Consider the following 55,651-nt stretch of genomic DNA (forward strand, 5'->3'; position numbering starts at 1 on the left):
CGCCTGGCCGATGGCGTCGGCATGCTGGTGGAGCAGGCCGCCGAGGCGTTCGCCTGGTGGCGCGGGGTGCGGCCCGACACACGTGCCGTGATCAATCAGCTGACGATTCCCCTGGAGTAGGTCGATGGTCGCCAATGTACTGATGCTGCATGGCATCAACCACAACATGTTCGGCAAGCGCGACCCGCGCCAGTACGGCACAGCGACCCTGGCCGACATCGACCAGGCGTTGCAAGCCCTGGGCGAAGAGCTGGGGGCGCAGGTAGTGAGCTTCCAGAGCAACTTCGAGGGCGCCCTGTGCGAACGCATCCATCAGGCCTATGAGGACCGGGTGGATGCGGTGCTGATCAATGCCGGTGCCTGGACGCATTACAGCTACGGCATTCGTGATGCATTGGCCATTATCGAAGTGCCGGTGGTAGAAGTGCACATGTCCAACATCCATGCCAGGGAGCCGTTCCGCCATCACTCGGTATTTGCCGAGGTGGTGCGCGGGCAGATCTGCGGGTTTGGTGTCGAAACCTACCTGCTGGCGCTGCGTGCGGCGATGAGCATGGTCTGAGCAGGGGAGCGGGTTTACCCGCGAAGCAGGTGACGCGGGGCATGGCACCGGCTGCGCCGGTGTTCGCGGGTAAACCCGCTCCTACAATCGAGACTCTCCTTTTGCAGAAGGAACTGAACCCTTGGCCACCCCCGCAGTCCCCAACACCGGCATCGCCTTGCTGGTCGCCGTCACCTTCTTCATGGAAAACCTCGACGCCACCGTCATCGCCACCGCGCTGCCGCAGATGGCCCGTGACTTCGCCGAGAACCCGGTCAGCCTGAATATCGGCATCAGCGCCTACCTGCTGGCGGTGGCGGTGTTCATCCCGCTCAGCGGCTGGGTCGCCGACCGCTTCGGCGCACGCCAGGTGTTCGCCGGGGCCATTGGCCTGTTCACCCTGGCCTCGTGGCTGTGCGGATTGGCACAAACCTTGGAAACCTTCGTCGCCGCACGGGTGCTGCAAGGCATCGGTGGCGCGCTGATGGTACCGGTCGGGCGTCTGGTGGTGCTGCGCACCACCGAGAAGCAGGACCTGGTGAAGATGCTTGCGGTGATCACCTGGCCCGGGTTGGTGGCGCCGGTGCTCGGCCCACCGATTGGCGGGCTGATCGTCACCCACCTGTCGTGGCCGTGGATCTTCTACCTGAACATCCCGCTCGGCCTGCTGGCCATCGCAGCGGCGTGGTGGCTGGTCCCCAATACGCGTGCCAGTGAAGCGCGCCGTTTCGATTGGCTCGGCTTCGTCTTCCTCGCTTCGGCCTGCGCGACCTGGTTGCTGGGCCTGGAGATACTCGGCTCGCTGTCGGGCGGCAGCCTCGGCACAGGCGCTACACTGGTGGCCGTGGGGGCTCTGCTGACCTGGCTGTCGATCCGCCATTGCCAGCGTCACCCGGCGCCACTGCTACCGCTGGCTACCCTAGGCATCGCCACGTTCCGCGCCAGCATCATCGGCGGCACGTTGTTCCGCCTGTCGATCAGCGCCTTGCCGTTCCTGATTCCGCTGTTGCTGCAGATCGGTTTCGGCTATTCGCCGGTGGATGCAGGGTTGCTGGTGCTGGCGATCTTCGTCGGCAACCTCGCGATGAAACCGTTTACCACCGGGCTGCTGCGCCGCCACGGCTTTCGTCGAGTGCTGCTGGTCAATGGCTTGATCGGCGTCGGTTGCATTCTCGCGTGCTTGCTCCTGCAGCAGGACATGCCGTGGTACTGGATGGCGCTGGTGCTGTTCATTGGCGGGCTGTCTCGTTCCATGCAGTTCACCACCTACAACGCCATCGGGTTTGCCGAGGTGCCAAAAGCACAGATGGGCCAGGCGTCGACGCTGTTCAGCATGTTCTTCCAACTGGCGATGGCGCTCGGGGTTGCGATTGCGGCCCTGCTGCTGAGGGTCTCGACGATGCTGCGGGGGGGTGAAAGCGAGATGACAGTGGGCGACTTCCGCTGGGCGCTTGTCGGTATCGGCCTGATTGCTTGCGCCGCGTTGGTTGATGCTGTACGCCTGCCTGCCAATGCTGGTGAACAGGTGTTGCGTACTTAGCTGTGTTGGGTTCACGGCCACGTCTTCAGGGGGCAGGTGTTGGAATCGGGTTCCTTTAGGCCATGAACGACCTACAGCGAACGGACAACCGATAACGGGTCGATGGCGGTCATTCACGATCGGCAGCTTTTCGCCCCAAAGCGCACGGGCGTAAAGGGCAGCGGGCACTGAACAGGACGACGCAGATCAAGGCCGTAAGCGTTCCGCCGCCAGCGACGGCGCCTGAAGTGACCGTAGGTGTGGTGGGTGTCGTGCTGCCTACCCATCCAGCATGGATGGAAAGCCAGTAGCGACTTCCGTGACTGCATAGTACGGTCCGCCTTCAACAAGCCACCCGGTTCGTTGCCTTCACCCCCCCACGGACCGGGGCTCTCATGACCTGGGAGGTCGAATGGAAGTCGCTACAACGATCAGTCAACAAGAACTGGATAACGCCTTGGTCGCGTTTGCACGCTACAAAATCGGAGAGATCAAGATCTTCGACCTGGAGCAGGCAATGCGCTTCGAAGCAGGCCAAGCCTTGTCCCAAAGCGGGCTGGTCCGTTTCTCAATTACCAAAATGGTGTCAGGACGTTATCGCATCAGCGATGAAGGGGAGAACGCCATCACAGAGGCTGGGCGGGATCGCCTTGAGGTGATCCGCGGCTGACCCTGGCTTCCAGCCTTGCGAAGGCCGCAGTCATTTTCTGCGGCCCTTTCGTGTCATATCACTTTCACCGCGCGACCAATGAACTTCACCGGTCCTGTCGGCAGACCGGTCGGCGAGCCACCGGCTTTCTCCAGCGTCAGCTCGAACAGTTGATTGGCCTCCAAGGGTGGCAAACTTTCCAGCGGAACTCGATAGGGTTCGCCCGGTTTGACCAGGCCAAGCGAAACCGGAGCACGCCATTGCTCGCCCTTGGTCCAGAACTGCAAGGCCATGCCGTCGGGGACCGTGTCCCGGCCCAGCGGCAGCAGGTCGATCATGTGGCTGTCGCTGGCCTGCACCACCCAGCCGGGGGCCTGGCTGTTCGGCGCCACCAGCACCACCAGGTATTGCGTGGTAGAGGGGGACGTGGTCAGCAAGGTAAACGCCAGCAGCAGGCTTGCAGCCAGCCCTGCGGCGCTGAGCCCTTGCCACAGGCCGAGGCGTTGCCACCAGCGAGCCTGCGTGCGCGGTGCGGGTAGCTCATCGAGGCTGCGCTGGATGCGGCGCCACAGGCGGGGGCTCGGTGGCTGCGGGGTAGACAGCGCGGTCAGCTCCAGCAGCCGGGCCTCCCAGGCATCCACGGCGGCGCGAAGCGCGGGGTCGGTACGCAGGCGTTCGGCCGCCGCGGCATATTGCTCCGGCGACAAGGTCCCCAGCACATATTCCCCGGCGAGGCTGTCCAGTTCTTCGGCAGAATCGGGCTTCATTCCAGGCACTCCCGTAGCGCTTTGAGGCTGCGTTTGATCCAGGCCTTGACAGTGCCCAGTGGCGCGCCCAATAAACCGGCTATCTCGGCGTGGCTGCAGCCGTCCACGTAGGCGTGCAGGATGCAGCGTTGCGGTGCGGGCTGCAGTTGTTCAAGGCAGCGGTAAATCTTTGCTGAGCCGGACCAGAGGTCAAGGTCATCAACCCTCCCGTGCAATGTTGACGCAGTTTCGGTGTCGGCATCAGTCAGTACAGTTTCACGGCGGGTATCGCGTATCGAGTTCAGCGCCAGGTGGCGGGTAATGCTGTAGATCCAGCCTCGAGCCGAGCCGCGCGCCGGGTCGTAGCTGGCAGCGCGGGTCCAGATGCGGATGATCGCATCGTGGACGATGTCTTCTGCGGTGGCGTCGTCACGTGCGATACGCCGGGCAACGCCCAGCAGGCGCGCGCTTTCGTGATCGTAGAGCGCCTGCAGGGCCCGCCGGTCACCCTGTGCACAGGCTAACAGGCAGCGGTGGAAGTCGAAGGGAGTGGCCGGCGAGTTCAACGTGTGTGGCTTCCTTGTGTAAGGCAAGTACCCCGGCCATCCAGCCGGGGGGCTTGCCATCGAGCGTAGATCATCACTCGCAGGGCGTTGGGTCAGGTGCGTGTCACTTGGCTGTCCAGAACACATAGTCAGCCTGGTACTGGACGACCTGCCTGTCACCTTTGTTCTGCGCCGTGCAATCGACTGACGGCGCCACACCGCCGCGGGTGGCCAGGCGCTGGATATAGCTGACACCTTGCATGGCGCCTTTGCCTTCGGCCGGGTTGGCCTTGACCAGTTGATAGGGTATGGCGCCTTTGTCCGCCGGTGCCACTGCCAGCTGGGTGCCGGTGACTTTCGAGCCATCCTTGGCCTGCCAGGTAGCGGGTGGGCCAAAGTAGTCGCCCACCTGTTTACCGCCACGGTCATTGAGCACTGCCTTGGGGCCGACGAAAGTCCATTCGGTCTGACCGGGGGTGTTGGCCTTGTCGCGGCACTCGTAGGTGATCTCGCCGACGCCGACGGTTTCGAGCAGGACGCGATGGCCATCAGGGACTTTGACCGCTTCTGGCAGCGTGGTCTGGGCGTGGGCGGGCTGCAGCGCAAGGGCGAGGCTGCAGGCGAGCAGGCAGGCGGAGTATTTGAAGTTCATGGGCAGTGCTCCTGAAAGTCATTGGGCTGGGCAGTCAAAGGCCGCCCACTAGCAATACCCGCCAACGGGCGGACTGGATGCACTGAATGAAAAAAAATGCGTAGCGAGATGAGCCTGCATGTGCTTGCCTACCCTCTCGAACGCGCGATGAGCCTCTTTGCTATCGCAGGACTGCTTTAACGCGCGCACCCCCGACAACCCCACGAGGACACTGCAAATGAAGCGTTTGTTACTGGGCCTGTTGCTCGCCGCATCGGGCGCTGCCCACGCCGGTATTCCGCTGTTGAACGCAACATGCCCCGGCAATATCGAGGTCCATGCCGATAAAGGTGGGCCTGTCTATATCAATGGCAAGGAAGCTACGCTGAAAAAATTCAATGACAACTATTTCGAGGCCAAAGGTGGCGGGGTAACGGTATCGTTGTCGATCAACCCGGACGGCTCGCCTGACGTCTCGTATACCGGTAAGAACAAAGCCAATGGCGTATGCCAGATCAAGGACTGACTGCGCGATTGCGCTGTTTGGCTGGCGCGGTGTCAGCGGGCTGCACCTGGGCGCTGGAACGAGAATTGCTGTGACCCCTGAGACATTGATCATGCGGAGTACGCAGAGATGACTCAGGATGACCGCTATTACATGATTTTCAGCGTGGTTGCTGTGCTGGTACTGGATCTGGCGGCGACTTATGTGTTTCTCAATGCCATTCCCTGACCCCGGTTATGGGTCAGGCCTTACGCGTAATCGGGGCTAACGCAGGGTGTGAGGAAAACGCCCCGAACCCTATATAGCAAACAAACCTGATGCCCTGTTGTCGTTGAGCAGTAACATGGGCAGGACAAAAACCAAAAAAGGGCAGGCTGCTTGGCAACATTTCCCAGTTTTCGAGGGGGCTGCAGGAGCGTGTCGCGTGAAAAACTCAAGTTCGCGAGCAGGTGCAATACTGGTAATCGGGGCAGCCTCGTTGTTCGTCGCAGGCTGCGCACAAAACCCGGATGTGCGTGACAGCCACGATTATACCGCTGGCACTACCGTGAAAAGCCCACCCGCCTATCTGGGCTGCGTCAAAGGCGAGCTACAAGGGAATGTGAAAACCTATGAAGTCGAGGGTGATAACGCGGTCAGGCTTTTCGTCGAAAGCACTGACCCCGACAAGGCAGAAGGTCTTGTAGTGTTGCGGGGCACGGGAAGCGAGCGCCACTTCACGGCCTATCAACGTGATGCCTGGTACGACCATGGCAGGTTGCTGGATGCTGCACTGATGTGTTCAAAAGCGTAATCATCCAACCCCACACCAATAGCCCGCCGTCGAGAGCGGGCTTTTTGTCTGCCGATCGCCTGCCCGGCAACGTTCAAAAAGGGCGGGTGGAGCCGGTATGGCCTGAGCAGCGTTGCTTTGCATTTGCCGGCCCCGCCCGTAATAATCGTTGTATTTGGATGGAGAGTCGCAGGTGGAAGCAAGAAGCGTAGTCGCCGAAATGTTCATTGGGATGCCGACGCATTTCTGGGTTTTGCCTGTTGCCGGCCTGGTTGCCTACTACGGGCTGAAGTGGTCCGCCAGATCCAGTAATCGTGCCACCCTGCTACAAGCCTCGACTTACCTGTTGCTGCTGGCACTGGCAGTGCTGCCCAACGGCTTTTATGCACTGTTTCCTCCTGCGCCCGAGCCGGATGTGCTGTTGAATCAAACGCCGTTGCCCAACTACGCAGGGCGCTTCTACCTGGATGCGTTCTATGTCTTCAGTGGCTGGGCGCTGAGCAAAGTGGTCAAGTTAAAGTTCAGCTGAGTCGCAGTTCGCTAGCGGATGCGCTGACGGGATCAGTAATTGCATACCCCTTTGAAACCGGCGCATCTGGGGGACACTGCAATGCTCTCTGAAGATCTGTACATCATGTTCCTGGTTGTCGGCAGTGTGTTGGTCCTGGATATAGCAGCCATCGTATTGTACAGGGGAGCCAAGCCCTGACCCCGGGTTTGGCTCGCAATGGCGCCGGAGTATCCTCAGGGCTTTAGCTTTTCTCCTGTACCTGCAGCACCGAACCTTTGTCGTCAGTTGCCAGCAATCCGATGGCGTCGGTGTCGTCTGATTGTCGCTCGGCAAGGGGGACGTCCGGCGAGCGAAAGATACTATGGCCCTGTTCACCGGTTTTAAGGGTGACGAGTTTGCCGTTCTGATAGAAGAACTGAGTGTGGTTGGCGTTCGTTTGCATGGTATGAAGCCCTGCCGAGTCGTGGTGTGATGTCCCTCGGGAGTTTCACTGTTGCGGCGTGCCCCGGCTACTGGCAGAAATATCAGGTGCGCTGCACGGATCCCGCTTGGGCGTCGTCCTGCAGCAAGACTTTGGTTGATTAGTAACGCGGCGTCACGCCCGTTAGAATGCAGCGTATCCATAACGGTCGATTGCAAATGCCTGACATTCGTATTTTTATCGCCACTGTGTTGGTTGCCAGCCTCGCCGGTTGCGCAACCCCCGGCAAACCCACTGCCAGCAAACTGACCCAAAAATCGCCGCAGCAGTACGCCGCCTGTGTCCTGCCAAAATGGCAAGCGCTGGCCCCACAGGCCACGCAGAAGTCGATAGCCCATGGCTACCGGCTCACGGCGCCAAGCGCCGTGGCAAGCGACGATGTGCTTGATGTGGTTGACGCTCACGAGGGCAGCCGCGCGACCTTCTACAAGGGCAGCTTTCTGTCTGGCGACAAATTACGCCAGGCTGCCAAGCAATGCCTGGATTGAACCCGTGCCCCGAGCGGGTTGAGCCGCCCCGATCTCCTGCAGTTACCCCAACTCATCCCGCTTGTTCAAATGCTCGCATTTCACCTGCGCCTCCGTGCGGCTCGGATAGCTCGGCTTGAGCCGCTCCTTTGCCTGATTGTCATAAATGTCGAACCCTCCACACACGGTAGCGGCGTAGTAGCGGCTGCCAACGCGGAACGATTCCTTTTCGATCGGCACAGCGGGAACGATAACGAATCTTGGTTGCATTTTTCGTGCCTCCCCAGGCAGAGATTTAAGTATTAGTCTCGCAAGAGGTAACCATCAAGCAGCCTCATGAATTAAGGCGCTGGTCCGAACACCGGTGCGTCGACACCTGCTGTCATCAAATGAAAACCCGCTGTCGTCCGATGCGAAGCACCCCGCAAGCCAAGGGCATACAGTCCAATCACCCAACACTGACGCCTGACGTCCAGATCGATGATTGGAGAGACAAGCATGTCCAAAGTGGTACGTTTCCATCAGACCGGTGGCCCCGAGGTATTGCGCTACGAGGACGCCGAGGTTGGCGAGCCCGGCCCCGGGCAGGTTCGTTTGCGCCAGGTGGCGGTGGGCCTGAACTATGCCGACACCTACTTTCGCAACGGCACTTACCCAATCGCGCTGCCCAATGGCATCGGCGTTGAAGCTGCCGGGGTGGTGGAGGCGGTGGGCGAAGGCGTGACCCAGGTGGTGGTCGGTGACCGGGTCACCTATACCGGTTTCCTCAATACCTTGGGTGCCTATTGCACCGAGCGCCTGATCCCCGCTGCGGCGCTGATCAAGCTGCCGGAAACCATTGCCTTCGAGACTGCTGCCGCCATGACCATGCGTGGCCTGACCTCGGCCTACCTGTTACGCCGGCTGTATGACTTCAAACCTGGTGACAGCGTGCTTCTGCATGCGGCTGCTGGCGGGGTGGGCCTGATTATCGCGCAGTGGGCGCGGCTGCTTGGGCTGAACGTGATCGGCACAGTATCCACCGAGGCCAAGGCCGAGGTAGCCCGCGCCCATGGCTGCAACCACATCATCAACTACAGCGTCGAAGACGTCGCCAGCCGCGTGCGCGAACTGACCGACGGGGTAGGGGTGAACGTCGTGTTCGACAGTGTCGGCAAGACCACCTTCACCGGCTCGCTCGATTCGCTCAAGCGCCGCGGGCTGATGGTTTGCGTCGGCACGGCGTCGGGCACCATCCCGCCGTTCGACCCGCAGTTGCTGGCAATCAAGGGTTCGCTGCAGCTTACCCGCCCGGCACTGGCCGACTTCATCGCCGATCCGGCAGAAAAGGCTGACCTGGCCGGCGAATTGTTCGACCACGTCAGCAGCGGGCGCATTCGTATCGAAATCAATCAGCACTACGCCCTGCAGGACGCGGTACAGGCCCACCGTGACCTGGAAGCCCGCAAAACCACGGGCTCGTCGATCTTCGTCATCTGAAGAGGGCAACAGCATGCACATTGAACAACTGACCTGCGCGATTGGTGCCGAGGTGAGTGGCGTCAACCTGGCCGATGCGATTCACGATGACGAACTGTTCGCCCAGTTGCGCCAGCAGTTGCTCCAGCACCGTGTGCTGTTCCTGCGCGACCAGCACTTCAGCCGTGCCGAGCACGTGGCCTTCGCCCGCCGCTTCGGCGAGCTGGAGGATCATCCGGTGGCCGGGAGCGACCCGGAGCACCCGGGGCTGGTGCAGATCTACAAGCGCCCGGACCAGCCCAACGACCGCTATGAAAATGCCTGGCACACCGATGCCACCTGGCGTGAGGCTCCGCCCATGGGGTGTGTGCTGCGCTGTGTGGAATGCCCGCCGGTAGGCGGCGATACCCTGTGGGCGAACATGGTGCTGGCTTATGAGAACCTGCCAAACGATGTAAAGGCCAGAATCGAAGACCTGCGCGCCCGCCACAGCATCGAGGCCAGCTTCGGCGCTGCAATGCCGCTGGACAAACGGCTGGCACTCAAGGCGCAGTTCCCCGATGCCGAGCACCCGGTCGTACGTACCCACCCGGAAACGGGGGAGCAGGTGCTGTTCGTCAACGCCTTCACCACCCACTTCAGCAACTACCACACCCCGCAGCGGGTGCGTTTCGGCCAGGATGCAAACCCGGGCGCCGGCGACCTGCTGCGTTACCTGATTAGCCAGGCCTACCTGCCCGAATACCAGGTGCGTTGGCGCTGGAAGCCCAACAGCGTGGCGATTTGGGACAACCGCAGCACCCAGCACTACGCCGTCATGGACTACCCGCCATGCCATCGCAAGATGGAGCGTGCCGGGATCAAGGGCAGCCGCACGTTCTAAGCCTGCCGCCGTCCCTGGCGGTAACCGCACAATAACAATAGCGAGGACTACAGCATGCAATTCTTCGACGATTCGTTGCACCCGGAAAACATGGAAAAGGTGGTCATCACCGTCGCCCCTTATGGCCCGGAGTGGATGCCCGAAGACTTCCCTGAAGACATTCCGCTGACCATGGACGAGCAGGTGCAGAAGGCCGTCGACTGCTACGAGGCAGGTGCCACCGTGCTGCACTTGCATGTGCGTGAGCTGGACGGCAAAGGCTCCAAGCGCCTGTCCAAGTTCAACGAGCTGATCGCCGGGGTACGTGAAGCTGTGCCGGAGATGATCATTCAAGTTGGCGGTTCGATTTCCTTCGCCCCGGAAGGTGAAGGCGAGGCGGCCAAATGGCTGTCGGATGACACCCGGCACATGCTTGCCGAGCTGACGCCGCGGCCCGACCAGGTGACCGTGGCCATCAACACCACGCAGATGAACATCATGGAGTTGCTGTACCCCGAGTACCTTGAAGGCACCTCGCTGGCCAGCCCCGCAATCCATGCTGCCTACAGCGAAATGACCGTGCCGGCCGGCCCGGCCTGGGTCCGCGAGCACTTGCGTCGCCTGCAGGCCAGCCATATCCAGCCGCATTTCCAGCTGACCGGCATGCATGCCCTGGAAACCCTCGAACGCATCGTGCGCCGGGGTGACTACATGGGGCCGCTGAATTTGACCTGGATCGGCATTGGCGGCGGTTTCGACGGCCCCAACCCGTTCAACTTCTTCAACTTCATCCACCGCGCGCCGGACGGCTGCACCCTGACTGCCGAATCGTTGCTCAAGAACGTGCTGCCGTTCAACACCATGGCGCTGGCCATGGGCCTGCACCCGCGCTGCGGCAATGAAGACACCCTCATCGACCAGCACGGCAAACGCTTTACCTCGGTGCAGCAGATCCAGCAGACCGTGCGCGTGGCCCATGAGCTGGGGCGCGAGATTGCCAGCGGCAAGGAGGCCCGCGCCATTTACCGCATCGGGCAGCAGTACGACAGCATCGAGCAGACGCTGAAAGCCAATGGCATGGCGCCGAACCGCCAGGCGGGTGAGAAGGGCGTGCCGCAGCGCACTTGAGGCGGTTATGGCAGGCCCGGTCTCTTCGCGGGCATACCTGCGAAGAGGCCACAAAAAGCAACGTGAGTTCTGGCGGTTACCCATAACAACAAAAACAACACCCACGCTTCACACCCAAGGAGGCAACATGGCCACCTATCTCGTCAGCGCCGAAGACTCCGGCACCGACACTGCCAACAGCATCCCCCGGCGCTATGCCTGGGTCGTCTTCGCCTTGACCTTCGGCCTGTTGATCTCCGACTACATGTCGCGCCAGGTGCTCAATGCGGTGTTTCCGCTGCTCAAGGGTGAATGGGCATTGACCGACAGCCAGTTGGGCTTGCTCAGCGGCATCGTCGCGCTGATGGTCGGCCTGCTGACCTTCCCGTTGTCGCTGCTGGCCGACCGTTTCGGCAGGGTACGCAGCCTGGTGCTGATGGCCGTGCTGTGGAGCCTGGCCACGCTCGGCTGTGCCCTGGCGGAAAACTACCCGCAAATGTTCATTGCGCGCTTTCTGGTCGGGGTCGGCGAGGCCGCCTATGGCAGTGTCGGCATTGCCGTGGTGGTCGCGGTATTCCCCCGCGACATGCGGTCGACGCTGGCCGGGGCGTTCATGGCGGGCGGCATGTTCGGCTCGGTGCTGGGCATGGCCTTGGGCGGGGTGTTGGCTCAGCACCTGGGCTGGCGCTGGGCATTTGCCGGCATGGCATTGTTCGGCCTGGTGCTGGCGATGCTCTACCCCCTCATCGTCAAAGAGGGGCGCATTGCGCCCAAGTGCGCGCAGCAGGCGCTGGACAAGGCCAGCCACCCGCTGCGCACCCTGTATAGCAGCCGTTCGGTCATCGCCGCCTATGTCGGCAGTGGCCTGCAGTTGTTTGTCGGCGGCACCCTGATCGTGTGGATGCCCAGTTACCTGAACCGCTATTACGCCATGGGCACCGACCGCGCGGGGGCGATCGCCGCCGTCATCGTGCTGTGCAGTGGTATCGGCATGATTCTCTGCGCCATGCTCTGCGATCGCCTTGGGCGGCAGCGCCCGGACCGCAAGATCAGCCTGGCCATCGGCTATTGCCTGGGCAGTTGCGCGCTGCTGAGCATAGCCTTTGCGTTGCCTGCCGGTACCGCACAACTGGTGCTGATCTGCCTGGGCATGATGATCGCCGCCGGCACCAATGGCCCGTCCAGTGCCATGGTCGCCAACCTGACCCACGCCGCTGTGCATGGCACGGCATTCGCCACCCTGACCTTGGCCAACAACCTGCTGGGCCTGGCCACCGGGCCGCTGATCACCGGTCGGGTGTCTGACCTGATCGGGCTTCAGGCGGCGCTGCAGTGGGTGCCACTGATAAGCATTGCAGCGGCGGCTGTGTTCTGGGTTGCCAAACGTCACTACCACCGCGACATGAATCGTCTGCGCTGCAGGAGTTGAAACCGTGAAACAGCAATTGTCCGTCGAAGTGTTCTTCGATTTCGTCTGCCCCTGGTGCCTGATTGGCCAGCGGCACTTGCAAGCTGCGCTGTTGCTGTTGCAGCGTGAGCAGCCACACGTGCAAGTGCAGGTTCACAGGCAGGGCGTGCAGTTTCTGCCGGGGTTGCCAGCCAATGGGGTACCCTTCAAGCAGTTCTACCTTCAACGCCTGGGCAGCGAGCAGGCAGTGCGCGAGCGCCAGGCTCAGGTGCGCGCCGCTGCCCGTGTGGTGGGCGAGGACATCGACTTCTCGCGCATCTGCCGCATGCCAAACACCGGCAACGCCCACCGGTTGATGCAGCGGGCCGGCAGTCTGCTTGGCGCGTCGCGACAGCAAGCGTTGCTGGAGCGGCTGTTCATTGCCTATTTCCACCAAGGCCGCGACCTCGGTGATAGCCGCACGTTGCTCGGCATCGCCGAGAGTTGCGGGCTAAAGGCCGCGCAGGTAATCGATTGTCTGCGTGATGATGGCAGCCCGTTCCTCGACGGTGCAGGGCGTGCAGGCAGTGCCGTGCCACGTTATCGCTTCAACCTGGGCCCTCTGATTGCCGGGGTGCGGCCAGCCGAGGCGCTGTTTGCGGCGATGACCGACGCCTTGTCAGAGGGGGTGCAGGCATGAGCCTGCGTATCGCCCTGAACCCCAGCCAACTGCCGGAGCGCAATGGCCGGGTGCTGCTGGCTTGCGAGGGCCGCAGCGTAGCGTTGTTCAATGTCGCCGGTGCGCTCTATGCCATCGACGATAGCTGCCCGCACCAAGGGGCGTCGCTGTGTGGTGGGCGCCTGGAAGGGCGGGTGATCCAGTGCTGTGCCCACGGCCTGCGCTTCGACCTGGCCAGCGGCTACCTGGTCAATTCCAAGGCGTTGAAAGTTACCTGCTACCCGGTGCAGCAGGAGGGTGATGCGGTATTCATCACCCTCGATAGTGACGGGTTTGGGGAGCAGGGCTGACACTGCTTGCCCGCCAGCTGGCCGGCGGCATGCCGTACTGGGCGATGAACCAGCGGGTGAACGAACTGGGCATCGAGTAGCCGAGCATATCGGCAATGCGACCCAGCGAATAGCTGGGGTTCTCCAGGTAGCGCATCACCAGGTCACGTCGCACGCTGTTGATCAGGTCCTTGAAGGTCAACCCGCTTTCCTCCAGCCGCCGCTGCAGCGTGCGTACGTTCATGCCCTGGGTTTGCGCCACTTGCTCGAGGGTGGCCCGCCCCATGGGCAGCAGCAGGTAGATGGTCTTGCGCAACTCCAGCTCCAGCGATGGTTCGCTGCCTGCTGGCAGCGTGTCCAGGTAGCGCCGCGCCAGGCGGGCCATGGCTTCGTTGGCTTGCGGGCTGGCACTGTCGAGGTCGGCGGCAGGGCAGACGATGCCGTTGAACTCGCTGCCAAACACCAGCGTGCAGCCGAAAATGCGCCGGTGAATGGCGGGGTCGGCGGGGGCCGCATGGGTGAAATTGGCGCTGATCGGGTGCCAGTGCGTGCCTAGCAGCGCCGCGCACAAGCGCATCATCACGCCGATAGCCAGCTCGGTGGCCTGGCGGCTACAGGGCGCGCGCTCGCTGATCACCTCTTCGCGAATGACCACGGTCTTGCCAGCTTCTTCGATATGAATGGCCAGCGCGTCATTGAGCAGATGGCGGTACTGCACGATCACCTGCAGCGCATCGCGCAGGTTGCGTTGGTGGCTGAGCAGCAGGCTGATTTCGCCGAAGTCCGACAACTGGCGCAGTTCGGCCATGCGCAAGCCGAAGCTCTCGCATTGGCTGGCGCTGGCGGAAGCTTCCAGCAGGTTGATCACGCTGGCCACCGGGATACGCCGGTTGGGGTCGTTAAGCAACGCCGCGCTGAGGCCCACCTGTGCCAGCAGTTTGTGGGGGTTCAGACCCAGGTGGCGAGACACCTCCAGGTAGTTGGTCAAGCTGGCGGCGCGGACGAGGGCAGGCATTTTTTATTGTTATCCCTATTGTTCAGGCAACCTGGCGCTTTCAGGCAGCAGCACAAGGCTGTTGCTACAAAAAGCACTTGGCTTGCAGGTGCACGGGTTTTATAGCCTGCGTGTCATCAATTGAAAAGCAAAGCCCTGTTCGAGCCATTGTCATCAAATGAAAAGTACCTGACGCCCAATGTGAAGCACCCGGGGGGAGGGCTGTTTACTGTGAACCTCAACAGCTACACCGCACACGAGGTTCACCGTGGAAAAACTGCAAACCACTGCCACCGTGTTGATCGTCCCTGGCCTGCGCGACCACGTTGCCGATCATTGGCAGACGCTGCTTGCCAGCCGCCTGACGAAGGTGCGCAGCGTACCGCCGCTGAAGGTTGACGGCCTTTGCTGCAACGCCCGGGTAGAGGCGATCCAGCGCGAACTGGAGCAGATCGACGGCCAGGTGCTGCTGGTGGCGCACAGTGCCGGCGTACTGATGGTCGCCCACTGGGCCGCACGTTACGGGTGGCCGATCAAGGGGGCTTTGCTGGCTGCACCGCCAGACCTCAACGCCCAATGGCCGGCGCACTACCCAAGCCCAGCCAGCCTGGCTGCTCAGGGCTGGTCGCCGTTGCCAACCACGGCGCTGCCGTTCCCGAGCATTGTCGCGGCCAGCAGCAATGACCACCTGGCCAGCTACGCCGCCGTTAGCGAACTTGCCCACCGTTGGGGCAGTGAACTGGTCAACCTGGGTGCCGTCGGCCATCTCAACCCGGCTTCCGGTTTCGGCCCTTGGCCGTTGGCCGAGGCCCTGATCCGCCGTCTGGACGCCGAAACCCTGTAGTAACGCATGGACGCCCCAGCCACGCCCGCAACAGACGGGCGGCGTAAAAAACAATAACAATACGTGGAGCCATCGTAATGCCAGAACACCGCATTCACCCTGCCGTGAAGCCACAGCGCTGCCTGCTCGCCTGCGCCGTCGCCCTGCTCACGCTGCCCGCCGCCCAGGCCGTCGAAGTCCAGACCGGCAATGAAGACTGGGCCGTGCGCTTGGACAATACCGTCAAATACAATTATGGCGTGCGCACGGAAAGCGCCGACAAGCGCATGCTGGGCACGCCCAACAGCAACGACGGTGACTACAACTTCCGCAAAGCCGGCACCAACATCACCAACCGGGTCGACCTGCTGACCGAGCTGGATGTGGTGTATCAGGGCAACACCGGTTTTCGCGTCAGCACTGCCAGCTGGTACGACAAGGCCTACGACAACACCGGTTCCAACAGCAACCCGTTCGTCAATGGCAACGGTGATCAGTCGGGCATCAGCCCCAGCCTCAATGGCCTGCCGGGTACTGGCATACCCCTGGGCAGCCCGCACCTGAGCAACTACGCCCAGCGATACTACAGCGGCCCATCAGGCGAAGTGCTGGATGCGTTCGTATTCATGAGCCGTGACGTGGGCGAAGCGTCGCAGGTCAGCGCCAAGCTGGGCCAGCACAACCTGTTCTGGGGGGAAACCTTGCTCAACCCCGTGCATTCGCTGAGCTATGGCCAGTCCGGCCTGGACCTGGCCAAGCTGGCGGCCTCGCCAGGCACCGAGGCCAAGGAGCTGTTCGTCCCTCGCAACCAGCTGTCGACCTCGTTCCTGGTCAACTCCGAACTCACCCTCGGGGCCCAGTACTTCTTCGACTGGGATGCTGCCCGCTTGCCCGAAGCGGGTACCTACTATGGCGGCGCCGATGTGGTAGGCGAGGGCGCGCAGAGCTTCCTGCTCGGCCACACCGGCACCCCGGGCTTGATCCCGGTGCGCGGAGCGCTGACCACCCTCCGTCGCGGTCATGACCTGACACCCGGCAAGAGCGGCGACTGGGGCATCATGGCCAGGTGGTCGCCGCAATGGCTGGGCGGCACCCTCGGTTTCTACTACCGCAAGACGTCCGAGATTCTGCCCCAGGCCTGGCTCGATGCGCGCGGGATGACCGTGGCCAGTGGCCCTTTCGGCAACCCGCCGGGCAGCCGCCAAGGGGCGGTCGGTAACCTGTACAACTCGCTGCAAAGCACCACTTACCAGTTTGCCTATGCCGACGACATCGACATCTATGGCCTGAGCCTGTCCAAGGATGTGGCCGGCATCAGCGTCGGCAGCGACCTCAACATCCGCCACAACATGCCGCTGGCGAGTATCCCGGCAATCGTCAGTGCCCCCGGCCAAGGTGGCCTGGGTGGTGGCTTCGGTTTACTGCCGTCGCGCCTGCCCAGCAGCGGGGTGGTCTACGACGTGCCCAAGGATGGTGACAGCCTGAGCGCCACTGGCGACACCCTGCATTTCACCGTCAACGGCCTGATGACGATGGGTGACACGCCGCTGTTCGACTCGGCAACCCTGCTGGGTGAGCTGTTCTACAGCAACCTGCTCAAGCTCGATGGCCACAACGAGGCTTTGTACAAAGGCAAGGGCAGCTACCGCGGCATCGACAAGGCGACCCGCGACAACTGGGGTATCGCCGTCAACTTCACCCCCACCTGGTACCAGGTGTTGCCGGGCATGGACTTGAGCATGCCGTTGTCGGTCAACGTCGGCCTGGACGGTGTATCGCCGGTGCAAGGCGGCGGCGCCGAAAACACCGGCAATTACGCGGTGGGCTTGAGCGCTGCGATCTACAACCAGTACTTCGTCGACCTCAAGTACGTCGACAGCTTCGGTGAGACCAAGGCCTGCAAGGACGGCCAGACCGACGGCAGCACCCCCAATGCCCTGGACGGCGAACAGGATTACACCTGCTACGGCGGCGGCTACGCCTCCTTCTCCGGCGGTGGCGCCACCACCGAAGACCGTGGCGCGCTGTACCTGACCGTCAAGACGACCTTCTGAGTCCTGTTTCCTACCGCCTACACAGGAAGACAACCATCATGACCTTCGTACGTACCCTGCTGGCCTCGTGCCTGTCGCTGGCCGCGCTCAACGCCGCCCAGGCTGCCGTTTCCCCTGACCAGGCTGCACACCTGGGCACCAACCTGACCACCCTCGGCGCCGAAAAGGCCGGCAATGCCGACGGCTCCATCCCGGCCTACCAAGGCGGCCTGCTTACCCCGCCGGCCAGCTATCAGAGCGGCGCCAGCATGCGACCCGACCCGTTTGCCAGCGAGAAGCCGTTGCTGGTCATCGATGGCAGGAATGCCGATCAATACAAGGGGCAACTGACCGCCACTACCCTCGAACTGCTCAAGCGCTACCCCAGCTACCACGTTGACGTGTACCCGACGCACCGCAGCGTTGCGCTGCCGCAGGCGGTGCTGGACAACACCCGCAAGAACGCCACCGGCGCCAGAAGCCAGGAGGGCGGCACTGCCGTGGACAACGTGCTGCCGGGCATTCCGTTCCCCATTCCGCAGAACGGCGCCGAGGCCATGTGGAACTTCCTGCTGCGCTACCAGGGCGTGAGCATGACCGCCAAGTACGACTCCTGGAACGTCGATGCTGCCGGCAAACCGTCATTGTCGACCACCGGCCAGGCGCACATCAGTTACCCGATCTACGAGGACATGACCAAGCCGATCGGCGCCAAGGACACCTATTACCAGATGAAACTGGTGTACACCGGGCCCGCACGCCGTGCCGGTGAAGCAATGATGCTGCGCGACGCTGCCAACCCGCTGGTGCAGCCGCGCAGCGCCTGGCAGTACCTGCCGGGCCAGCGCCGGGTCAAGCTGGCACCTAACCTGGCCTACGACACGCCCAACCCGGGCACCTCCGGCTCTGGCACTTACGATGACGTGTTCGTCTTCAACGGCGCGCTGGACCGCTACGACTGGACCCTGGTCGGCAAGCAGGAGATGTATGTGCCTTACAACACCTACCAGCTGACCTACAACACCGATGTCAAGCAGTTGATCACCCCCAACCACCTGGCGCCGCAGTTTGTACGTTGGGAAAAACACCGCGTGTGGGTGGTGGAAGGCAAGCTCAAGGACGGCGCGCGTCACATCTACCACAAGCGCCGCTTCTACCTCGATGAGGACAGCTGGATCGCGTTGGCCTCGGACCAGTACGACGCCCGTGGCCAGCTGTACCGGGGTTCGTTCGCCTTCCTCACCCAGAGCTATGACAAGCAGACCCCGGACGCCACGCCGTTCATGATCTACGACCTCATCGGCGGCACCTACAACCTCAACGGCGTGGTCGGTGCCTACGGCGGCATCCGTTACATCGACCCGTTGTCGAAAACCCAATGGTCGCCCGAGTCGCTGGCCGGCAACGGCATTCGCTGAACGCACGGAGCAGAGGTTCCAATGTCTGTCTTCAAACGATGCAGCGTGGTGATGCTGACCCTGGCTGCGCTGCATGGCGCGGCCCAGGCAACGCCATTCACCGATGTGCTGGATGTGCCCGCCATGCCCAGCGCCCTTGCCAGCAGCAGCGCCCTGCGTGATGTGACCTTGGCCGGGCAGCGCCTGGTCGCGGTCGGCCCGCGCGGGCACATTCTGTATTCCGATGACCACGGCGGGCACTGGCAGCAAGCCCAGGTGCCGGTCAGCGCCGACCTGAATGCGGTGAGCTTCGCCACGCCCGAACTGGGCTGGGCGGTGGGCCACGACGGCGTGGTCCTGCACAGCCGTGACGGTGGCATGCACTGGCAAAAACAGCTGGACGGCCGGGTACTGGCCGAACAGCTGCCAGGCGCGGACACCGACAATGCCTTGCTCGACGTGTGGTTCGGCGATGCCCGCACGGGCTACGCGGTGGGGGTGTTCAACCTGCTGCTTCGCACCACGGATGGCGGCAAGCACTGGCAGCCGTGGCTCGACCACAGCGATAACCCGCAAGGCCTGCACCTGACCAGCCTGGCCGCGGTGGGCGACGAGTTGTTCATCACGGGCGAGCAGGGCCTGTTGCTGAAGTGGGACGGCAAGCGCTTCGCTCGCGTTGGCACACCCTACGCCGGCACCCTGTTCGGTGCTGTCGGCAAGCCCGGCGTGCTGCTGATATATGGCCTGCGCGGCCACGCCTACCGCAGTACCGATGGCGGCCAGCAGTGGCAACTGATCGACACCGGGATCAACGCCAGCCTCACCGCCGCCGGTATCGACCGTGACGGGCAATTCTGGCTTGCCAGCCAGGCCGGTGACCTGCTGCTCAGCCGCGATGACGGCGCCAGCTTCAGCCCGGTACCCCACAGCCCCCGCAGCCCAGTCACCGCACTCGTCAGCGATACCGGTAACGGCCTGGTGCTGGTGGGCGAGCGGGGCACGCGCAACCTGGCCGGTAACCCCACGCTGCACCCCTGACAAGAGAAGACCCTGATGGCCGCTACCCGCCAAGATACGCTTCCGGTAATCCGCAACCTCGCCGATTTCGACCCACGCTCGGGCAATTGCCTCGAACGCCTGGTGTTCAACCATCGCTGGCCATTTCTGCTGTGCATGCTGCTGGCAACGTTGGTGCTGGGCTTCATGGCGGCGACGCGCCTGGAGCTGCGCCCCAGCTTTGACAAAATGCTGCCGCAGAGCCACCCCTACATACAGAACTACCTGGAAAACCGCGCTTCGCTGCGCGGATTGGGCAATGCGGTACGGGTGGTGGTAGAGAACACCCACGGCGATATCTTCGACCCGGGTTACCTGCAGACGCTGCGCCATATCAACGACGAACTGTTCCTCAGCCAAGGCGTGGACCGGGCATGGGTGAAGTCCTTGTGGAGCCCGGCGGTGCGATGGACCGAGGTAACCGAGGAGGGTTTCCAGGGCGGCCCGGTCATGCCTGACGGGTATCAAGGCGCAGCCGGTGATATCGAACAGCTAAGGCAGAACATCGAGCGTGCCAACATCGTCGGCAGCCTGGTAGCGCGCGACTTCAAGTCGAGCATGCTGGTGGTGCCGCTGCTGGACCAGGACTCAGCCACCGGCAAAGGCCTGGACTACCATGCCTTTTCGCAAAAGCTCGAACAGTTGCGCAGTCAGTACCAGGCCAGCGGCCAGTACCGCATTCATGTGATCGGCTTCGCCAAGCTGATGGGCGACCTGATCGACGGCCTGATCCAGGTGATGGCGTTCTTTGCGCTGGCTGTGCTGACCAGCCTGGTGATCATCTACTGCTATACCCGCTGTGTACGCAGCACCTTGCTGGTGGTGGTGTGCTCGCTGACTGCGGTGGTATGGCAGCTGGGTATCGTTGCCTGGCTGGGCTATGCCATCGACCCGTATTCGATCCTGGTGCCGTTCCTGATCTTTGCCATCGGCGTGTCGCACGCGGCGCAGAAGATGAACGGCATCCTTCAGGACATAGGCCGCGGTACGCACCGGCAGATTGCCGCCCGCTATACCTTCCGCCGCCTGTTCGTGGCCGGGGTCACCGCACTGCTGGCCGATGCCGTGGGCTTTGCGGTGCTGATGCTGATCGATATTCCGGTGATCCAGGACCTGGCAATCACCGCCAGCATTGGTGTGGCGGTGCTGATTTTTACCTCGTTGCTGTTGATGCCGGTGGCACTGTCCTATGTCGGTGTGGGCCGCAAGGCGGCCGAGCGAGCGCTACGTATCGATGCCCGCGCGGATCAGCACCGTGGCTTCGGCCGGCTGTGGGCCCTGCTTGACCGATTCACCGAACGCAAGTGGGCCAGCGCTGCATTGCTGGCTGCCCTGGTGCTGGCCGCCCTTGGCACCTGGGGTAGCCTCCAGCTGAAAATCGGTGACCTCGACAGTGGCGCCCCCGAGCTGCGTGCGGACTCGCGCTACAACCTCGACAACGCTTACATCACCCAGCATTACGCACTGTCCAGCGATACCTTCGCGGTCATGGTCAAGACGGCCCCCGAAGGCTGCCTGCAATACCAGACATTGACCCTCGCCGACCGCCTGGCCTGGGAGCTGCAGCAACTGCCGGGTGTGCAGACCACCGTGTCGCTGGCAAACGCGGTGCGCCAGATCACTGCGGGTACCTACGAAGGCAACGCGCGCCTGAACAGCCTGCAGCGCAACCAGGACGTGCTCAACTACGCCGCCCAGCAAGCCTCGGTCAACGCCCCGGAGCTGTTCAACAACGACTGTTCGCTGATGCCGGTGATCGCCTACCTCAAGGACCACCGCGCCGACACGCTGGCCCAGGTGGCTGTAGCGGCTGAGCGTTTCGCCCAGGCCAACAGCAATGCTGACCACCAATTCCTGCTGGCCGCCGGCAGCGCCGGCATCGAGGCCGCCACCAACGAGGTGGTGCGCGAGGCCAACCACCGCATGCTGTTGCTGGTGTACCTGGCGGTGACCCTGTTCTGCCTGGTCACCTTCCGCAGCTGGCGAGCGACGCTGGTGGCAATCCTGCCGCTGATGCTTACCTCGGTACTGTGCGAGGCGTTGATGGTGGCCATGGGCATCGGCGTCAAGGTCGCCACCTTGCCGGTGATCGCCCTGGGGGTGGGCATTGGCGTGGACTACGCGCTGTACCTGCTCAGCGTGCAGTTGCACTACCAGCGCGCCGGCCTGAGCCTGGCTCACGCCTACCAGAAAGCCCTGGCCTTCACCGGTCGGGTGGTGGGGCTGGTCGGTATCACCTTGGCCGCTGGCGTAGCCGGCTGGGCCTGGTCGCCAATCAAGTTCCAGGCCGACATGGGCCTGCTGCTGACCTTCATGTTCCTGTGGAACATGCTCGGCGCGCTGGTGCTGATACCCGCGTTGTCGCACTTCCTCCTGCGCGGCCAGGGCGCCCCGGCAGCTGCCGATGCCCAGGCGCCGGCGCTTTCGCAAACCCAAGCAACCGAGTGCTCGCCTCATGTCTGATTACCTTGCGCCACTGCGCGACATGGATTTTCTGTTCAACGAAGTGTTCGACATCCCGACCTGGTGGGCGCAAACGCCCGAACTGGCCGAGGTGGTCGATGGTGACACTGCCCGGGCCATACTCGAGCAGGCCGGCAAGCTGATTGCCGAGCGAGTGGCGCCGCTCAACCGCAGTGGTGACGAGCAGGGCTGCCGCTGGGAGGCTGGCCAGGTATGCACGCCCGACGGCTTCGCCGATGCCTACCGGGCATTTGCCGCTGACGGCTGGGTCGGTGTGGCCGGCGACCCGGCCTACGGCGGCATGGGCATGCCGAAGGTGATCGGCGCCCAACTCGAAGAGATGCTCAATGCCGCCAACCTGTCGTTTGGCCTGTACCCGATGCTGACCGCCGGGGCCTGCCTGGCACTGCTCAACCATGCCAGTGAGGCTTTGCAGGCGCTGTACCTGCCACCCATGTACCAAGGGCGTTGGGCCGGTTCGATGTGCCTGACCGAGCCCCACGCCGGCACCGACCTGGGCCTGATTCGCACCCGGGCACAACCCCTCGCCGACGGCGGCTACCGCATCAGCGGCACCAAGGTCTTCATCACTGGCGGCGAGCAGGACCTGACCGAGAACATCATCCACCTGGTGCTGGCGCGGTTACCGGATGCCCCGGCCGGCCCCAAAGGCATCTCGCTGTTCCTGGTGCCCAAGGTGCTGGTCGACGCCGACGGCGTGCTTGGCGAGGCCAACGCAGTGAGCTGCGGCGCGATCGAGCACAAGATGGGCATCAAGGCCTCGGCCACCTGCGTGATGAACTTCGACGGCGCCATCGGCTACCTGGTCGGCGAGCCGAACAAGGGCCTCAATGCCATGTTCACCATGATGAACTACGAGCGCCTGGGCGTGGGTATCCAGGGGCTGGCGCTGGGCGAGCGGTCTTATCAAGGGGCCATCGCTTATGCCCGTGATCGTCTTCAAGGCCGCGCGCCGTCGGGTGTCGAAGCGCCGTCGCAGTATGCCGACCCGATCATCGTCCACCCGGATGTACGCCGCATGCTGCTGACCATGAAAGCGCTGAACGAAGGTGGGCGGGCATTTTCCACCTATGTGGCGTTGCAGTTGGACCTGGCCAAATACAGCGACGACCCGGCTAAACGCGCCAATGCCGAGGCCAAGGTGGCGTTGCTTACGCCGGTAGCCAAAGCCTTCCTCACCGACATGGGACTGGAGACTACCCTGCACGGCCAGCAGGTGCTGGGTGGCCACGGCTATATCCGCGAGTGGGGCCAGGAGCAGTTGATTCGTGACTGCCGCATTACCCAGATCTACGAAGGCACCAATGGCATCCAGGCGCTCGACCTGGTAGGGCGCAAGCTATTTGGTGATGGCGGCAAGGCCTACCGTGGCCTGTCTGACGAAATCGTCAGCTTTGCCCAGGCGCTGCCAGTGGCGCACGCCGAGTTCAGTGCGCCACTGCTGGCGGCCGTGCACAACCTTGACGAACTGAGTGCGTGGCTGCTCGACCGCAGCCAAGGCAACCCACGCGAGCTTGGTGCGGCGGCGGTGGAGTATCTGCACGTGTTTGGCTACACCTTCTACGCCTACCTGTGGGCGCGCATGGCCGTGGTGTGCCAGGGCCAGGCGGCACCTGAGCCGTTCCACCTGAGCAAGCTCGGTACCGCGCGCTTCTACTTTGCACGCCTGCTACCACGCATCCACTCGCTCAGCGCCAGTGTCAGGGCCGGCAGCGATAGCCTGTACCTGCTCGAGGCCGTGCAACTGTGATGGCCGCCAACATGCTCACCACTCGCGTCATGCCCCGGGCCGAGCAGGCCTATGCCTATCCGCTGCTGATCAAGCGCCTGCTGCTGTCGGGTGTGCGCTACCAGCCCAACCAGGAAATCGTCTACGCCGACAAGCTGCGCTACACCTACACCACGTTGCTGGAACGCATCCAACGGCTGGCCAACGTGTTGACCACGGCCGGGGTCAAGCCTGGCGACACGGTGGCATTGCTCGACTGGGACAGCCACCGGGCACTGGAATGTTTCTTTGCCGTACCAATGCTGGGCGCGGTCTTGCATACGGTGAACGTGCGGCTGTCCAGCGAGCAGGTGCGCTACACCATGAACCACGCCGAGGATCGGTGGGTACTGGTGCATGACGACTTCCTGCCATTGATACAGCAGCTGCGTGGCGACCTGCCGACCGTCGAGGGCATCATCCGCCTCAGCGACGGCGCTGCCGCCGCGCAGACTGTGCCTTTGCTGGGCGAATACGAAGCCATGCTGGCGGCTGCAGCGCCACAGTTCGAGTTTGCCGACTTCGACGAAAACTCGCTGGCCACACTGTTCTACACCAGCGGTACCACCGGCAACCCCAAGGGGGTGTACTTCAGCCACCGGCAACTGGTGCTGCATACCCTGGTCGAGCAGGGCACCTTGGCCGCGTGTGGGGAGGTACCGTTGCTGCGCACCGGCGATGTGTACATGCCGATCACGCCCATGTTCCACGTGCATGCCTGGGGCGTGCCCTATGTGGCCACGGCGCTGGGCATCAAGCAGGTCTACCCCGGGCGCTACGAGCCCAACCGCCTGGTGCGCCTGTTCCATGACGAGGGGGTGACGTTCTCCCATTGCGTACCGACGGTGCTGCAAATGATGCTCGACAGCGAGCAAGGGCGCTGCACCGACCTGACCGGCTGGAAGATGCTGCTGGGTGGCAGCGCCCTGACGCTGAGCCTGGCCCAGCGTGCCAGCGGGCGCGGCATTAGTGTGCACTGTGGTTACGGCATGTCGGAAAGCTGCCCGCTGCTCAGCATCACCCACCTGAGCACCGACTTGCTGGCACAGCCCATGGCGCAGCAACTGCCGCTGCGCATCGATGCCGGTGTGCCGATTGCCTTGGTGGACCTGCGTATCGTCGATAGCGAGGGCAGGGAAGTACCGCACGATGGCGCAAGCCTGGGCGAAATCGTGGTGCGCGCGCCTTGGCTGAGCCAGGGTTACCTGCACGAACCGGAGCAAGGCGCGGCGCTGTGGCTGGGTGGCTGGATGCACACCGGTGACCTGGCCTGTATCGACTCGCTGGGCGTGGTGCGCATCCGCGATCGCATCAAGGATGTGATCAAGACCGGTGGCGAGTGGATCAGTTCGGTGGCGCTGGAAAACCTGATCAGCCAGCACCCGTCCGTCGCCTCGGTCGCGGTGATCGGTATTCCTGATCCACAGTGGGGGGAACAACCTTTGGCTCTGGTGGTCTGTCATGACGGTGTGCAGTTGGACCAGTCGGCATTGGCCAGGCACCTGCAGCCGTATGTTGACAGCGGGCACCTGGCCAAATGGGCCGTACCGCGGCAGGTGCGGTGTGTGGACGAGATGCCCAAGACCAGTGTCGGCAAGATCGACAAGAAACGCATTCGCCAGACTGCAATATAGAGGTGGCTTGCGATGCTTGGGGGCGCCTTGCGCCCCATCTTGTTGCTGGCGGGGTCTTTGCCCGCGCGTTCAGCAGCCCCAAAACCCCGCCAAACAAGGGAATGGCGGTTGACTTAAGTTCACCGACGTAAAGTTAGGTAAAAGCGGCCACGGCATATACACGGATCAGTAGTGTGGTTTGTACTGTCCAGTTAAAGATGCCATTGATGAACACACTTCTGTCGCAGCCAAGCGCTGAACGCGGGGCGTTCTCCGGTTTCGAGGCGTGTCGCAATTCCCAGCAGGGCCCCGTGGTGATCCTTGCCTCCGGCGCTTCTGCCAAACATTTTCCGCTGGGCGAGTTTGCGCACTTGCCCATCATCGCCATGAATGGGTCGGTCGCCATGACCGCCGAACACGGCATCAAACCCTTCTTCTACGTGTGCACCGACAAAAGCTTTTGCCAGCAACAGCCGGCCTTGTTCGCCACTGCCATGCGCGACAGCGAACGCCTGGCCCTGTGGCCAGAGCAGTATGCGCGTGCCGATGTGCCAGCCCACACCCAGTGTTATGCCTTGCACAAAGCCGACACACCGAGCCTGCTGGACGGTTTGCGCGGCCAGGGTGACAGTTGCGTGTGCAACCGGGCACTGTGGAGCAAACGCAGCCGCTCGATCGCCTTCAGTAAAGACCTCGCCCATGGCTTTTTCGATGCCCGCACGGTGGCTTATGTGGCCTTGCAATTGGCCTATCACCTGGGCTTCGAGGACGTGTTGCTGGTGGGGGTAGACCTGGACCAGAGCGTCGGGCGCTTTTACGAGGACGGCCAGGGTCCGTCTTCGCCGTGCGGGCTCGACCAGCATTGGGACAGCCGCATCCTGCCGTCGTTGAAGCTGATGGCCAGGGAAGTGGTCAGCGAGCATTTCCACGTCTACAACCTGTCGGCAACATCACGCATTCCCGCTGAGCTGATCCCCAAGGTCACGCTCAGCCAGGCGCGGCACATTGCCGGCTGCGCAATGAACTGAGCAAGAAAGCGGGTGCATGAAAGACTGTGGATGCGTACAGTGGGCCGATCGCAACTTGCAGGAGCCCGCTATGTCCAGCGCATTCACGATCATGCCATCGCCCGTCGGCATGCTGACCCTTGTGGCGCGTGGCAATTGCCTGGCAGCCGTATTGTGGGAAGAGGAGCGGGAAAACCGCGTTCGCCTGGGCGCACTGCACCGGGACGACCAGTGCCCGGTACTGCGGGAAACCGCTCGTCAGCTGGGCGAGTACTTTGACGGCAAGCGCCAGCGTTTCGAGCTGGCGCTGGACTTTGCCGGTACTGAGTTCCAGCGCCAGGTGTGGGCCGCATTGCTGGCGATACCGTTCGGCGAAACCCGCAGCTACAGCGACATTGCCCGGCAGCTCGGCAACCCCAGGGCGGTACGCGCGGTTGGCGCTGCCAATGGCCGCAACCCGATTTCGATCATCGCCCCCTGTCACCGGGTAATCGGCGCGTCGGGCAGCCTGACCGGCTTTGCCGGTGGCCTGGCGGCCAAGCAGTATCTGTTGGCGCTGGAAGGGCGGCAAAGCCTGGCGCTGGACCTGTAAGGCGTCAACCGAACCCGCTGGCGATCAGGCACGCCAGCACAGCCAGCACCGAACCGGCGATCAGGGTGTATTGCCGCCGGGCCTGACGTGCGCGGGGGCCGACCTCACGCAGGTACTCGCCGGGCGTAGGCGCATCGGGCCGATGGCGCAATCCCTCGGCCACATCGGCAAGTTGGCCCTGAATCAGCAAGCCGACCAGGCAGTAGGTGCTGGCGTAACTCAGTAACGCTAGAAACAGATAGATCATGCAAGGTACGGGGCCAAGGGCAGGGTGATCGCGCTGGCACTGCGGGTGTCGAGTACGATCAGCCCTTCACTGTGGTCATCCAGGCTGGCCAGCAAGTGCCCCTGGCTGTCCCATGCTGCAGAACCGCCGGCACCGATGAAAGTGTCGGCCGGCCCCACGCAGTTGGCCATCAACACCGGCATGCCCAGCTCGCGTGCCACCTCTGGGTAGTGCGCATATCCCTCGCGGATACCCTTGGCGGTTTTCGCAACGCTGACCAGGTACAGGTCTGCACCGCGCTCGCGGGCCACGGCGGCATGCGCCATGAACATCGATTCGTAGCAGATCGCTGGCGCCACCCGGTGCTCACCCACCTCCAGCAGCAATGCCTGATGACCTGGGGTGAAGTAAGGCAGCTCATCATCATGCAAGCGCTGCTTGGCATAGGCCTGGCGCGGCGCATCAGGGCAGAAGACGGGCATGCCGATACGTATGCCGTCGGGCGTTGGCAATGGCAGGCCCACGGCAACGGTAATGCCCAAGCGGTCGCAGGCTGCCTGCAGCGGGTCCAGGCGTGCGGAGGTGACGGGCAGGGCGGACTGGCGCGCCACACTCGGCTCATAGCCGGTCAGCGACAGCTCGGGGAACACCACCAGTTCGGCACCCAGAGCCGCAGCCTGCTCGATGCAAACCAGATGGCGCTGGAGGTTGCCTGGCAAATCGCCCTTGAGCGACGCCAGTTGTACGGCGCACAGTTTCATCAGAACCATTCCCTGGTGAAGATTGACGGGCCGAGCATACTACCGGCACCAACGCCTGTTCCAGTGAAGGGTTTTTCAGGAAGCCTGGGATGCGCAGCAAAACGCCCCCCGACCTGCGCAGCCACGGTACCTTGTGCCATGCTGTCCAGTGACAGCGCCATGCGCACGGCCCGCGCGAAGGTGGGCAGGGTGCTACCAGCGGAGGAACACTGTAATGGCACGGTTTCGGCGGCTGATCGCCAATATCCGGGGACGGGATCTGGCCGTGGGCGATATCCATGGCCACTTCCAGCGCCTGCAACAATGCCTGGAGGCGGTAGGGTTCGATCCGGCGGTGGACCGCTTGTTCAGCGTGGGCGACCTGGTCGACCGTGGGCCGCACAGCGAGGCAGCGCTGGACTGGCTGGCCCAGCCTTGGTTCCATGCCGTCCAGGGTAATCATGAGGCTTTGGCAATCACCCGCGTGCGTGGTGGGCGGCTCGACCTGGGCATGTACCGCGCCGCCGGGGGAGGCTGGTTCCTCGACTTGCCGCGGCGCGAGCAACTGCGTTTCGTGGAGCGGTTCGAGCAGTTGCCGATTGCCATGGAAGTGGAGAGTGCGGACGGGCTGGTAGGCCTGCTGCATGCCGACAGCCCGTTTGCCGACTGGGCAGTATTACGCTCCTGGCTGGAGCTGGATGACGACCCTGAGGTGCGCCAAGTGTGCCAGTGGTCGCGTCGGCGCCTGAAAGAGGGTGACACCCAACCGGTGCAGGGCCTGCGAGCCCTGCTGGTCGGCCACACCCCGGTGCTGGAGGCCAAGCTGCTGGGCAATGTGTGGCACCTGGACACGGGGGGCTGGGCCAGCGGCCATTTCACCTTGGTCGACATGCGCACCTTGCAACGGGTCAGCCCCGCGCCAGATGCAGCAACAACGCCCCCGCCAACATCACCAGCATGACCCCCGAGGCCCGCTCCAGCCACGGCAGGCTGCGAGCGAATCGCCGCAGTACCCGCTGGTTGCCGATGGCCACGGCAACCAGCAAGTCCCAGAGCAGGACGATGCTGAACATCCATAGGGCGTAGGCCGCTTTCCAGCCGGGGCTGACGCTGGCGACCATGCTGGCCAGGCTGGCATAGAACAGCGCGTTCTTGGGGTTGAGGATGCCGGACAAGAAGCCCATGCCCAAACTGCGCCACCAGCCATGAACCCGCTGGCTACCGGTGACTGTGCCCAGGCTGGTTTGCCCGGCGTGGCGCAGGAACAGCACGCCGATGTACAGCAGGTAGCTGGCGCCGGCCAGTTGCAGGGTGGTGAACAGCAGGCTGCCCTGCTGCAGTACCGAAAGCCCGGTGAAGGCGATGACAATGAACGCGCCATTGGCCAGCGCTATGCCCAGGCAGGCGCCGCTGGCGATGCGCCAGCCGCTGTTGATCGCGTTGCGTGCGACCAGGAAAAAGTCCGGTCCAGGTGAGAGCAGGGCAAGGAAGTGGGCCAGGGCGATGATCATGAATTGTTGCATTGGGGGCTGCTCTACGGAAAAAAACGCAGTCTGCTGCCGGGCCCGTTCTGGCGTATTGAACAATATTGCATATGCAGCAGCTTTCAGTTTCCGCGGTACTGTCCCGGCGTAACCCCCACATGGGCCTTGAACACCCGCTGGAAATGGCTCTGGTCAGCAAAGCCAAGCTGGTAGGCCACTTCCGCCAGGGCCAGCCCTTCACTCAACAGTTGCCGCCCGCGATTGACCCGGGCATTGAGCAGGTAGGCATGCGGGGTAAACCCGGTAGCCGCACGAAACGCGCGGATCAGCTGATAGCGCCCCAGCCCGGCCTCCCGCGCCAACACCTCCAGGCTCAATTGCGCAGGGTCCTGGTGTTCGATGCGTGCAAGCAACCCGCTCAAGGTGGCGGCTTGCAGGGGGGGGGCCGTTGCCAGCGGTGGGTGCGCGGAAAAATCCAGGTCCCCCAGAAAGGCAATCAGCGCCGCATCTTTCTCGCCGTTGCAGGCACTGGAAAACAGTAACCTGTTCAGCGCGCAGAACTGCCGATATACCTCAGCCTCCCTGCAGATACGCACCGGTTCGCCGGCTTCGATACCGCCAAAGCCCGACTCCAGGCGTAACTGCGTCAGCCAGTCGGCATCCACATGCAGCATCTGATAGCTCCACGCCAGGCCGGGGGCCGGGTTGCAGGCATGCACGCGGTGGGCCGGGACCAGTACCAGCGTGCCGGGCGCCAAGTGATGCTGCCCGTCGGCAGCCCCGGTGAAATGGCTGCGGCCAGCATCCACCGCACCGATGGAAAACGTCGGGTGGCTGTGGGCCTTGTAGCAGGCCCGGCTGTGGCAGGCGCGCCGGCTTTCGACATGTGCCAGGGCCGGGTCGCGCCACAGGTCGGCGTGGGAACGGGGCATTACAGGCTCCTCGGTATTGCCGGCAGGGTAACAGGTACCGTGAACCCGTACAGTTTTTATCGCTGGCTGTTACTTGACCGCAGGGCCCGGAACGCGCCGAAATAGAGGGCTGTTGTCAGAGGAAAACGAGAATGGACCTTTCAAGCCTGCTGCTCTTCATCCCCGCCTGCTTCGCCTTGAACATGGCGCCAGGGCCCAACAACCTGTTGTCACTGCACAACGCCAGCCGTTACGGCCTGCGCACCGCCTGTGTGGCCGGCGCCGGCCGTATCCTTGCCTTCTGCGGCATGATCGCCCTGGCAGCGATGGGCCTGGCAGTGGTGTTGCATACCAGCGAATACCTGTTCCTGGCCATCAAGGTGGTGGGCGCGGCCTACCTGTTCTACATCGCCTGGCAACTGTGGCGCGCACCCGTGAGCGAGGCCGTGGTGGCAAGCGATCACCCAGGCGGCACTTGGCGCCTGGCGCGCCAGGAGTTCTGGGTTGCGGCCGGTAACCCCAAGGCCATCCTGATCTTCACCGCCTTCCTGCCGCAGTTCGTCTCGGTCGGTAGCAGCACCCCGGTGAGTGAGCAGTTCCTTTGGCTGGGTGTGTTGTTCCTGCTGCTGGAATGGGCGGCCATTGCCATCTACTCAGGCCTGGGCGCCTACATGCAGCGCTGGTTCAGCCAGCCCGGCCCACGCCGGATGTTCAACCGGGTCAGCGCTTCCTTGCTGGGTTGCGCGGGCCTCGGTCTGCTGGCTGCGCGCCGCTAGAACTGCCAGCGCACGCCAAGGTTCACGCCGCTGGCTTCCTGCTGGCGGCTGTCCAGGTTGGCGGTGTACTGCACGCCGCCATGCAGGCTCAGCGCTTCGTTGACCTGCGCGACCACACCGCTTTCCAGTTGCACTGAGGTATAGCGGTAATCGGTCTTGATCTTGTCTGCGTCATCGAAGCTCAAGGTGTCGCGCCCACCGTCGCCGTGCCACAGGTTGACCTGCGCATAGGGCTGCAACAGGCGCCCGCTGCTCCCCGTGAACGCACCCTCCAGGCGCAGGCCCAAGCGGCCGGTCAGCTCGACCTGGGCGTCATGACGGATGCGCGAGACGCCGTCGCTGGCGCTGTCCAGCGCGACCTTTTGCGCAATCAGCTGAGCTTGCGGTTCCACGCGCCAGTGCTCGGACAGGGTGATGGGGTAGCCCGATTCCAGTGAAGCTGTCCAGGCGTGGCCGTCGAGGTTCAGCGTGTCGCCACGCTCGGAGCGGGCGCGGCCATCCAGGCGGGTGTATTGCAACACCGCGTCCAGGTACGCGCCCTGTGGCCCGACCAGCGTCCAGTAGGTGCCCACGCTATCGCCATCGAGCTTCAGGTCGCCCACGCTGCGGTCGTGAACGGCCAGGGCAAACCCTTTGACGTCGGCGTCCAGGCGGCTATGGCTTACGTAGATACCAACATGCTGGCGGTAACCGTTCTCGCCAACCTTGGCATACAGGTCCTGGCCCACCTTGAAACCGTACAGGTCGCCATCCAGGCTCGGGCTGACCGTGCCGCTCCATTGCTGGCGCAGCGTGCCGCCGTAGGCTTGCCCCCAGCTGGCGGGCAGGGCGCTTTCACCCTGCAGTAACAGCTGGTCGCCCTGGCGTTGGTGGAAGGTGCCCAATGCCTGACGGGCGATGATCGCGGCACCCCGCGGCGCTGCGGCATACACCGGGACCTCGGGGCGGTACAGTGGCAGGCTTTCGCCCTGCACTGGGGCAGGCAGCTCGGCCTGGCCGGGCGCTGGCGCAGCGACGGGCGGGGTGACGGCCGGGGCGATCACTGGCGGCTCGCCCGGTGCCGGCACAGGGGCTGGGGCGGGTGGCGCAACCAGCGTCGAGCGCAGGTACCAGCTGTTTTCACTGCCGGCAGTGACGCCCCCTTTGAACAGCCGATAGTCGTAGGCTCCGGCCGATAGCCTTTGGGTCTGTACAAAGGCGGTGGCCGTGCTGGTGGCGCCGTCACGGGCTTCGACCACCTGGATGCCGTTCTGCGCCGTCGCCGCACCTGCGCCGTTGAGGTTGTTGATGAGCACCTGGGTAGAGCCGGCGATGGCGCCGCGGCTGACCACCAGGCGATCGGAAGCAGCGCCATCGCCGGCCAGCACGCTGTTCAGGCGCAGGGTGCCGTTGATGCCGGTGTAATCGCCCTCGATGCGCAAGCGGCCCATGGCATCATTGCCGGCGGTGAGGTCAAGTGTGCCTGCGTTGCTGATTGCGGCGCGCTGGCCAGGGGCAAACGCAGTGATCACCCCTTGGCGTGACGTGATGCGGCTGCTGGCGTCGAGGGCGAGGCTGCCCGTGCTGCTGTTGCTGTCGCCCATTACCAGCGTGTCATCCAGTACCAGCCGGCTGCCGTTGTTCAGCGCCACGCGCTCCCAATTCACATAGTGGGCACCGCCTGTCGGCTGGCTGGCATCGAACGTCAGGCTGTCGTTACCTTCGCCGCCGTCCAACGTGATACTCAGCACCTCGGGCGTAAGGCCTTTGAGCAGTGCCGTGTCATCACCTGGCCCGGCATCCACGCGCCCGCCAATACGGCCACCGTCCCAGGTGAAGCGGTCGTTGCCAGAGCTCAGCAACACATCGCCGCCAACCTGGCCACCGTGCACCAGCACCTGGTCGTCGCCACCGCTGACGCTGATGTTGCCGCCGATGTTGCCCTCGAAGACTTCGATGTAGTCCTTGTCGAAGGCCGCGATGACGTTCCGGTCGACGCTGCCGCCACGCATGATGAAGGTGTTCTCGTCCAGCCGCATGTTGACGTTGCCGATACGTCCGTCGTCCATTTCGGCATAGTCGCCGCTGTCGAACGTGCCCTTGATCCAGCCGCCGCTCATGTGAAAGGTGTCCAGGCCATCACCCTGGTTGAGGTTGCCTTCGATGACGCCGCCGCTCATGACGAAGTCATCGATGCCGGCGCCCTGGTTGACGTTGCCGCCGATGCTGCCAGAGCCCATGTCGATGCTGTCTGTGCCGGCGCCGAAGGTTACGTCGCCGGTAATGGCGCCGCTACCGGATGCCGGGAATACCAGGCGGTTATCGCCGCTGCTGTCCACCAACGCGGGTGCGGTGCCGCTGTCACAGGTGTAGGTGTCGTTACCCGGGCCGGGTGCGAAGGTGCAATTTGCTTGGGCGGGCGTGACCATGCCCAGCAGCGGGAGCGAACCCAGGGTCAGCATCAGGCGTAGACGCATCAGGAAAACCTCCATTCACCAGGGAAACCTGCGCACCACGCGTGGTGCACAGGGTTACCGGGGTTGTATAGAGGAGTGCGTCACGACCACAACTGGCAAAAATGTCAGGTGGCAAAGGGCTAGCGCGTTAGTCGCGGTAGAACGTTTGCACCAGGTGGTAGCCGAATTTGCTCTTGATCGGCCCGTGTACCACACGCAGAGGCTTCTTGAAGATCACCTGATCGATGGCGCCGACCATCTGCCCCGGGCGAATTTCGCCCAGGTCACCACCACGCTTGCCCGATGGGCAAAGAGAGCACTTTTTCGCGAGCACGTCGAAAGCCTCGCCGTTGGCGATGCGCTGCCTGAGCTTTTCGGCTTCGTCAGCGGTCTTGACCAGTATGTGGCGGGCTTGGGCTTTCATGGGCTACCTGTGCATCGGGGAAAAAGGCGGCATTATGCCTGATTGAATCCCGTTGAAGCGATCGCGCCCAAATGGCCGCGATGAATGTCAGCTCTTCAGCTCTGCGCGATCGCGAAACTGATCCAGCGCCTCCGGGTTGGCCAGGGCATCGGTGTTCTTCACCGGCCGCCCATGCACCACATCGCGAATCGCCAGTTCCACCAGCTTGCCACTGATGGTGCGCGGTATGTCGCTGACCTGGGCGATCACCGTCGGCACATGGCGGGGCGTGGTGTACTGGCGTATCACCTGACGGATGTGCTGGCGCAAGGCTTCATCCAGCTGCAGGCCGTCTTGCAGGCGCACGAACAGCACCACCCGCACATCCCCGTTCCAGTCCTGGCCGATGGCCACGCTTTCCACGACCTGTTCGACCTTTTCCACCTGGCGGTAGATTTCCGCCGTGCCAATGCGCACACCGCCCGGGTTGAGCACGGCGTCGGAGCGACCGTGGATCACCATGCCCCCGCTGGCACGCTGCTCGGCGTAGTCGCCTTGGGCCCACACCCCCGGAAACTGACTGAAGTAAGCATCGTGGTAACGGCGACCGTCCGGGTCGTTCCAGAAATCGAGTGGCATCGAGGGGAAGTTGCGCGTGCACACCAGCTCGCCTTTTTCGTCCACCACGGGCTGACCCTGCTCGTTCCACACCTCCACCGCCATACCCAGGCCCTTGCACTGGATTTCGCCGCGACGCACAGGCAGGGTCGGGTTGCCCAGCACGAAGCAGGAGACGATATCCGTACCGCCCGACATGGACACGAGCCACAGGTCGGCCTTGATCTTGTCGTACACATAGTCATAGCTGTGCGGTGACAGCGGCGAACCGGTGGACAGCAGCAGCCGCAGGCTGATCAGGCAGTGGCTGTTGGCAGGTTCCAGGCCTGCCTGCTCCAGTGCCGCCAGGTACTTGGCGCTGGTGCCGAAGGCGTGGATGCCCTCGGCGTCTATCAGGTCCAGAAGCCGCTCGGGGCCTGGGTGGAACGGCGAGCCGTCGTACAGCACCAGCGTGGCACCCACCGCCAGGCCGCTGGCCAGCCAGTTCCACATCATCCAGCCGCAGGTGGTGTAGTAGAACAGCACGTCATCGGCCTTCAGGTCGTTGTGCAGGCCGTGTTCCTTGAGGTGTTGCAACAGCACGCCTCCGGCGCGATGGACAATGCACTTGGGCACGCCAGTGGTGCCACTGGAATAGAGGATGTACAGCGGGTGGTCGAACGGCAGCGGGGTGAAACGGGGCTCGCCGCCGGGTTGGAAAAAGTCATCCCACAGGCTGACGTTGGCTGCCTGGAATTCGTCGGCACGCGTGCCTTTGCGGGTATGGGGCACCACGATCAGTTGCTCCAGGCCAGGCAACTGCGCACACACTTGGTTGACCTTGGTCACCTGGTCGATGGCCTTGCCCGCATACTGGTAACCGGCGCAGACGATCAGCAGCTTGGGTTCGATCTGGCCGAAGCGGTCGATGATGCCGTGCACGCCAAACTCGGGCGAAGAGGTAGACCAGACCGCGCCAAGGCTGGTGCAGGCGAGCATGGCCACCAGTGTTTGCCAGGTATTGGGCATGATGGCAGCTACCCGGTCGCCCGGGACGATACCTGCAGCCTTGAATGCCGTTTGCAGCCCGGCCACCTGTGCGGCCAGTTCGGCATGGGTGAACACTTCGCGTTGGCCGTCTTCGCGCACGGCGACCACAGCCGGGCGGTCGTCGCGGCGGCGCAGCAGGTGTTCGGCAAAGTTCAGGGTGGCATTGGCGAACCACTGTGCATCGGGCATTTGCGGCCCTTCGCTGAGCACCTGGCTGGGCGGCGTATGCCAATGAACGTGGAAATACTCGGCAAGGGTTTGCCAGAAGGCGGGGCGCTGTTCGATGCTCCAGCCGTGCAGGGCCTGGTAGTCGTTGAGTTGCAGGTTGTAGCGCAGGTTGACCCGGCGGCGGAAGGCATCCATCCGGCTGGCCTCGATCTGCGTTGTGGACGGGCGCCAGAGCACATCGTTCATGCCGAATCTCCTTTACCGGAACAAAGCAGGCTCAGGGCAGGATCAGCCCTGTGTTGCGAAGAGGCTGACCCTGCAGAGAAAGCGGTCCTGCTTACTCTACTTTAGCCTTCTGCACATCCTGCGATGCCGACCACACGCGGTAACGCACTTCGACATCCTTGGGCACATACACCACCACCGGCAGCTTGCTGTTGTAGCGCAGCAGGAAGCCATCGCCGACCACCGGCACGAAGGCCTCGGTCTTCTTGCCGTCCGGGCAGGCCATCAGCGTGCTGGCCGGGCCGCTGACGTTGTCCAGGCGGTAGTAATTGTAGCCCCAGCCTTCCAGGGTGCGTGCTTCCAGGTTGCCGCCCAGGCGCTGACGATTGCAGTCGACCTGCAGCGTCTTGCCAGCCAGGATTTCCAGTTTATAGGCCGACTCGTCGGCCTGGGCCGGCAGGTGGATAACCTGCCGGGTGAAGCCTTTTTCCGCCTCGGGGTAGGGCGCGATGTCCTTCAGGCTGGCGGCCATCGCAGGTGCGGCGGCGGCCAGGCTCAGGGCCAGAATCGCGGTCATCGGGGTAGGGCGCATAAGGCCTCCTTGCTGATAAACGAATGCGGGACCGTTGCCAGGCCCAGGCCGCCCGTCACTGGGCCAACCAGCCACCATCGACGTTCCAGGCGGCGCCGCGAACCTGGCTACCGGCCTCGCTGCACAGGAAGAGTACCAGCTCACCGAGGTGTTCGGGGGTGACGAAGGCCAGCGATGGTTGTTTTTCTGCCAGCAGATCGTGCTGCGCTTGCAGCCGATCTCCACCTTGGGCCGCACGATCTTCGATCTGCTTTTGCACCAGCGGTGTCAGCACCCAGCCCGGGCAAATGGCATTGCAGGTGACATGACTGGTGGCGGTTTCCAGGCCTACCACTTTGGTCAGGCCGACCACACCATGCTTGGCTGCCACGTAGGCTGCCTTGCCCATCGAGCCGACCAGGCCATGCACCGAAGCAATATTGATGATGCGCCCCCAGTTGCGCGTGCGCATGCCCGGCAGCGCCAGGCGTGTGCCATGGAATACGGCCGACAGGTTCAGGGCGATGATCTTGTCCCAGCTTTCTGGCGGGAACTGCTCAACCGGTGCCACATGCTGGATACCGGCGTTGTTGACCAGAATGTCGACGCCGCCGAACTCACGTTCGGCCAGGTTGAACAAGGCCTCGATCTGGATCACATCCGACAGGTCGGCCGGGTGATGCACAACCTTCACCCCGTGCCGGGCCATTTCCGCCATGGCGGGGCCCGGGTCGCCAAAGCCGTTGAGCACGATGTTGGCGCCAGCCCGGGCCAATACCTGGGCGATGCCCAGGCCAATGCCGCTGGTGGAACCGGTGACGAGTGCAGTTTTGCCTTCAAGGGTCATGCCATGCTCCTTAGACGATGCCAGTGGCGTAGAACGTGGCGATCACCACGAACACCGCCAGGGTCTTGATCAGGGTAATACCAAAAATGTCCTTGTAGGCCTCGCGGTGGGTGAGGCCAGTCACTGCCAGCAAGGTGATCACCGCGCCGTTGTGCGGCAGGGTGTCCATGCCGCCGCTGGCCATGGCGGCTACCCGGTGTAGCACTTCCAGCGGGATGTCGGCCGCATGGGCAGCGGCAATGAAGGTATCGCCCATGGCCGCCAGGGCGATGCTCATGCCGCCCGAAGCGGAGCCGGTGATGCCGGCCAGCAAGGTCACGGTGATGGCTTCGTTCACCAAGGGGTTGGGGATGCCGCGCAGGGCATCGGCCAGCACCAGAAAACCCGGCAGCGAGGCGATTACCGCGCCAAAGCCGTATTCCGAAGCGGTGTTCATGGCTGCCAGCAAGGCACCGCCCACCGCGCTTTTGGTGCCCTCGGCCAGGCGTGTACGAATGGCGCCAAAGGCGCACACCAGGACCATCAGGATGCCCACCAGCAACGCGGCCTGCACAGCCCAGATGGCCGTCAGCTTGGTCACGTCGCTTTGTACTGGTGCACTCATGCCTGGCAGTTGCAGGCTGTGACTGGGGCCGTACCAATGCGGTATCCAGTGGGTGAACACCAGGTTCATCACCCCCACCAGTATCAGCGGCGACAGCGCCAGCCAAGGGTTGGGCAGGCTCAGGTCGGCAGCGGTTTCCGGTTCGTTGCGCAAGTGGGTGCCATAACCTTCACCGGCGCGCAGGGCCTTGTTGCGCTGGCGCTGCAGGTAGGCCATGCCGGTAAAGAACACGAACAGCGTGCCGATCAGGCCCAGCCACGGTGCGGCCCAGGCGGTGGTGTTGAAGAAGGTGCTGGGGATGATGTTCTGGATTTGTGGGGTGCCGGGCAAGGCGTCCATGGTGAACGAGAATGCGCCCAGGGCGATGGTGGCCGGGATCAGGCGTTTGGGGATGTTGCTCTGACGGAACATTTCGGCGGCGAACGGGTACACCGCGAACACCACCACGAACAGCGAAACACCGCCGTAAGTGAGCAGGGCACAGACCAGTACGATGACCAGCATCGCCTGACGGGTGCCGAGCAGGCGGATGGCCGCGGCGACGATCGAGCGGGAGAAGCCGGACAGCTCGATCAGCTTGCCGAACACCGCGCCTAGCAGGAATACCGGGAAGTACAGTTTGATGAAACCGACCATTTTCTCCATGAACACCCCCGTGAACGCAGGGGCGACGGCAGCAGGGTCGGTGAGCAGCACAGCGCCGAGGGCGGCGATGGGGGCGAAGAGGATTACGCTGTAACCGCGGTAGGCGGCCAGCATCAGCAAGGCCAAAGCAGCGAGTGCGATGAGCACGGTCATCGGGGTGGGTCTCCTGGGTGAGTCTTGTTTTTATCGTTGAACAGGAGATAGCGGGAATCGTGCCAACTATGTAACTGGCTGATTTGTAAGGGTTAAAGGGTTTTGTTAGAAGTCTGTGTCTACATTCAGAGACGCCAGGGGCTGCGTTGCAGCCCATCGCTGGCTTGCCTGTTATCGAGGACGGGCCCTCGCTGTAATCTCAAACAAGAAACAAAAGTCTCCAATTAGAGACCAAGTGCCGCCATCTTCTTGTACAGCGTCGACCGCCCCAGCCCTAACGCTGCTGCTGCCTCTGGCACGTTTCCTCCCTGTTCGGCCAGCGCCCCGGCAATCAGGCCGCGTTCAAAGGCCTCGCACGCGTCACGGTAGCGCTGCCGCACGGGCGCTTCAGCCAGCGGGCTCAATGGCCCCAATGCCGCACGCAGGTCCGCCACCCCCAACCGGGGCTGATCCGCCAGCAGGGTCGCGCGCTCCAGCACATTGCGCAGCTCGCGAATGTTCCCCGGCCACGCATGCCTGGCCAGCAGTTGCTGCGCTTCAGCTTCCAGCTCGTACTGGCTGCCCAGCTCAGCCAATATGGCCTCGCACAGCGCGGGCAGGTCCTCCAGCCGTTGTCGCAACGGCGGGACTTCGATCGGCAGCACATTCAGCCGGTAATACAGGTCGGCGCGGAAGGCCCCGCGGGCCATGGCAGCCTGCAGGTCGATGGAGGTGGCGGCAATGATGCGCACATCGCTGCGCAGCATCTGGTTCGACCCGACCGGTTCGTATTCCTTTTCCTGCAGCACCCGCAGCAGCTTGCTCTGCAGGGCCAGCGGCATGTCGCCGATCTCGTCGAGGAACAGCGTGCCGCCTTCGGCCAGTTGCAGCTTGCCGCTGCGGCCCTTGCGGTCGGCACCGGTAAAGGCACCCGGCGCGGTGCCGAAGAATTCGGCTTCCAGCAACGTCTCGGGGATGGCGGCGCTGTTGATGCTGACAAAAGCTTTGTGTGCCCGTGCTGACGCTGCGTGAATGGCGTGGGCCAGCAGCTCCTTGCCGGTGCCGGTTTCGCCCAGCAGCAACACGGGCGAATCACTGCCGGCGCCACGCCGGGCGCGTCGCTTGGCTTCCAGGCTGGGCGCGCTGCTGCCTACGAACTGGGCGAAGCTGTATTTGGCCTGGCGGGCGCGCAGTTGCGAGCGGGTCGAGGCCAGTTCCTGCTGCATGCTGGCGTAGCGCTTGAGCAGCGGCGACAGGCTGCGCAGTTCGTCGAACAGGGCAAAGCCAATGGCGCCGATCAGCGCGCCCTGGTCATCGTGGATGGGCAGGCGCATGACCACCAACGGCTCGTTCGGCGTGTCGAGCATGTCCAGCAGGATGGGGCGGCCATTGCTCACCACGTCGCGCATCAGGCTGCCGGGGATCACTGTTTCGCACGGCTGGCCGATGGCACTGGCAGCGTCGGCCAGGCCAAAGCGCCGAGCGTAGCGTTCGTTCATCCAGACGATGCGTGCCTGGCGGTCGACGATCACCGTGCCTTCGCTGGACTGTTCGATGATCTCGAACAGCGAGCGGATTGCCAGTTGCCGTACCTGGGGGTAGTCCTTGAGGCTATTGCTGTCGTGCATGGGTGAACATCCTGAATCATGTATTGGCACAAGCCCGCGAAAAGGCCTGGCCTGAAAACTCATCGTCGGGGGTCAAACGCCTCACGCAAGGCATCCCCGATAAACACCAGCAGTGACAGGATCACCGCCAGCGCAAAGAACGCGGTAAAGCCCAGCCACGGCGCCTCCAGGTGCTGCTTGCCCTGGGTCACCAGCTCGCCCAGCGAGGCGCTGCCCGCTGGCATGCCAAAGCCCAGAAAGTCCAGCGCGGTCAGTGTGGTGATCGCCCCGGTCAGCATGAACGGCACATAGGTCAGCGTGGCATTCATGGCATTGGGCAAGATATGCCGCACCATTACCTGACTGTCCGGTAACCCCAACGCCCGCGCAGCCTTTACATACTCCAGGTTGCGCCCACGCAGGAACTCGGCGCGCACGACGTCGACCAGGGTCAGCCAGGAGAACAGCGCCATGATCCCCAGCAGCCACCAGAAATCCGGTTCGACGAAACCGCTGAGGATGATCAACAGATACAACACTGGCAACCCCGACCATACCTCCAGCAAGCGCTGGCCGAACAGGTCAACCCAGCCCCCGTGGTAGCCTTGCAGGGCGCCCGCCGCCACGCCAATGAGCACACTGACCACGGTCAGGGCGAAGGCGAACAGCAGCGATACCCGCGTGCCATAAAGCACCCGCGCCAGCACGTCACGGCCTTGGTCGTCGGTGCCTAGCCAGTTGCTGGCACTGGGCGGGCTGGGGGTGGGGACCTGCAGGTCGTAATTAGGTGTGTCGGCACTGAACGGGATCGGTGCGAACAGCATCCAGCCACCCTGTTCAGCGATCAGTTGGCGCACATAGGCGCTGCGGTAGTCGGGCTGAAACGGCAGTTGCCCGCCGAACAGCTGCTCGGTGTAGCGTTTGAGCGCCGGAACGTACAGCTCGCCCTTGTAGCCCAGCAGCAGTGGCTTGTCGTTGGCCACCAGTTCGGCACCAAGGCTCAGCAGCAGAAGGCCGGCAAACAACCACAGCGACACCCAGCCCAGGCGGTGGCGGCGAAAACGTTGCAGGCGACGGCGCGACAGGGGCGATAGCATCAGTGCGCCCTCGTATCGAAGTCGATGCGCGGGTCGAGCAACGTGTAAGACAGGTCACCGAGCAGGCGAATCAGCAGGCCCGCCAGGGTGAAGATGAACAGCGTGCCGAACACCACCGGGTAGTCCCGCGACACCGCCGCCTCATAGCTCATGCGGCCCAGGCCATCGAGCGAGAAGATCACCTCGATCAGCAACGAGCCGGCAAAAAACACGGTGATCAGCGCCTGTGGCAGCCCGGCCACCACCAGCAGCATGGCGTTGCGCAACACGTGGCCATACAGCACGCGGCGTTCGCTAAGGCCCTTGGCCCGGGCAGTGACCACGTATTGGCGGGAAACCTCGTCGAGGAAGGCATTCTTGGTCAACAGCGTGAGGGTGGCGAACCCACCGATCACCAGGGCCGCGACCGGCAGCACCAGGTGCCAGAAGTAATCGGCGACCTTGCCCAGCAGACTGAGCTCGTCGAAATTGTCCGAGACCAGGCCGCGCACCGGGAACCAGTTGAGCGAAGTGCCGCCGGCAAACAGTACGATCAGCAGCAATGCGAACAGGAACGAAGGCAGGGCGTAACCGATCACGATCAACGCGCTGCTCCAGGCATCGAAGCGGCTGCCGTGGCGCATCGCCTTGCGGATGCCCAGCGGAATCGACACCAGGTAGGTGATCAGCGTGGCCCAGAAGCCCAGCGACAGGGTGACCGGCAACTTGTCGAGAATCAGGTCGGTGACTTTGGCGCCGCGGAAGAAGCTGTTGCCAAAGTCCAGCCGGGCATATTGGCCGAGCATCAACCAAAGCCGCTCGGGGGCGGACTTGTCGAAGCCATACTGGCGCTTGATCTCTTCGATCAGTTTCGGGTCCAGCCCGCGTGTGGCCCGGGATTCGCCATGGACCACTTCAGCTCGCGCGCCGGGTGCGCCGCCACCGATGCCCTGCAGGCGCGCCACGGCTTGCTCCACCGGCCCACCCGGCGCGGCCTGGACGATGGCGAAATTGACCAGCAGGATTGCCAGCAGCGTCGGGATGATCAGCAACAGACGGCGCAGGATATAAGCGGTCATGGCGAGGCCTTCTGGCGTTCGGCCATCTGCGCGTTGGTCAGCGGGGTAGGGCTCACCTCCCACCAGGTGTCCAGGCCCTCGTCATAGGTGGCCTGGACCTTGGGCAGGCCGAAGCGGTTCCACCAGGCGGTGGAGCTGCCTGGCGGGTAGTAGTTGGGAATCCAGTAATAATTCCATTGCAGCACGCGGTCCAGGGCATGGGCGTGGCGCAGCATGTCGGCCTGGGTGTCGGCGCGGACCAGGCCGTCGATCAGGTGGTCTACGGCCGGGTCCTGCAAAACCATCAGGTTGTTCGAGCCGGGGTCGTGAGCGGCCGCCGAACCAAAGTAGTTGTACAACTCGGCACCGGGCGACAGGGTGACCGGGTAGCCGGTGACGATCATGTCGTAATCGCGCGCCATCAGCCGGTTGACGTACTGGGCTGAGTCGACGTTGCGGATGTTCAGGGTCACGCCGATCTGGGCCAGGTTGCGCTTCCACGGCAGCAGCAGGCGTTCAAGGCCCGCCTGGCCATTGAGGAACGTGAACGCCAGCGGCGTGCCCTGGCTATTGACCAGGCGGTCGCCTTCGGGGTGCCAGCCAGCTTGCTCGAGCAGGGCCAGGGCCTGCAACTGCTGTTTACGGACGATCCCCGAGCCGTCGGTGACCGGGGCAGTGAACACCGTGGTGAACACTTCATCTGGCACCTGGCCGCGCAAGGGGGCGAGCAGCTTCAACTCACCCGCATCCGGCAACTGGCGAGCGGCCAACGGCGTATTGGAGAACACGCTTTGCTGGCGGATGTACAGGTTGCGCATCATCTGCCGGTTGCTCCACTCGAAGTCCCATAACATACCCAGCGCCTGCCGCACACGGCGGTCCTTGAACTGCGGCTGGTCGAGGTTGAACACAAAACCCTGAGCCACTTGCGGTTTGGCCGGGCCCAGGTGGGCGCGCTGCAGGCGGCCGTCGTCCAGTTGCGCACCGTTGTAGCCCAAGGTGTAGGCCGTGGCGGAGAACTCACGGTTGTAGTCGTAGCCACCGCCTTTGAGTACCTGGCGCGCCACTTCGGTGTCGCCGAAGTACTCGATGCGCAGCTTGTCGAAATTGTAGCGGCCACGGCTGGCCGGCAGGTCACGCGCCCACCATGTCGGGTCGCGTTCGAAGGTGATGCTGCGGCCGTTGTCGATGCGCCCGATGCGGTATGGCCCGCTGCCAACCGGCTTGTCGAAGCCGGCACCGTTGGCAAAATCGCGGTGCTGCCAGTCGTGCTCGGGCATTACCGGCAGGCTGGCGAGGTCCAGCGCCAGGGTGCGGCCGTGCTCGGGCTTCAAGTCGAATCGCACGCTGTGCAGGCTTTCTACGGTCACGCGGGCCACGTCGGCGAACTGGGTCCGGTACTTCAGGCTGCCCTTGCTCATCAGCAGTTCGAAGGTGAAACGCACGTCTTCGGCGCGCACCGGCCTGCCATCGGCGAAGGTGGCGCGTGGGTCGATGTCGAAACGCAGCCACTCATCATTGGGGCCGCGCTCCATGCGCCGGGCGATCAGGCCGTAAACGGTATAGGGTTCATCGTAAGAGCGTACCGCCAGTGGCGCGTACAACAGACCATCGACTTCGCTGACACCGATGCCTTTGTCGATGTAGGGGAGGATATGGTCGAACTGGCCGATCTCGATGGCCGAACGGCGCAAGATGCCGCCCTTGGGGGCGTCGGGGTTTACATAGTCGAAATGCCGGAAGCTGGCGGCGTAGCGGGGGGCTTCGCCGTAGACCGTGAGGGCGTGGGTGGGCGCGGCCTGGACCGTAAAGCCCATGCACGAAAATACAAGCCCCCACCATACTTGTGGGAGCGGGTTTACCCGCGAATGCGTCGGAGCAGGCAACGAGGTTGTCTGGTCTGGCCTCTTCGCGGGCAAACCCGCTCTCACAGGGGGGCTGATCACCGGGAGGGGTGAATCAGTCCTGGCGGCTGGTCACTTCCAGCAGGTGGTAGCCAAACTGGGTCTTCACCGGGCCTTGCACGGTGTTGACCGGGGCGCTGAAGACCACGGTGTCGAATTCCTTGACCATCTGGCCTGGGCCGAACGAGCCCAGGTCACCGCCCTGACGGCTGGACGGGCAGGTGGAGTTGGCTTTGGCGATTTCAGCGAAGTCGGCGCCTGCTTCGATCTGGGCTTTGAGTTCGTTGCACTTGTCTTCGCTGCTGACCAGAATGTGGCGGGCGGTTGCACGGGCCATGGGTACTGCTCCTTGGGGGTAAAAAGGCAAGCCTAGCGCACTTGTCCGGGGTATGTCTCGCCAGGCTTGCAACCTTCGGCCTACAGTTTTTGTGCCGCCTCACGCAACAGGGTTTCGGTCGAGGCCCAGCCCAGGCAGCCGTCGGTAATCGACACACCGTATTTCAGCGTGCCCTTGCCCAGCGCCTGGCAGCCATCGAACAAGTGCCCTTCGATCATGACGCCGACCAACGAACGGTCGCCGGCCAGGCGCTGTTCCAGCACATCATTGAAGACCGCTGGCTGGCGCGCCGGGTCCTTGCCGCTGTTGGCGTGGCTGCAATCGACCATGATCCGTGCCGGCAGACCGGCCTTGGCCAACGCCTGACGGGCCATGGCAATGCTGTTGGCATCGTGGTTCGGGCCTTTGTGGCCGCCACGCAGTACAAGGTGTGTGTCCGGGTTGCCCAAGGTCTCGATGATCGCCGGGTGGCCCTGGGCATCCATACCGAAGTGGCGGTGTGGGTGGGCCGCGCTGCGCATGGCGTCGCTGGCGATGGCGATGCCGCCGTCCGTACCGTTCTTGAAGCCGACCGGCAGTTCCAGGCCACTGACCATTTCGCGGTGGATTTGCGATTCGGTGGTGCGTGCGCCGATCGCGGCCCAAGCCAACAGGTCGTCGAAGTAGCCGGCGGCCATCGGTTGCAGCAACTCGGTAGCAATCGGCAGGCCGCGTTCGATCATGTTCAGCATGAGCCCGCGGGACAAGGCGATACCCGAGTGCATGTCGTCACTACCATCGAGGTGCGGGTCGTAGGCCAGGCCTTTCCAGCCTACTGTAGTACGCGGTTTTTCGACGTAGGCGCGCATCACCAGCAGCAGCTTGTCGTTGACTTCGCGGCCAAGGGCGGCCAGGCGGTCGGCGTATTCCAGGGCCGAGCGTGGGTCATGAATCGAGCAGGGGCCGACGATGACCAGCAGGCGCGGGTCGCGGCCTTCGAGGATGTTGCGGATGGCCTGGCGATGGGCCTGGACTTGCTGGGCCAGTTCGCTGGGCAGTGGCATCTGCTGCTTGAGCAGGTGCGGGCTGGGCAGGCGTTTGCTGACAGTGGTGTTGGCCGCTTGCGGCTGGGTCAGGGGCAGGGCGAGGCTGGAAGCGTGCATGGCGTTTTTCCCTGGGCGGACAGCGGGTTCAAGCCCGCATGGTCGGCCCTATCGAGGTGTTCGACAGATCGTTGAATTCGTATTGGCTGCTGCATTGCCACCTGTAGAAGACCGATCGGAGGCGGCTGGCTGGCCCGAACGGGATTGGCTAAATCGCCAGGCGGAGGTGTTTGCGTAGTAATAAGTGGCGTAGTTCATGAATCTGTCCTCAAGGTGAATCGGTGTTGGTCAAAGGCCTGAAAAGCAAAACCCCCGGTCGGGAAGCCGACCGGGGGTTTGAGTATTCTCATGTTCGGCGGCCCCTCGAAGGTGGACGCCGGGTGGGTATCGGCGCCTAGTGGCTAAACCAATACCCAAAGTAATAGCTGGCAGGTGCCACGCAGCCGGCAACGGCCAGCACAGGGCGCAGGCTGCGACCGGTGTGGTTGGCGGGGTTGCGGGTGTGTTTCGGCATGTTGCTCTCCAGTGAATGAGCCCGAGCTTACTTCAGTTCGTGCGGGCCATTCAATGGATAAATGCTATAGGGCCGATCATTTATTTTTGTACTGACTGGTTCAATGGCCGTAGCGCCCGACCAGGCTCTGCGCCCCCAGGGCGTGGCCTTGCAGCAGTTGCAGCAGGCCGCTGCGGTCCAGCCCCTCGGGCAAGGTACCCAAGGGCAGGTCGGTGGCAATCAGGGTCAGGGCGTAATGATGGGGGTTGTCGCCGGCGGGTGGACAGGGGCCGCGGTAGCTCTGGGTGCCACGGGAGTTGCGGCCCACTGTCACGTAGGGCCCGCTCAACCCCGCCATGCCTTCCTTGAGCCCATCCTGTTCGGGATCGATGTTGTACGCCACCCAGTGCACCACACCCACGCCCTTGCCACCGTCCGGGTCGAGCATGATCAGGGCCAGTGATCGCGTACCTGCGGGCAGGTTGTCCCAGCTCAGTTGCGGGGTCCGCTCTTCACCGGCACCGCATGCCGGGTCCTGGCCGACCTGTTGCAGGGCGATGACGCCGCCATCGGTGAACGACGAGGAACTGACCGACATCGCGCCTTGGCCGCCTGCGGCGGCTAACGCTGTGCAGGGCACCAACGCAGCGAACAGCCAGTGTCTGAGGTGCATGGTCAATCCTTGGCAGGGCGTCAAGGGCTTAGTCTAGTCCAGGTCTGCCTCAGCGGCTGTCCTGGTCCTCGGCAGTGCCTCCGCTGGCTCCGGCACCAGAGCCGGTGGCTTCGCCGGTGCTGTTGGAGCCGCCAGAGGCACCGTCGGCGGCATCGGCGTTGCTGCCGGTGTCACTGCTGTCGTTACCTTTGCTGCTACCGGGGCTGTTGACGCTGCTGCCTTCACCGGCAGTCTTGCCGCCGGACTGGTCAGTTTGCGGATGGCTGTCGGTATGGGTGTCGGTGGCGGCGAAGGCAGCGCCGGTGAGGCTGGTCAGGGCCAGCGCCAGGCACAGGGACAGCGGGCGAATGCGGATCATGGGACTTCTCCTTTGTGCAAGATCTGTCATTCGTTTGGCTGGCAGCGGCTGGCGGGGTGCCTTCTGGGCGACGAGTGGCAATCAACAAGATTCCGAGCGCTGTGCGGGTGCCGGTGTTTCGACCGGCTCCAGCGGCGGATGCTCCTGCGCCGCATGCATCAGGTCTTCGGTCACCCGCAACTCGGCACCGGTTGGCGAGAAGGTGGTCGAAGCGGTGAACGGCGCCGGGTGCTCTGCCGCCGGGCGCTTGCCGCGGCGCCACATGAAGAAGCACACCATGGCCAGGTTGACCACGGCAAACGCCCAGAACAGCCCAGCCTCGCCAAACTCGGTCATCATCGGCGAAATGGCCACCGGTGCCATGGCCGACCCCAGCGAGTTGATCAGCAGCAGGCCCTGGATCATCGGCACCAGCGCATCGGACGGCGCGCGGTCGGCCGCATGGCTGACCGCCACCGGGTACAGGGTGAACACGCCACCACCCAGCAGGAACAGCATGGCCGGCAACAGGAACGAGTCCGATGGCAGGAACACCGTGACAAGCGACAGGACAACGCACAACGCGGCCAGCGCGAGCAGCACATCGAGGCGGTCCTTGCGGTCGGACCAGCGCCCGACCGGGTACTGCAGCAGCATCGCGCCAAGGATCACCCAGGCCATCATGTTGCCAACTTCACCCACCTCCAGGCCGATGCGCTGCAAGTACAGTGGCAGCAGCGCATAGATGCCGGCAATCGCTACGCCCGAACCGAAGCAGCCGACGAGGCCCGACGGTGCCACGCCCAGCAACTGGCGGGGCTTGAGGGGTTCGACCTGCTCCAGCAGCGGCGACACCCGCGGCAGGATCACGATCGGCAACACCGACAGGGCGGCCAGCACGCCGGCCAGCATGAACGGGGCGGTATCGCCTAGCTGGGTGATTTCGCCAAGGCCGGCCTGGGCGATCACCCCGGCGCCGTAGAAGGCGATCATGTACAGCGCCAGCAGGCGGCCGCGGATTTTCGCGTCGCCGGCCAGCAACAGCCAGCTTTCGATCACCAGGAACACGCCCACTGCGGCCCAGCCGTTGATCAGGCGTAGCACCGACCACCAGGTGACCTCGTAGAACAACCCTTGCAGCAGGATGGTCACGGCGATCAGCGAGGCGAAGCTGGTATAGGCGCGAATGTGGCCGATGCGCAGGATCAGCCGGTCGTTGAAGATGGCGCCGAGGGTCAGGCCGATGAAGTAAGTCGACGAGACGATACCAATGGTGGTTGCAGACTCACCGGCGGCGCCCAGGCGCAGGGTGGTCAGGGAAGACATGAAGCCGTTGCCCAGGGCAATGATGAACAGCCCGAGCAGGGGCGCCAGCGCCATGGCCAGCAAACGCGGAGACATACGTACCTCTAGTTGGATGAGCGGAATGAGCACCTTCTCGGCGCGCACACCGGCTCGACCCGGCAAGGGGCGAGTGGCGACACGGATGCGACCTGGGCAAGACTCAACCGCTGGGCGTTATGGGAGATGGGCCGGGCGGGGAGGGTTGAGCCTACTTCACATGTGCGTTCATGTGTTCAGGCGCTGACTCTGTCATTGCTACTGGTTGCCACCGTTCAAGGCGACGGGCGAAAAGGAAGCGGGATTCTACGGGCTTGGACGCTTTTGCCCAAGGGGCCTGGGCGTGCGACGAGACGCCGCAGTCTCAGCGCGACATGAACATGTCTTCCACAGACATTTTCGATGGCGGCGCCTGCGTGCGGTGAGATCGGCCCGGTACTCTCACTGAGTGCGGCATAATGCTGAACCCCACCAAGGAAGGCCCCCCATGTTCGCGTCGCTGTTCGCAGTCCTGGCCCCGGTTTTCATCGTCGCCGGCATTGGTTTTGCCTGGGCCCGCAAGGGCCTGGATTACCCCACTGATTTCATCGCCCGGGTGGTGATGACCGTCGGCACACCTTCGCTGGTACTGTCCACCCTCAGTCGTACCGACCTGGACCCGAATGCCTTTACCAGCATGGCCGTGGCCTGCTTGCTGTGCACCTTGGGGATGGCCTTGGCCGCTTTGCTGGTGTGTCGCGCGTCGGGCATGCACTGGCGGGTACTGCTGCCGGCATTCATGTTCCCCAACACCGGCAACATGGGCCTGCCGATCAGTCTGTATGCCTTCGGTGAGCATGGCCTGGCCCTGGCCGTGGCATTTTTCCTGACCCTGTCGATCGTGCAGTTCACCATCGGCATGGCCATCTCCGGCACGGCGGCTTCGCTCAAGGCGTTGCTGCGCAACCCTATCGTCATCAGCCTGGCCGGCGGCATGCCCATCATTTTTCTCGATTTCGAACTGCCGCGTTGGCTGGCCAACACCGCAGACCTGCTGGGCGGCATGACCATTCCGCTCATGCTGCTGACCCTGGGGGTATCACTGGCCAGCATTCGCCTGCGTCACGTGGGCAGCGGCATGCTGCTGGGCGGTTTGCGCATTGGCCTGGGGGCTGCGGTGGGCTGGGCAGTGGGCGCGGTACTGGGTATGGACAGCCTGGAGCGTGCGGTGCTGATGGTGCAGTCGGCGATGCCGGTAGCCGTGTTCAACTACCTGATGGCGGTGCGGGCCAACCGTGAGCCAGAGCAGGTGGCGAACCTGGTGATGTGCTCGACGGTGCTGTCGTTTGCCTGGTTACCGGTGGTCCTGGCCTGGTGGATGTAGGCCTTTACCGACGATAGTGCCGGTACAGGCTTCGGGCTACTGGACCGACAACTGGTCATCCACCCAGCCTTGGCTGGTCAGCACCAGGGTTCGGGTTTCCTTGAGCGGGGCAGCATGGCTGGCCACCGCCTGGCCCAAGCCGGCGATGCTGGCTTTCACCTGATCATTGGCGGCCCACGCCGGCAACTCGATGATCTTGTAGGCATAGGTCACATTCGACAGCTTCTGTCCGGTTGCCTCGCTCGGCTCACTGAACTGCTCGATTGCCGTCACTTGTGCCTTGCCGAAACACAGCCCGGCGCCCGCCTTGTAGTATTTGCGGCCTTCATCGGTCAGGTCGTAGGCGTAGTAGATATCCGTGCGTGCCGGCGACCACAGCCGGGCCGGTATTTCGGTGCGCGAAATTTCCTTCTCGCTGACCACGCCTACCTGCGCCAGGGCGTGCAACGCCTTGTTGGTGCCGTGCACGTCGAAGTCCTGGGTCTTGGTAGGGAACGAACTGATGACGAAACAGTGTGGGTACCGGGTATCCAGGGAGGCCTGGACAGCCTTGTGGAAACGGGCCTTGATGGTGTCCTGGCTGTCGGAGCAACCGGCCAGTGTTGCCAGCAATGCCAGTGGCACGATCTTCCTGTACATGGTGAAACTTCCTTGGCGACGGATCGTGCGCGATTAAAACCCACGGGTTAGAGCGGCGCAATCGTGGCACGACGGCATCCCTGCAGGGGCTGCCGGGGTTACATCACTGTTCGCCCCGGGTGTCGATACTGACCACCACCGACATCCCTGGGCGCAGATGCCTGGCAGTCGGCTGGTCGGCATCCACCGTGATGCGCACCGGTATGCGCTGGGCGATCTTGACGAAGTTGCCAGTGGCGTTGTCCGCCTGCAGCAAGGCGAATTCAGAGCCGGTGGCCGGCGAAATCTGCTGCACATGGCCCCGTAGCTTCCGGTGGTTCAGCGCGTCTACGGTAAAGCTCACGGGCTGGCCGATACGCACATTGGCCATCTGGGTTTCCTTCATGTTGGCAATCACCCAAAGGGTGTCGGGCACCAGCGCCATGAGCTGCGCGCCGGAGTTGACATAAGCACCCAGGCGGGTGCCGATCTGCCCCAGCTGGCCATCGCGCGGGGCCGTGACGCGGGTGTTGTCGAGGTCGATGCGTGCCAGCTCCACGGCGGCCTTGGCGTTCTCCACCGAGGCCTCGAGTGCGGCCCGGTTGACCACCACGGTCTCACGGTCCTGGCGGGCGATTTCCAGCGCCGCCCTGGCCTGGGCCAGGCTGGCGACGGCAGCGGCCTCGCTGGCACGGGCCAGGTCCAGGTCGCGGCGCGACACCGATCCATCGTTGACCAGCGCCTGGTTGCGGCCGAGGTCAGCCTTGGCTTTGGCCGCCTGGGCCGCAGCATCGCCGATGGCGGCCTGGCGCTGGGCAATGGTCGCTTCGGCGCTTTTGCGCTGCTGCTGGTTGTTGGCCAGGGCCGCCAACTGCTGTTGCAGCTGGGCGCTGGCTTGGGCAAGGCGTTGTTTGTAGATACGGTCGTCCAGTTGCACCAGCAAGTCGCCGGCCTTGACGAACTGGAAGTCATGCACCGGTACATCGATGACGTAGCCGCTGAGCTGCGGGCCGATGATGGTCACCTGGCCCCGCACCAGGGCGTTCTCGGTGTTTTCGATGGCGCTGCTGAATGGCGGCAGGCGCCAGGCATACAGCACCAACAGGATGCCGGCCAACGCCACCGCGGCGAAGCTGATGGATGACAGGATGCGCACCCGCCGCGTGCGTACCGGGCTGGTTGGTTCACTGGGCGGTGTGACGCCCTCCGGGGTTTCGGCGATGGCGGTGGTGGTCGTGGTGCGGGTGTCGTCGGTCATCGGGTGGGCGCGCCGGGGGTAGAGTCGGTAAGGGTGGCCTGACGTTTCACATGCCAGAGCCAGGTACTGCGGATACAGATCCAGATCATGGTCAGGATGGCGATGCTGCCGATCAGCACGAACACATCGTTGTAGGCCATGACGTTCGCTTCACGGGTAGCAGCGCTGGCCAGCAGGCGCATGCCGGCTTCACTGCGCAAGGCAGGGTCGGCAATGATGCCGCCGTAACCGGCACCCCCACTTTGAACGCGGGCATTGACCAGGGGTTCCAGGTAGCTGAGGCGATCCATCAGGTGGCTGGAGTGAAACTTTTCCCGCCAGGTCTGGAAGGTGCCCAACAACGCCGCACCAATCAGGCCGCCGAGGTTGTTGCAGATGCCGAACAACACCGAAAAACTGACCAGGTTGCGCGGGTTGGCGCGCACATGGCTGATGCCCAGGGCCATCGACGGGCCGAGGAAGAACGTGCTGCCGAACGCCAGCAGGAACTGGCTCAAGTACATTTGAGCCGGGCGTGTGAGGTTGCTGGAACTGCTGTCCATGAAGGCGCCGGCGGCCATGGCCAGCAGCGAGACGAACAGCGGGATCACCAAATGGTTGGTGTTGATGGTGAGGGCGCTGCTGGCCAGGCCCGTGACAGCGCCTGACAGCATGATCCAGTACAGCGTGCGCATCTGCTCGCTGCCCATGTTCAGCGCCTGCAGGAAACCGACCGCGCCGGTGGACTGTTCCGAGGTCACCATGCGGATCAGCACCACGCACAGGGCCAGACGTATGATGGCGCCACTACCCAACCAGTGGGTCATCAACAAGGGGTTGCGGCGATTGTGCTCGATGGCCAGGCCGCTGAAGACCAGCGCGATCGACGCCGCCAGTGCCACGCCGATCCACGGCGTCTCCAGCCACCAGTCGATGCGCCCCAGTGACAGTACGGCGCAGAGCAGTGCGGTACCGCTGGCGATCAAGGTGAAGGTCAGGAAGTCGAGGGGTTCGAACGTTTTAAAACGGTCACCGGGCGGCAATTTCAGCAGCAGTACGCAACCCAGTGCGGTGAGTGCCAGGCCCAGCTCGAACAGGTACAACCCGCGCCATTCGGCAATTTGCAGAAGGTCTTCAGAAAAGATCCGTGCCAGCGGTAGCGCCAGCTGCGAGGCACCCAGGCCCAGTACCATGGCCTTGAGCCGCCATTGCGCCGGGAAGGCCTGAATCATGTAGTACAGCCCCAGCGAGCTGAGCGCCGCGCCGACCATGCCGTGGGCCGCGCGTACGGCGATGGCAGAGTTCAGGTCGTTGACCAGCAGGTGGGCGAAGGTGACCAGCACGTACAGCACCAGGAACACTTCGGTGAAGGCTCGCAGGCCGAACTGTTGGCGGAACTTCACCAACAGCAGGTTGATGGAGACGTTGGTCATCACATAGGCGGCCGGCAGCCAGGCCATTTCCGCGGTGGTTGCACCCAGGGCGCCTTGCAGGAACACCAGGTTGGCGGTGACCAGCGCGTTGCCCAGGCCACCGGTGATTGCCACCAGCAGCCCGACCACGCCGTAGGCCAGACGCTTGGCTGGCGAATGCAGGGGCGTGGAAGGGGAGCCTGGCAGGCTGGGCTTTTCGTGGGGGAGCCACTGGCGGGGGGCGTATTTATCCATCGGCAGACTTTACTTTAGCGGCGCTTGATGCTGCTAGGCGCGTCCTTTGGTTTTTGGGGGGGTGTCGAGATTTAGCGCCGCCCGCTACAACGCTTTGGCCAGAAACTCGGCCGTGCGGCTTGCCTTACACCCGGCCACCACCTGCGGGGTGCCGCTGACCACCACCTTGCCCCCGGAATCCCCGGCCCCCGGGCCAATATCGATCACCCAGTCGCTCTGCGCCACCACTCGCATGTCATGTTCGACCACCACCACGCTATGCCCGCTTTCTACCAGGCGGTTCAGCTGTACCAGCAGCCGGTCGATGTCCTGCGGGTGCAAGCCGTTGGTGGGCTCATCCAGCACATACAGGGTCGCCCCGCGGGCCATGCGCTGCAGTTCGGTCGCCAGCTTGATCCGCTGCGCTTCACCACCGGACAGCTCGGTGGCAGGCTGGCCAAGACGCAAGTAGCCCAGGCCGATATCCTGTAGCACCTGCAGGCAACGGCGGGCAGGCGGTTGCTCGGCAAAAACCTGCAGGGCCTGGTCGACGGTCAACTGCAGCACTTGCGCGATGTTCATGCCTTGCCAGCTCACCGCCAGGGTTTCGGGGTTGTAGCGGGCACCCTGGCAGGTCGGGCAGGGCGCGTACACGCTGGGCATGAACAGCAACTCGACGCTGACGAAACCCTCTCCCTCGCAGTTGGCGCAGCGGCCCTTGGCAACGTTGAAGGAAAAGCGCCCGGCGTCGAAGCCCTGTGCCTTGGCCTGCTCGGTCGCCGCGAAGCATTTGCGCACGTGGTCGAACAGGCCTGTGTAGGTGGCCAGGTTGGAGCGCGGGGTGCGGCCGATCGGCTTCTGGTCAACTTGCACCAGCCGCTTGATGCTGCCAAGCCCGGCGCTTACGTGGCCGCTGCTGGTCTGTTCAGGTTCGTCTTCCAGGCTTTGCGCTTCGGGCTCGCTAGGTTGCTCGGCATGGCCCAGGTGTGCCCCCACCAGTTCCAGCAGGGCCTGGCTGACCAGGCTGGATTTGCCCGAGCCGGAAATACCGGTAACGGCGGTAAAGCAGCCCAACGGAAATGCGGCGCTCAGGTTATCGAGGTTATTGCGCGTGATGCCTTCAAGCTTCAGCCAGTCGCGTGCTTGGCGGGGGGCGCGTGTGGCCTGTACCGGGGCATCGAACAGGTAGGTGCGGGTGCATGACTGTTGCACCTCGGCCAGGCCGGCGGGCGGCCCGCTGTAGAGGATGGTGCCGCCGTGTTCGCCGGCAGCTGGCCCTACATCCACCAGCCAGTCGGCGCGGCGCATGGTGTCCAGGTCATGCTCCACCACATACACCGAGTTGCCAGCCTGTTTCAGGCGCTGCAGGGCTTCGAACAGCGCTTCACTGTCGGCCGGGTGCAAGCCGGCCGACGGCTCGTCGAGTACGTAAACCACTCCAAACAGCTGCGAATTCAGCTGGGTGGCCAGGCGCAGGCGTTGCAGTTCACCAGAAGACAAGGTCGGGGTGCTGCGCTCCAGGGCCAGGTAACCGAGGCCGAGGTCAAGCAGCGTGTCAATGCGTTCGAGCAGTTCTTTGGCGATGCGTTGGGCCGCCAGGCGTTTTTCCAGTGTCAGCTCGTCCTGCTGCTGGGTCAGGTAGTCGGCTGCCGCCACCTTGCGGAACACCTCAGCCAGCGCCTGCAACGACAGGTGCGACAGTTCGGCGATGTCCAGCCCGGCGAAGGTCACGGCCAGCGCTTCGCGCTTCAGGCGTTTGCCCTGGCACAGCGGGCAGGGGCTGGGGTGCATGTACTGGGCCACACGCTTGCGCATCTGCGCGCTCTGCGAGTGCATGAAGGTATGCAGCACATAACGCCGGGCACCCATGAACGTGCCTTGATAGCTGGGCTCCAGCTTGCGCTTGAGCGCTTCGCGGGTCTGCGCCGGGGTCAGGCCGGCATACACGGGGGCGGTGGGCGTCTCTTCAGTGAACAGGATCCAGTCGCGCTGCGCCTGAGGCAGGTCGCGCCAAGGGATATCGACGTCATAGCCCAGCGTGACCAGGATGTCGCGCAGGTTTTGCCCTTGCCACGCCATTGGCCACGCCGCCACCGCACGCTCACGGAT

General features: G+C 63.6%; 54 protein-coding genes and 1 pseudogene (1 of these 55 running past the window's edge). 26 read left to right on the top strand and 29 right to left on the bottom strand.

The annotated features are described in order from the left end of the window. The 4 genes and pseudogenes from aroE to ACTJJN_RS10880 all read left to right on the top strand — a co-directional run. A pseudogene (aroE, locus tag ACTJJN_RS10865) lies at window positions 1-120 on the top strand (shikimate dehydrogenase); the annotation flags it as partial. Window positions 121-124: 4 nt separating this feature from the next. Further along, the gene (gene aroQ, locus ACTJJN_RS10870; protein ID WP_003248245.1) at window positions 125-562 is read left to right on the top strand and encodes a type II 3-dehydroquinate dehydratase; all 438 of its coding nucleotides are present in this window, start codon (window positions 125-127) and stop codon (window positions 560-562) included. A gap of 121 nt (window positions 563-683) precedes the next feature. Continuing rightward, window positions 684-2,081 carry an MFS transporter gene (locus ACTJJN_RS10875; protein WP_440781247.1) on the top strand — a complete coding sequence of 466 codons (1,398 nt, stop codon included), beginning with the start codon at window positions 684-686 and terminating at the stop codon, window positions 2,079-2,081. A 391-nt stretch (window positions 2,082-2,472) separates the two neighbouring features. Beyond that, window positions 2,473-2,730 carry a hypothetical protein gene (locus ACTJJN_RS10880; protein ID WP_003248248.1) on the top strand — a complete coding sequence of 86 codons (258 nt, stop codon included), beginning with the start codon at window positions 2,473-2,475 and terminating at the stop codon, window positions 2,728-2,730. A gap of 53 nt (window positions 2,731-2,783) precedes the next feature. Here ACTJJN_RS10880 and ACTJJN_RS10885 read toward each other — a convergent pair whose 3' ends face one another. From ACTJJN_RS10885 to ACTJJN_RS10895, 3 genes are all read right to left on the bottom strand, one after another. Then, complete coding sequence (locus ACTJJN_RS10885; protein WP_239607737.1) at window positions 2,784-3,476, bottom strand: anti-sigma factor; 693 nt, start codon at window positions 3,474-3,476, stop codon at window positions 2,784-2,786. Next, complete coding sequence (locus ACTJJN_RS10890) at window positions 3,473-4,021, bottom strand: sigma-70 family RNA polymerase sigma factor (RefSeq protein WP_440781248.1); 549 nt, start codon at window positions 4,019-4,021, stop codon at window positions 3,473-3,475. Before ACTJJN_RS10890 ends, ACTJJN_RS10885 begins: the two co-directional genes overlap by 4 nt. A gap of 103 nt (window positions 4,022-4,124) precedes the next feature. After that, a complete protein-coding gene (locus ACTJJN_RS10895) occupies window positions 4,125-4,652 on the bottom strand; it encodes a DUF3455 domain-containing protein (protein ID WP_440781249.1) in 528 nt (175 codons plus the stop codon). 217 nt (window positions 4,653-4,869) lie between these two features. Between ACTJJN_RS10895 and ACTJJN_RS10900 the strand changes: the two genes are divergently transcribed. The 3 genes from ACTJJN_RS10900 to ACTJJN_RS10910 all read left to right on the top strand — a co-directional run bounded on the left by ACTJJN_RS10900 (window position 4,870) and on the right by ACTJJN_RS10910 (window position 6,437). Beyond that, window positions 4,870-5,157: a hypothetical protein gene (locus ACTJJN_RS10900; RefSeq protein ID WP_012052457.1), complete on the top strand. Its 288-nt coding sequence runs from the start codon at window positions 4,870-4,872 to the stop codon at window positions 5,155-5,157. A 403-nt stretch (window positions 5,158-5,560) separates the two neighbouring features. Continuing rightward, window positions 5,561-5,929, top strand: coding sequence for a hypothetical protein (locus ACTJJN_RS10905; RefSeq protein ID WP_440781250.1), 369 nt, complete (start codon window positions 5,561-5,563; stop codon window positions 5,927-5,929). Between the two features lie 199 nt (window positions 5,930-6,128). Then, entirely contained in the window at window positions 6,129-6,437 is a 309-nt protein-coding gene (locus tag ACTJJN_RS10910) for a hypothetical protein (protein WP_003248263.1), read from the top strand. 223 nt (window positions 6,438-6,660) lie between these two features. Here the strand turns inward: ACTJJN_RS10910 and ACTJJN_RS10915 are convergent, their stop codons facing one another. Further along, window positions 6,661-6,861, bottom strand: a complete 201-nt coding sequence (locus ACTJJN_RS10915; protein WP_003248269.1) for a hypothetical protein — start codon at window positions 6,859-6,861, stop codon at window positions 6,661-6,663. Between the two features lie 167 nt (window positions 6,862-7,028). Here ACTJJN_RS10915 and ACTJJN_RS10920 point away from each other — a divergent pair, with 167 nt between their 5' ends. Continuing rightward, entirely contained in the window at window positions 7,029-7,388 is a 360-nt protein-coding gene (locus tag ACTJJN_RS10920; protein ID WP_012052453.1) for a hypothetical protein, read from the top strand. A gap of 42 nt (window positions 7,389-7,430) precedes the next feature. Here the strand turns inward: ACTJJN_RS10920 and ACTJJN_RS10925 are convergent, their stop codons facing one another. After that, on the bottom strand, window positions 7,431-7,637 hold the full coding sequence (locus ACTJJN_RS10925; protein WP_003248274.1) for a hypothetical protein: 207 nt from the start codon (window positions 7,635-7,637) through the stop codon (window positions 7,431-7,433). A gap of 228 nt (window positions 7,638-7,865) precedes the next feature. Here ACTJJN_RS10925 and ACTJJN_RS10930 point away from each other — a divergent pair, with 228 nt between their 5' ends. The 6 genes from ACTJJN_RS10930 to ACTJJN_RS10955 all read left to right on the top strand — a co-directional run bounded on the left by ACTJJN_RS10930 (window position 7,866) and on the right by ACTJJN_RS10955 (window position 13,210). Continuing rightward, a complete protein-coding gene (locus ACTJJN_RS10930; RefSeq protein WP_121783581.1) occupies window positions 7,866-8,846 on the top strand; it encodes a quinone oxidoreductase family protein in 981 nt (326 codons plus the stop codon). Between the two features lie 13 nt (window positions 8,847-8,859). Next, on the top strand, window positions 8,860-9,708 hold the full coding sequence (locus ACTJJN_RS10935; protein ID WP_012052451.1) for a TauD/TfdA dioxygenase family protein: 849 nt from the start codon (window positions 8,860-8,862) through the stop codon (window positions 9,706-9,708). A 54-nt stretch (window positions 9,709-9,762) separates the two neighbouring features. Next, window positions 9,763-10,815, top strand: a complete 1,053-nt coding sequence (locus tag ACTJJN_RS10940; RefSeq protein ID WP_088512149.1) for a 3-keto-5-aminohexanoate cleavage protein — start codon at window positions 9,763-9,765, stop codon at window positions 10,813-10,815. Window positions 10,816-10,942: 127 nt separating this feature from the next. Further along, window positions 10,943-12,223, top strand: a complete 1,281-nt coding sequence (locus ACTJJN_RS10945; RefSeq protein ID WP_440781251.1) for an MFS transporter — start codon at window positions 10,943-10,945, stop codon at window positions 12,221-12,223. Between the two features lie 4 nt (window positions 12,224-12,227). Further along, the gene (locus tag ACTJJN_RS10950; RefSeq protein WP_440781252.1) at window positions 12,228-12,881 is read left to right on the top strand and encodes a DsbA family protein; all 654 of its coding nucleotides are present in this window, start codon (window positions 12,228-12,230) and stop codon (window positions 12,879-12,881) included. Next, window positions 12,878-13,210, top strand: coding sequence for a Rieske (2Fe-2S) protein (locus ACTJJN_RS10955; RefSeq protein ID WP_012052447.1), 333 nt, complete (start codon window positions 12,878-12,880; stop codon window positions 13,208-13,210). Before ACTJJN_RS10950 ends, ACTJJN_RS10955 begins: the two co-directional genes overlap by 4 nt. Here the strand turns inward: ACTJJN_RS10955 and ACTJJN_RS10960 are convergent. Then, the gene (locus tag ACTJJN_RS10960) at window positions 13,173-14,204 is read right to left on the bottom strand and encodes an AraC family transcriptional regulator (protein WP_012052446.1); all 1,032 of its coding nucleotides are present in this window, start codon (window positions 14,202-14,204) and stop codon (window positions 13,173-13,175) included. The two genes, ACTJJN_RS10955 and ACTJJN_RS10960, sit on opposite strands and share 38 nt — an antisense overlap. A 247-nt stretch (window positions 14,205-14,451) precedes the next feature. Between ACTJJN_RS10960 and ACTJJN_RS10965 the strand changes: the two genes are divergently transcribed. The 9 genes from ACTJJN_RS10965 (at window position 14,452) to ACTJJN_RS11005 (ending at window position 26,956) form a co-directional block, all read left to right on the top strand. Further along, the gene (locus ACTJJN_RS10965) at window positions 14,452-15,027 is read left to right on the top strand and encodes an RBBP9/YdeN family alpha/beta hydrolase (protein WP_012052445.1); all 576 of its coding nucleotides are present in this window, start codon (window positions 14,452-14,454) and stop codon (window positions 15,025-15,027) included. 77 nt (window positions 15,028-15,104) lie between these two features. Next, window positions 15,105-17,060 (top strand): DUF1302 domain-containing protein, encoded by a 1,956-nt coding sequence (locus tag ACTJJN_RS10970; protein ID WP_440781253.1) that lies wholly within the window; start codon window positions 15,105-15,107, stop codon window positions 17,058-17,060. 38 nt (window positions 17,061-17,098) lie between these two features. Beyond that, complete coding sequence (locus ACTJJN_RS10975; RefSeq protein ID WP_161774459.1) at window positions 17,099-18,457, top strand: DUF1329 domain-containing protein; 1,359 nt, start codon at window positions 17,099-17,101, stop codon at window positions 18,455-18,457. A 21-nt stretch (window positions 18,458-18,478) separates the two neighbouring features. Beyond that, on the top strand, window positions 18,479-19,474 hold the full coding sequence (locus tag ACTJJN_RS10980) for a WD40/YVTN/BNR-like repeat-containing protein (protein WP_440781254.1): 996 nt from the start codon (window positions 18,479-18,481) through the stop codon (window positions 19,472-19,474). A 15-nt stretch (window positions 19,475-19,489) separates the two neighbouring features. After that, window positions 19,490-21,955, top strand: coding sequence for an efflux RND transporter permease subunit (locus ACTJJN_RS10985; protein WP_121783573.1), 2,466 nt, complete (start codon window positions 19,490-19,492; stop codon window positions 21,953-21,955). After that, a complete protein-coding gene (locus ACTJJN_RS10990) occupies window positions 21,948-23,726 on the top strand; it encodes an acyl-CoA dehydrogenase C-terminal domain-containing protein (RefSeq protein ID WP_440781255.1) in 1,779 nt (592 codons plus the stop codon). Before ACTJJN_RS10985 ends, ACTJJN_RS10990 begins: the two co-directional genes overlap by 8 nt. Next, window positions 23,726-25,378, top strand: a complete 1,653-nt coding sequence (locus ACTJJN_RS10995) for a fatty acid--CoA ligase (RefSeq protein ID WP_155295214.1) — start codon at window positions 23,726-23,728, stop codon at window positions 25,376-25,378. Before ACTJJN_RS10990 ends, ACTJJN_RS10995 begins: the two co-directional genes overlap by 1 nt. Window positions 25,379-25,584: 206 nt before the next feature. Beyond that, window positions 25,585-26,385, top strand: a complete 801-nt coding sequence (locus ACTJJN_RS11000; RefSeq protein WP_041168428.1) for an LPS biosynthesis protein — start codon at window positions 25,585-25,587, stop codon at window positions 26,383-26,385. A 70-nt stretch (window positions 26,386-26,455) separates the two neighbouring features. Then, window positions 26,456-26,956 (top strand): methylated-DNA--[protein]-cysteine S-methyltransferase, encoded by a 501-nt coding sequence (locus ACTJJN_RS11005; RefSeq protein ID WP_004576657.1) that lies wholly within the window; start codon window positions 26,456-26,458, stop codon window positions 26,954-26,956. 4 nt (window positions 26,957-26,960) lie between these two features. On the opposite strand, the gene ACTJJN_RS11010 is transcribed toward ACTJJN_RS11005, so the two are convergent. Next, the gene (locus ACTJJN_RS11010) at window positions 26,961-27,203 is read right to left on the bottom strand and encodes a hypothetical protein (RefSeq protein ID WP_012052437.1); all 243 of its coding nucleotides are present in this window, start codon (window positions 27,201-27,203) and stop codon (window positions 26,961-26,963) included. Continuing rightward, window positions 27,200-27,943, bottom strand: coding sequence for a carbon-nitrogen hydrolase family protein (locus tag ACTJJN_RS11015; protein ID WP_054888826.1), 744 nt, complete (start codon window positions 27,941-27,943; stop codon window positions 27,200-27,202). Before ACTJJN_RS11015 ends, ACTJJN_RS11010 begins: the two co-directional genes overlap by 4 nt. Window positions 27,944-28,157: 214 nt before the next feature. On the opposite strand from ACTJJN_RS11015, the gene ACTJJN_RS11020 reads away from it, so the two are divergent. Further along, a complete protein-coding gene (locus tag ACTJJN_RS11020) occupies window positions 28,158-28,883 on the top strand; it encodes a serine/threonine protein phosphatase (RefSeq protein WP_012052435.1) in 726 nt (241 codons plus the stop codon). On the opposite strand, the gene ACTJJN_RS11025 is transcribed toward ACTJJN_RS11020, so the two are convergent. Together ACTJJN_RS11025 and ACTJJN_RS11030 are read right to left on the bottom strand one after the other, a co-directional pair. Then, window positions 28,831-29,445 (bottom strand): LysE family translocator, encoded by a 615-nt coding sequence (locus ACTJJN_RS11025; protein ID WP_161774452.1) that lies wholly within the window; start codon window positions 29,443-29,445, stop codon window positions 28,831-28,833. The two genes, ACTJJN_RS11020 and ACTJJN_RS11025, sit on opposite strands and share 53 nt — an antisense overlap. An 83-nt stretch (window positions 29,446-29,528) precedes the next feature. Further along, a complete protein-coding gene (locus ACTJJN_RS11030) occupies window positions 29,529-30,338 on the bottom strand; it encodes an AraC family transcriptional regulator (protein ID WP_440781256.1) in 810 nt (269 codons plus the stop codon). A gap of 131 nt (window positions 30,339-30,469) precedes the next feature. On the opposite strand from ACTJJN_RS11030, the gene ACTJJN_RS11035 reads away from it, so the two are divergent. Then, window positions 30,470-31,093: a LysE family translocator gene (locus ACTJJN_RS11035; RefSeq protein ID WP_003248288.1), complete on the top strand. Its 624-nt coding sequence runs from the start codon at window positions 30,470-30,472 to the stop codon at window positions 31,091-31,093. On the opposite strand, the gene ACTJJN_RS11040 is transcribed toward ACTJJN_RS11035, so the two are convergent. The 15 genes from ACTJJN_RS11040 to ACTJJN_RS11110 form a co-directional block, all read right to left on the bottom strand. Beyond that, a complete protein-coding gene (locus tag ACTJJN_RS11040; protein WP_440781257.1) occupies window positions 31,090-33,564 on the bottom strand; it encodes an autotransporter family protein in 2,475 nt (824 codons plus the stop codon). The genes ACTJJN_RS11035 and ACTJJN_RS11040 overlap by 4 nt on opposite strands. A 112-nt stretch (window positions 33,565-33,676) precedes the next feature. Next, complete coding sequence (locus ACTJJN_RS11045) at window positions 33,677-33,952, bottom strand: peptidylprolyl isomerase (RefSeq protein ID WP_003248291.1); 276 nt, start codon at window positions 33,950-33,952, stop codon at window positions 33,677-33,679. An 87-nt stretch (window positions 33,953-34,039) separates the two neighbouring features. Then, window positions 34,040-35,992, bottom strand: coding sequence for an acetoacetate--CoA ligase (locus tag ACTJJN_RS11050; RefSeq protein WP_440781258.1), 1,953 nt, complete (start codon window positions 35,990-35,992; stop codon window positions 34,040-34,042). Between the two features lie 91 nt (window positions 35,993-36,083). Beyond that, on the bottom strand, window positions 36,084-36,563 hold the full coding sequence (eco, locus tag ACTJJN_RS11055; RefSeq protein ID WP_012052429.1) for a serine protease inhibitor ecotin: 480 nt from the start codon (window positions 36,561-36,563) through the stop codon (window positions 36,084-36,086). Between the two features lie 55 nt (window positions 36,564-36,618). Further along, window positions 36,619-37,389, bottom strand: coding sequence for a 3-hydroxybutyrate dehydrogenase (gene hbdH, locus ACTJJN_RS11060; RefSeq protein ID WP_221100044.1), 771 nt, complete (start codon window positions 37,387-37,389; stop codon window positions 36,619-36,621). Between the two features lie 10 nt (window positions 37,390-37,399). Further along, window positions 37,400-38,791 carry a GntP family permease gene (locus ACTJJN_RS11065; RefSeq protein WP_440781259.1) on the bottom strand — a complete coding sequence of 464 codons (1,392 nt, stop codon included), beginning with the start codon at window positions 38,789-38,791 and terminating at the stop codon, window positions 37,400-37,402. Window positions 38,792-39,015: 224 nt separating this feature from the next. Beyond that, complete coding sequence (locus ACTJJN_RS11070) at window positions 39,016-40,398, bottom strand: sigma-54 interaction domain-containing protein (protein ID WP_014756594.1); 1,383 nt, start codon at window positions 40,396-40,398, stop codon at window positions 39,016-39,018. A 59-nt stretch (window positions 40,399-40,457) separates the two neighbouring features. Next, on the bottom strand, window positions 40,458-41,474 hold the full coding sequence (locus ACTJJN_RS11075) for an ABC transporter permease (RefSeq protein ID WP_440781260.1): 1,017 nt from the start codon (window positions 41,472-41,474) through the stop codon (window positions 40,458-40,460). Beyond that, window positions 41,474-42,532 (bottom strand): microcin C ABC transporter permease YejB, encoded by a 1,059-nt coding sequence (locus ACTJJN_RS11080; RefSeq protein WP_012052425.1) that lies wholly within the window; start codon window positions 42,530-42,532, stop codon window positions 41,474-41,476. The genes ACTJJN_RS11075 and ACTJJN_RS11080 overlap by 1 nt, the downstream gene beginning before the upstream one ends. After that, the gene (locus tag ACTJJN_RS11085) at window positions 42,529-44,328 is read right to left on the bottom strand and encodes an extracellular solute-binding protein (RefSeq protein ID WP_014756595.1); all 1,800 of its coding nucleotides are present in this window, start codon (window positions 44,326-44,328) and stop codon (window positions 42,529-42,531) included. The genes ACTJJN_RS11080 and ACTJJN_RS11085 overlap by 4 nt, the downstream gene beginning before the upstream one ends. A 142-nt stretch (window positions 44,329-44,470) precedes the next feature. Continuing rightward, on the bottom strand, window positions 44,471-44,752 hold the full coding sequence (locus ACTJJN_RS11090) for a peptidylprolyl isomerase (RefSeq protein ID WP_003248318.1): 282 nt from the start codon (window positions 44,750-44,752) through the stop codon (window positions 44,471-44,473). Between the two features lie 80 nt (window positions 44,753-44,832). After that, complete coding sequence (locus tag ACTJJN_RS11095; protein WP_014756596.1) at window positions 44,833-45,894, bottom strand: 3-deoxy-7-phosphoheptulonate synthase; 1,062 nt, start codon at window positions 45,892-45,894, stop codon at window positions 44,833-44,835. Window positions 45,895-46,448: 554 nt separating this feature from the next. Beyond that, window positions 46,449-47,000 carry a YbhB/YbcL family Raf kinase inhibitor-like protein gene (locus ACTJJN_RS11100; RefSeq protein WP_014756597.1) on the bottom strand — a complete coding sequence of 184 codons (552 nt, stop codon included), beginning with the start codon at window positions 46,998-47,000 and terminating at the stop codon, window positions 46,449-46,451. A 49-nt stretch (window positions 47,001-47,049) separates the two neighbouring features. Further along, entirely contained in the window at window positions 47,050-47,358 is a 309-nt protein-coding gene (locus ACTJJN_RS11105; RefSeq protein ID WP_003248325.1) for a hypothetical protein, read from the bottom strand. Between the two features lie 81 nt (window positions 47,359-47,439). Next, entirely contained in the window at window positions 47,440-48,738 is a 1,299-nt protein-coding gene (locus ACTJJN_RS11110) for an MFS transporter (RefSeq protein ID WP_012052423.1), read from the bottom strand. Between the two features lie 427 nt (window positions 48,739-49,165). On the opposite strand from ACTJJN_RS11110, the gene ACTJJN_RS11115 reads away from it, so the two are divergent. After that, on the top strand, window positions 49,166-50,041 hold the full coding sequence (locus ACTJJN_RS11115) for an AEC family transporter (RefSeq protein ID WP_003248329.1): 876 nt from the start codon (window positions 49,166-49,168) through the stop codon (window positions 50,039-50,041). A gap of 36 nt (window positions 50,042-50,077) precedes the next feature. On the opposite strand, the gene ACTJJN_RS11120 is transcribed toward ACTJJN_RS11115, so the two are convergent. The 4 genes from ACTJJN_RS11120 to ACTJJN_RS11135 all read right to left on the bottom strand — a co-directional run. After that, the gene (locus ACTJJN_RS11120) at window positions 50,078-50,680 is read right to left on the bottom strand and encodes a hypothetical protein (RefSeq protein WP_012052422.1); all 603 of its coding nucleotides are present in this window, start codon (window positions 50,678-50,680) and stop codon (window positions 50,078-50,080) included. Window positions 50,681-50,783: 103 nt separating this feature from the next. Continuing rightward, on the bottom strand, window positions 50,784-51,917 hold the full coding sequence (locus ACTJJN_RS11125; RefSeq protein WP_440781261.1) for an HlyD family secretion protein: 1,134 nt from the start codon (window positions 51,915-51,917) through the stop codon (window positions 50,784-50,786). Next, a complete protein-coding gene (locus ACTJJN_RS11130; RefSeq protein WP_440781262.1) occupies window positions 51,914-53,563 on the bottom strand; it encodes an MFS transporter in 1,650 nt (549 codons plus the stop codon). Before ACTJJN_RS11130 ends, ACTJJN_RS11125 begins: the two co-directional genes overlap by 4 nt. A gap of 84 nt (window positions 53,564-53,647) precedes the next feature. Beyond that, window positions 53,648-55,651: the 3' portion of an excinuclease ABC subunit UvrA gene (locus tag ACTJJN_RS11135; RefSeq protein WP_014756602.1), read on the bottom strand. 513 nt of this gene lie beyond the right edge of the window; 2,004 of the gene's 2,517 nt are visible here — the last part of the coding sequence; the start codon falls outside the window, past its right edge; the stop codon is at window positions 53,648-53,650.

It is taken from the genome of Pseudomonas sp. 22515 (genome assembly GCF_052044625.1).
GTDB lineage: Bacteria > Pseudomonadota > Gammaproteobacteria > Pseudomonadales > Pseudomonadaceae > Aquipseudomonas > Aquipseudomonas alloputida.

Bases quoted from the DNA above. Each gene is read 5' to 3' on its own strand.
- ACTJJN_RS11005 (WP_004576657.1), top strand. From the start codon at position 26,456: ATGTCCAGCGCATTCACGATCATGCCATCGCCCGTCGGCATGCTGACC.
- ACTJJN_RS11115 (WP_003248329.1), top strand. From the start codon at position 49,166: ATGTTCGCGTCGCTGTTCGCAGTCCTGGCCCCGGTTTTCATCGTCGCC.
- hbdH (WP_221100044.1), bottom strand. From the start codon at position 37,389: ATGACCCTTGAAGGCAAAACTGCACTCGTCACCGGTTCCACCAGCGGC.
- ACTJJN_RS10920 (WP_012052453.1), top strand. From the start codon at position 7,029: ATGCAGCGTATCCATAACGGTCGATTGCAAATGCCTGACATTCGTATT.
- ACTJJN_RS11120 (WP_012052422.1), bottom strand. From the start codon at position 50,680: ATGTACAGGAAGATCGTGCCACTGGCATTGCTGGCAACACTGGCCGGT.
- ACTJJN_RS10975 (WP_161774459.1), top strand. From the start codon at position 17,099: ATGACCTTCGTACGTACCCTGCTGGCCTCGTGCCTGTCGCTGGCCGCG.
- ACTJJN_RS10895 (WP_440781249.1), bottom strand. From the start codon at position 4,652: ATGAACTTCAAATACTCCGCCTGCCTGCTCGCCTGCAGCCTCGCCCTT.
- aroQ (WP_003248245.1), top strand. From the start codon at position 125: ATGGTCGCCAATGTACTGATGCTGCATGGCATCAACCACAACATGTTC.
- eco (WP_012052429.1), bottom strand. From the start codon at position 36,563: ATGCGCCCTACCCCGATGACCGCGATTCTGGCCCTGAGCCTGGCCGCC.
- ACTJJN_RS10925 (WP_003248274.1), bottom strand. From the start codon at position 7,637: ATGCAACCAAGATTCGTTATCGTTCCCGCTGTGCCGATCGAAAAGGAA.
- ACTJJN_RS11000 (WP_041168428.1), top strand. From the start codon at position 25,585: ATGAACACACTTCTGTCGCAGCCAAGCGCTGAACGCGGGGCGTTCTCC.
- ACTJJN_RS10885 (WP_239607737.1), bottom strand. From the start codon at position 3,476: ATGAAGCCCGATTCTGCCGAAGAACTGGACAGCCTCGCCGGGGAATAT.
- ACTJJN_RS11065 (WP_440781259.1), bottom strand. From the start codon at position 38,791: ATGACCGTGCTCATCGCACTCGCTGCTTTGGCCTTGCTGATGCTGGCC.
- ACTJJN_RS11075 (WP_440781260.1), bottom strand. From the start codon at position 41,474: ATGCTATCGCCCCTGTCGCGCCGTCGCCTGCAACGTTTTCGCCGCCAC.
- ACTJJN_RS11025 (WP_161774452.1), bottom strand. From the start codon at position 29,445: ATGCAACAATTCATGATCATCGCCCTGGCCCACTTCCTTGCCCTGCTC.
- ACTJJN_RS10935 (WP_012052451.1), top strand. From the start codon at position 8,860: ATGCACATTGAACAACTGACCTGCGCGATTGGTGCCGAGGTGAGTGGC.
- ACTJJN_RS11010 (WP_012052437.1), bottom strand. From the start codon at position 27,203: ATGATCTATCTGTTTCTAGCGTTACTGAGTTACGCCAGCACCTACTGC.
- ACTJJN_RS10880 (WP_003248248.1), top strand. From the start codon at position 2,473: ATGGAAGTCGCTACAACGATCAGTCAACAAGAACTGGATAACGCCTTG.
- ACTJJN_RS11105 (WP_003248325.1), bottom strand. From the start codon at position 47,358: ATGATCCGCATTCGCCCGCTGTCCCTGTGCCTGGCGCTGGCCCTGACC.
- ACTJJN_RS11050 (WP_440781258.1), bottom strand. From the start codon at position 35,992: ATGAACGATGTGCTCTGGCGCCCGTCCACAACGCAGATCGAGGCCAGC.
- ACTJJN_RS10980 (WP_440781254.1), top strand. From the start codon at position 18,479: ATGTCTGTCTTCAAACGATGCAGCGTGGTGATGCTGACCCTGGCTGCG.
- ACTJJN_RS11035 (WP_003248288.1), top strand. From the start codon at position 30,470: ATGGACCTTTCAAGCCTGCTGCTCTTCATCCCCGCCTGCTTCGCCTTG.
- ACTJJN_RS10955 (WP_012052447.1), top strand. From the start codon at position 12,878: ATGAGCCTGCGTATCGCCCTGAACCCCAGCCAACTGCCGGAGCGCAAT.
- ACTJJN_RS11070 (WP_014756594.1), bottom strand. From the start codon at position 40,398: ATGCACGACAGCAATAGCCTCAAGGACTACCCCCAGGTACGGCAACTG.
- ACTJJN_RS11125 (WP_440781261.1), bottom strand. From the start codon at position 51,917: ATGACCGACGACACCCGCACCACGACCACCACCGCCATCGCCGAAACC.
- ACTJJN_RS11030 (WP_440781256.1), bottom strand. From the start codon at position 30,338: ATGCCCCGTTCCCACGCCGACCTGTGGCGCGACCCGGCCCTGGCACAT.
- ACTJJN_RS10960 (WP_012052446.1), bottom strand. From the start codon at position 14,204: ATGCCTGCCCTCGTCCGCGCCGCCAGCTTGACCAACTACCTGGAGGTG.
- ACTJJN_RS10930 (WP_121783581.1), top strand. From the start codon at position 7,866: ATGTCCAAAGTGGTACGTTTCCATCAGACCGGTGGCCCCGAGGTATTG.
- ACTJJN_RS11015 (WP_054888826.1), bottom strand. From the start codon at position 27,943: ATGAAACTGTGCGCCGTACAACTGGCGTCGCTCAAGGGCGATTTGCCA.
- ACTJJN_RS10900 (WP_012052457.1), top strand. From the start codon at position 4,870: ATGAAGCGTTTGTTACTGGGCCTGTTGCTCGCCGCATCGGGCGCTGCC.
- ACTJJN_RS10945 (WP_440781251.1), top strand. From the start codon at position 10,943: ATGGCCACCTATCTCGTCAGCGCCGAAGACTCCGGCACCGACACTGCC.
- ACTJJN_RS11095 (WP_014756596.1), bottom strand. From the start codon at position 45,894: ATGCACGCTTCCAGCCTCGCCCTGCCCCTGACCCAGCCGCAAGCGGCC.
- ACTJJN_RS10995 (WP_155295214.1), top strand. From the start codon at position 23,726: ATGGCCGCCAACATGCTCACCACTCGCGTCATGCCCCGGGCCGAGCAG.
- ACTJJN_RS10940 (WP_088512149.1), top strand. From the start codon at position 9,763: ATGCAATTCTTCGACGATTCGTTGCACCCGGAAAACATGGAAAAGGTG.
- ACTJJN_RS10910 (WP_003248263.1), top strand. From the start codon at position 6,129: ATGTTCATTGGGATGCCGACGCATTTCTGGGTTTTGCCTGTTGCCGGC.
- ACTJJN_RS11130 (WP_440781262.1), bottom strand. From the start codon at position 53,563: ATGGATAAATACGCCCCCCGCCAGTGGCTCCCCCACGAAAAGCCCAGC.
- ACTJJN_RS11045 (WP_003248291.1), bottom strand. From the start codon at position 33,952: ATGAAAGCCCAAGCCCGCCACATACTGGTCAAGACCGCTGACGAAGCC.
- ACTJJN_RS11090 (WP_003248318.1), bottom strand. From the start codon at position 44,752: ATGGCCCGTGCAACCGCCCGCCACATTCTGGTCAGCAGCGAAGACAAG.
- ACTJJN_RS10970 (WP_440781253.1), top strand. From the start codon at position 15,105: ATGCCAGAACACCGCATTCACCCTGCCGTGAAGCCACAGCGCTGCCTG.
- ACTJJN_RS11100 (WP_014756597.1), bottom strand. From the start codon at position 47,000: ATGCACCTCAGACACTGGCTGTTCGCTGCGTTGGTGCCCTGCACAGCG.
- ACTJJN_RS10915 (WP_003248269.1), bottom strand. From the start codon at position 6,861: ATGCAAACGAACGCCAACCACACTCAGTTCTTCTATCAGAACGGCAAA.
- ACTJJN_RS11085 (WP_014756595.1), bottom strand. From the start codon at position 44,328: ATGGGCTTTACGGTCCAGGCCGCGCCCACCCACGCCCTCACGGTCTAC.
- ACTJJN_RS11020 (WP_012052435.1), top strand. From the start codon at position 28,158: ATGGCACGGTTTCGGCGGCTGATCGCCAATATCCGGGGACGGGATCTG.
- ACTJJN_RS11040 (WP_440781257.1), bottom strand. From the start codon at position 33,564: ATGGAGGTTTTCCTGATGCGTCTACGCCTGATGCTGACCCTGGGTTCG.
- ACTJJN_RS11080 (WP_012052425.1), bottom strand. From the start codon at position 42,532: ATGACCGCTTATATCCTGCGCCGTCTGTTGCTGATCATCCCGACGCTG.
- ACTJJN_RS11110 (WP_012052423.1), bottom strand. From the start codon at position 48,738: ATGTCTCCGCGTTTGCTGGCCATGGCGCTGGCGCCCCTGCTCGGGCTG.
- ACTJJN_RS10990 (WP_440781255.1), top strand. From the start codon at position 21,948: ATGTCTGATTACCTTGCGCCACTGCGCGACATGGATTTTCTGTTCAAC.
- ACTJJN_RS10985 (WP_121783573.1), top strand. From the start codon at position 19,490: ATGGCCGCTACCCGCCAAGATACGCTTCCGGTAATCCGCAACCTCGCC.